Source organism: Hymenobacter sp. UYP22 (genome assembly GCF_040547285.1).
GTDB lineage: Bacteria > Bacteroidota > Bacteroidia > Cytophagales > Hymenobacteraceae > Hymenobacter.
Map to the genome: position 1 here is coordinate 1 of NZ_JBEPPK010000016.1, position 56276 is coordinate 56276.

Annotated in this window: 56 protein-coding genes and 1 pseudogene (1 of these 57 running past the window's edge); 33 read left to right on the forward strand and 24 right to left on the reverse strand. The window is 58.8% G+C overall.

What is annotated here, in order from left to right; translation table 11 throughout:
- Positions 1–144: 144 nt before the first annotated feature.
- The gene (locus tag ABIB60_RS19120) at positions 145–465 is read right to left on the reverse strand and encodes a DUF6660 family protein (protein ID WP_139926221.1); all 321 of its coding nucleotides are present in this window, start codon (positions 463–465) and stop codon (positions 145–147) included.
- 355 nt (positions 466–820) lie between these two features.
- Positions 821–1591 (reverse strand): transporter, encoded by a 771-nt coding sequence (locus ABIB60_RS19125; RefSeq protein ID WP_167855720.1) that lies wholly within the window; start codon positions 1589–1591, stop codon positions 821–823.
- A gap of 307 nt (positions 1592–1898) precedes the next feature.
- Between ABIB60_RS19125 and ABIB60_RS19130 the strand changes: the two genes are divergently transcribed.
- Positions 1899–2231 carry a DUF4158 domain-containing protein gene (locus tag ABIB60_RS19130; protein ID WP_044019274.1) on the forward strand — a complete coding sequence of 111 codons (333 nt, stop codon included), beginning with the start codon at positions 1899–1901 and terminating at the stop codon, positions 2229–2231.
- Between the two features lie 1069 nt (positions 2232–3300).
- On the opposite strand, the gene ABIB60_RS19135 is transcribed toward ABIB60_RS19130, so the two are convergent.
- The 12 genes and pseudogenes from ABIB60_RS19135 to ABIB60_RS19190 all read right to left on the reverse strand — a co-directional run bounded on the left by ABIB60_RS19135 (position 3301) and on the right by ABIB60_RS19190 (position 15865).
- Entirely contained in the window at positions 3301–3738 is a 438-nt protein-coding gene (locus ABIB60_RS19135; protein WP_044019278.1) for a PepSY-like domain-containing protein, read from the reverse strand.
- A gap of 80 nt (positions 3739–3818) precedes the next feature.
- On the reverse strand, positions 3819–4610 hold the full coding sequence (locus ABIB60_RS19140; protein ID WP_180754657.1) for a phosphatase PAP2 family protein: 792 nt from the start codon (positions 4608–4610) through the stop codon (positions 3819–3821).
- 39 nt (positions 4611–4649) lie between these two features.
- Complete coding sequence (locus tag ABIB60_RS19145; protein WP_044019279.1) at positions 4650–5135, reverse strand: hypothetical protein; 486 nt, start codon at positions 5133–5135, stop codon at positions 4650–4652.
- A 96-nt stretch (positions 5136–5231) separates the two neighbouring features.
- Positions 5232–6530, reverse strand: coding sequence for a sensor histidine kinase (locus ABIB60_RS19150; protein WP_044019280.1), 1299 nt, complete (start codon positions 6528–6530; stop codon positions 5232–5234).
- Positions 6527–7204: a response regulator transcription factor gene (locus tag ABIB60_RS19155; RefSeq protein ID WP_044019281.1), complete on the reverse strand. Its 678-nt coding sequence runs from the start codon at positions 7202–7204 to the stop codon at positions 6527–6529. Before ABIB60_RS19155 ends, ABIB60_RS19150 begins: the two co-directional genes overlap by 4 nt.
- Before the next feature lie 124 nt (positions 7205–7328).
- Positions 7329–8051 (reverse strand): annotated as a pseudogene (locus ABIB60_RS19160) (VIT1/CCC1 transporter family protein).
- Positions 8052–8172: 121 nt separating this feature from the next.
- Positions 8173–8595: a hypothetical protein gene (locus tag ABIB60_RS19165; RefSeq protein WP_044019282.1), complete on the reverse strand. Its 423-nt coding sequence runs from the start codon at positions 8593–8595 to the stop codon at positions 8173–8175.
- A gap of 148 nt (positions 8596–8743) precedes the next feature.
- Entirely contained in the window at positions 8744–9106 is a 363-nt protein-coding gene (locus ABIB60_RS19170; RefSeq protein WP_167855719.1) for a hypothetical protein, read from the reverse strand.
- Positions 9107–9111: 5 nt separating this feature from the next.
- Complete coding sequence (locus ABIB60_RS19175; RefSeq protein WP_044019285.1) at positions 9112–12210, reverse strand: efflux RND transporter permease subunit; 3099 nt, start codon at positions 12208–12210, stop codon at positions 9112–9114.
- Positions 12211–12213: 3 nt separating this feature from the next.
- Complete coding sequence (locus ABIB60_RS19180; RefSeq protein ID WP_044019286.1) at positions 12214–13443, reverse strand: efflux RND transporter periplasmic adaptor subunit; 1230 nt, start codon at positions 13441–13443, stop codon at positions 12214–12216.
- Between the two features lie 20 nt (positions 13444–13463).
- Positions 13464–14750: a TolC family protein gene (locus ABIB60_RS19185; RefSeq protein ID WP_052381933.1), complete on the reverse strand. Its 1287-nt coding sequence runs from the start codon at positions 14748–14750 to the stop codon at positions 13464–13466.
- Positions 14751–15199: 449 nt separating this feature from the next.
- Positions 15200–15865: a phosphatase PAP2 family protein gene (locus ABIB60_RS19190; RefSeq protein ID WP_044019288.1), complete on the reverse strand. Its 666-nt coding sequence runs from the start codon at positions 15863–15865 to the stop codon at positions 15200–15202.
- Between the two features lie 803 nt (positions 15866–16668).
- Between ABIB60_RS19190 and ABIB60_RS19195 the strand changes: the two genes are divergently transcribed.
- From ABIB60_RS19195 to ABIB60_RS19210, 4 genes are all read left to right on the forward strand, one after another.
- A complete protein-coding gene (locus ABIB60_RS19195) occupies positions 16669–17487 on the forward strand; it encodes a phosphatase PAP2 family protein (RefSeq protein ID WP_081910978.1) in 819 nt (272 codons plus the stop codon).
- Positions 17488–17499: 12 nt separating this feature from the next.
- Positions 17500–17976, forward strand: coding sequence for a COG4705 family protein (locus ABIB60_RS19200; RefSeq protein WP_139926225.1), 477 nt, complete (start codon positions 17500–17502; stop codon positions 17974–17976).
- Positions 17955–18308: a COG4705 family protein gene (locus ABIB60_RS19205; RefSeq protein WP_354582081.1), complete on the forward strand. Its 354-nt coding sequence runs from the start codon at positions 17955–17957 to the stop codon at positions 18306–18308. The genes ABIB60_RS19200 and ABIB60_RS19205 overlap by 22 nt, the downstream gene beginning before the upstream one ends.
- 274 nt (positions 18309–18582) lie before the next feature.
- Positions 18583–19473 (forward strand): M12 family metallopeptidase, encoded by an 891-nt coding sequence (locus tag ABIB60_RS19210; RefSeq protein WP_156109492.1) that lies wholly within the window; start codon positions 18583–18585, stop codon positions 19471–19473.
- A 107-nt stretch (positions 19474–19580) separates the two neighbouring features.
- Here ABIB60_RS19210 and ABIB60_RS19215 read toward each other — a convergent pair whose 3' ends face one another.
- From ABIB60_RS19215 to ABIB60_RS19230, 4 genes are all read right to left on the reverse strand, one after another.
- Positions 19581–19853: an efflux RND transporter permease subunit gene (locus tag ABIB60_RS19215; protein ID WP_231569839.1), complete on the reverse strand. Its 273-nt coding sequence runs from the start codon at positions 19851–19853 to the stop codon at positions 19581–19583.
- An 838-nt stretch (positions 19854–20691) separates the two neighbouring features.
- Complete coding sequence (locus ABIB60_RS19220; protein WP_044019291.1) at positions 20692–21600, reverse strand: hypothetical protein; 909 nt, start codon at positions 21598–21600, stop codon at positions 20692–20694.
- 673 nt (positions 21601–22273) lie between these two features.
- Positions 22274–22528 carry a hypothetical protein gene (locus tag ABIB60_RS19225; RefSeq protein WP_044019292.1) on the reverse strand — a complete coding sequence of 85 codons (255 nt, stop codon included), beginning with the start codon at positions 22526–22528 and terminating at the stop codon, positions 22274–22276.
- Positions 22529–22636: 108 nt separating this feature from the next.
- Positions 22637–24172 carry an OLD family protein gene (locus ABIB60_RS19230; RefSeq protein WP_052381936.1) on the reverse strand — a complete coding sequence of 512 codons (1536 nt, stop codon included), beginning with the start codon at positions 24170–24172 and terminating at the stop codon, positions 22637–22639.
- Positions 24173–24500: 328 nt separating this feature from the next.
- On the opposite strand from ABIB60_RS19230, the gene ABIB60_RS19235 reads away from it, so the two are divergent.
- From ABIB60_RS19235 to ABIB60_RS19245, 3 genes are all read left to right on the forward strand, one after another.
- The gene (locus tag ABIB60_RS19235) at positions 24501–24635 is read left to right on the forward strand and encodes a hypothetical protein (RefSeq protein ID WP_257883443.1); all 135 of its coding nucleotides are present in this window, start codon (positions 24501–24503) and stop codon (positions 24633–24635) included.
- A gap of 595 nt (positions 24636–25230) precedes the next feature.
- Positions 25231–26247, forward strand: coding sequence for a tyrosine-type recombinase/integrase (locus tag ABIB60_RS19240; protein ID WP_071884657.1), 1017 nt, complete (start codon positions 25231–25233; stop codon positions 26245–26247).
- A gap of 42 nt (positions 26248–26289) precedes the next feature.
- A complete protein-coding gene (locus ABIB60_RS19245; protein ID WP_354582082.1) occupies positions 26290–28461 on the forward strand; it encodes a site-specific integrase in 2172 nt (723 codons plus the stop codon).
- Positions 28462–28525: 64 nt separating this feature from the next.
- Here the strand turns inward: ABIB60_RS19245 and ABIB60_RS19250 are convergent, their stop codons facing one another.
- A complete protein-coding gene (locus ABIB60_RS19250; RefSeq protein WP_156109485.1) occupies positions 28526–28951 on the reverse strand; it encodes a hypothetical protein in 426 nt (141 codons plus the stop codon).
- Between the two features lie 187 nt (positions 28952–29138).
- Here ABIB60_RS19250 and ABIB60_RS19255 point away from each other — a divergent pair, with 187 nt between their 5' ends.
- The 7 genes from ABIB60_RS19255 (at position 29139) to ABIB60_RS19285 (ending at position 35395) form a co-directional block, all read left to right on the forward strand.
- Entirely contained in the window at positions 29139–29357 is a 219-nt protein-coding gene (locus tag ABIB60_RS19255; RefSeq protein ID WP_052381913.1) for a helix-turn-helix domain-containing protein, read from the forward strand.
- A 260-nt stretch (positions 29358–29617) separates the two neighbouring features.
- A complete protein-coding gene (locus ABIB60_RS19260; protein ID WP_125433393.1) occupies positions 29618–29821 on the forward strand; it encodes a hypothetical protein in 204 nt (67 codons plus the stop codon).
- Positions 29822–29849: 28 nt separating this feature from the next.
- On the forward strand, positions 29850–31808 hold the full coding sequence (locus ABIB60_RS19265; protein ID WP_044019206.1) for an SIR2 family NAD-dependent protein deacylase: 1959 nt from the start codon (positions 29850–29852) through the stop codon (positions 31806–31808).
- Positions 31809–31811: 3 nt separating this feature from the next.
- The gene (locus ABIB60_RS19270) at positions 31812–32513 is read left to right on the forward strand and encodes a recombinase family protein (protein ID WP_044019207.1); all 702 of its coding nucleotides are present in this window, start codon (positions 31812–31814) and stop codon (positions 32511–32513) included.
- 249 nt (positions 32514–32762) lie between these two features.
- Positions 32763–33524, forward strand: coding sequence for a ParA family protein (locus tag ABIB60_RS19275; protein ID WP_044019208.1), 762 nt, complete (start codon positions 32763–32765; stop codon positions 33522–33524).
- Positions 33521–33889: a hypothetical protein gene (locus ABIB60_RS19280; protein ID WP_125433395.1), complete on the forward strand. Its 369-nt coding sequence runs from the start codon at positions 33521–33523 to the stop codon at positions 33887–33889. Before ABIB60_RS19275 ends, ABIB60_RS19280 begins: the two co-directional genes overlap by 4 nt.
- A gap of 279 nt (positions 33890–34168) precedes the next feature.
- Positions 34169–35395, forward strand: a complete 1227-nt coding sequence (locus ABIB60_RS19285) for a replication initiation protein (RefSeq protein ID WP_354582083.1) — start codon at positions 34169–34171, stop codon at positions 35393–35395.
- A gap of 221 nt (positions 35396–35616) precedes the next feature.
- On the opposite strand, the gene ABIB60_RS19290 is transcribed toward ABIB60_RS19285, so the two are convergent.
- From ABIB60_RS19290 to ABIB60_RS19300, 3 genes are read right to left on the reverse strand one after another with little or no spacing between them, the layout of a single operon-like run.
- Complete coding sequence (locus ABIB60_RS19290) at positions 35617–36765, reverse strand: ISAs1 family transposase (RefSeq protein WP_044019211.1); 1149 nt, start codon at positions 36763–36765, stop codon at positions 35617–35619.
- Positions 36766–36797: 32 nt separating this feature from the next.
- A complete protein-coding gene (locus ABIB60_RS19295) occupies positions 36798–37445 on the reverse strand; it encodes an IS3 family transposase (protein WP_354582084.1) in 648 nt (215 codons plus the stop codon).
- Positions 37446–37453: 8 nt separating this feature from the next.
- A complete protein-coding gene (locus tag ABIB60_RS19300; protein WP_246009008.1) occupies positions 37454–37840 on the reverse strand; it encodes a hypothetical protein in 387 nt (128 codons plus the stop codon).
- Between the two features lie 67 nt (positions 37841–37907).
- Here ABIB60_RS19300 and ABIB60_RS19305 point away from each other — a divergent pair, with 67 nt between their 5' ends.
- Positions 37908–38243 (forward strand): four-helix bundle copper-binding protein, encoded by a 336-nt coding sequence (locus ABIB60_RS19305; protein ID WP_125433302.1) that lies wholly within the window; start codon positions 37908–37910, stop codon positions 38241–38243.
- 104 nt (positions 38244–38347) lie between these two features.
- Here the strand turns inward: ABIB60_RS19305 and ABIB60_RS19310 are convergent, their stop codons facing one another.
- Together ABIB60_RS19310 and ABIB60_RS19315 are read right to left on the reverse strand one after the other, a co-directional pair.
- Positions 38348–38941 (reverse strand): hypothetical protein, encoded by a 594-nt coding sequence (locus tag ABIB60_RS19310; protein ID WP_354582085.1) that lies wholly within the window; start codon positions 38939–38941, stop codon positions 38348–38350.
- 135 nt (positions 38942–39076) lie between these two features.
- Positions 39077–39694, reverse strand: a complete 618-nt coding sequence (locus ABIB60_RS19315; protein ID WP_354582086.1) for a helix-turn-helix domain-containing protein — start codon at positions 39692–39694, stop codon at positions 39077–39079.
- Positions 39695–40415: 721 nt separating this feature from the next.
- Between ABIB60_RS19315 and ABIB60_RS19320 the strand changes: the two genes are divergently transcribed.
- The 17 genes from ABIB60_RS19320 to ABIB60_RS19400 form a co-directional block, all read left to right on the forward strand.
- On the forward strand, positions 40416–40688 hold the full coding sequence (locus ABIB60_RS19320; protein WP_125433305.1) for a heavy metal-binding domain-containing protein: 273 nt from the start codon (positions 40416–40418) through the stop codon (positions 40686–40688).
- A gap of 181 nt (positions 40689–40869) precedes the next feature.
- Positions 40870–41265 carry an HYC_CC_PP family protein gene (locus ABIB60_RS19325; RefSeq protein ID WP_354582087.1) on the forward strand — a complete coding sequence of 132 codons (396 nt, stop codon included), beginning with the start codon at positions 40870–40872 and terminating at the stop codon, positions 41263–41265.
- 421 nt (positions 41266–41686) lie between these two features.
- Entirely contained in the window at positions 41687–42223 is a 537-nt protein-coding gene (locus ABIB60_RS19330; protein ID WP_125433307.1) for a heavy metal-binding domain-containing protein, read from the forward strand.
- A 64-nt stretch (positions 42224–42287) separates the two neighbouring features.
- Positions 42288–42917 (forward strand): helix-turn-helix domain-containing protein, encoded by a 630-nt coding sequence (locus tag ABIB60_RS19335; protein WP_125433308.1) that lies wholly within the window; start codon positions 42288–42290, stop codon positions 42915–42917.
- Between the two features lie 59 nt (positions 42918–42976).
- Positions 42977–43348, forward strand: a complete 372-nt coding sequence (locus tag ABIB60_RS19340) for a DUF6799 domain-containing protein (RefSeq protein WP_125433309.1) — start codon at positions 42977–42979, stop codon at positions 43346–43348.
- A gap of 165 nt (positions 43349–43513) precedes the next feature.
- Positions 43514–43696, forward strand: a complete 183-nt coding sequence (locus ABIB60_RS19345; RefSeq protein WP_354582088.1) for a hypothetical protein — start codon at positions 43514–43516, stop codon at positions 43694–43696.
- A gap of 36 nt (positions 43697–43732) precedes the next feature.
- A complete protein-coding gene (locus ABIB60_RS19350) occupies positions 43733–43948 on the forward strand; it encodes a hypothetical protein (RefSeq protein ID WP_354582089.1) in 216 nt (71 codons plus the stop codon).
- Between the two features lie 124 nt (positions 43949–44072).
- On the forward strand, positions 44073–44465 hold the full coding sequence (locus ABIB60_RS19355; protein ID WP_354582090.1) for an HYC_CC_PP family protein: 393 nt from the start codon (positions 44073–44075) through the stop codon (positions 44463–44465).
- Positions 44466–44626: 161 nt separating this feature from the next.
- Positions 44627–45997: an efflux RND transporter permease subunit gene (locus ABIB60_RS19360; RefSeq protein ID WP_354582091.1), complete on the forward strand. Its 1371-nt coding sequence runs from the start codon at positions 44627–44629 to the stop codon at positions 45995–45997.
- Positions 45990–47882, forward strand: coding sequence for an efflux RND transporter permease subunit (locus ABIB60_RS19365; protein WP_354582092.1), 1893 nt, complete (start codon positions 45990–45992; stop codon positions 47880–47882). The genes ABIB60_RS19360 and ABIB60_RS19365 overlap by 8 nt, the downstream gene beginning before the upstream one ends.
- Positions 47883–47919: 37 nt before the next feature.
- On the forward strand, positions 47920–49221 hold the full coding sequence (locus tag ABIB60_RS19370) for a TolC family protein (RefSeq protein WP_354582093.1): 1302 nt from the start codon (positions 47920–47922) through the stop codon (positions 49219–49221).
- Positions 49199–50587, forward strand: a complete 1389-nt coding sequence (locus tag ABIB60_RS19375) for a heavy metal-binding domain-containing protein (RefSeq protein WP_354582094.1) — start codon at positions 49199–49201, stop codon at positions 50585–50587. Before ABIB60_RS19370 ends, ABIB60_RS19375 begins: the two co-directional genes overlap by 23 nt.
- Positions 50580–51917: an efflux RND transporter periplasmic adaptor subunit gene (locus ABIB60_RS19380; protein WP_354582095.1), complete on the forward strand. Its 1338-nt coding sequence runs from the start codon at positions 50580–50582 to the stop codon at positions 51915–51917. Before ABIB60_RS19375 ends, ABIB60_RS19380 begins: the two co-directional genes overlap by 8 nt.
- Positions 51918–52020: 103 nt before the next feature.
- On the forward strand, positions 52021–52413 hold the full coding sequence (locus ABIB60_RS19385; protein WP_354582096.1) for a metal-sensing transcriptional repressor: 393 nt from the start codon (positions 52021–52023) through the stop codon (positions 52411–52413).
- 57 nt (positions 52414–52470) lie between these two features.
- Positions 52471–52761: a glutaredoxin gene (locus ABIB60_RS19390; protein ID WP_354582097.1), complete on the forward strand. Its 291-nt coding sequence runs from the start codon at positions 52471–52473 to the stop codon at positions 52759–52761.
- 113 nt (positions 52762–52874) lie between these two features.
- The gene (locus ABIB60_RS19395) at positions 52875–55277 is read left to right on the forward strand and encodes a heavy metal translocating P-type ATPase (RefSeq protein ID WP_354582098.1); all 2403 of its coding nucleotides are present in this window, start codon (positions 52875–52877) and stop codon (positions 55275–55277) included.
- Positions 55274–56276, forward strand: the 5' portion of a protein-coding gene (locus ABIB60_RS19400) for an MFS transporter (protein ID WP_081910967.1). Its footprint extends 233 nt past the window's final position; 1003 of the gene's 1236 nt are visible here — the first part of the coding sequence; its start codon is at positions 55274–55276; its stop codon lies beyond the right edge, outside the window. Before ABIB60_RS19395 ends, ABIB60_RS19400 begins: the two co-directional genes overlap by 4 nt.

Sequence of the window (56276 nt, forward strand, 5' to 3'; positions counted from 1 at the left end):
AGAAATCCTGAGAAAAGGGCGGTCGGAGCCCGCGGGGCTCGACGACGGCAGGGTTCGACAGCGCACAGCAAGGTGCGTATGCGCCGACGGGACCGGGCACGGCAGCGTGCCCGGTCCCGCGGACGGAACCGAAAAAACAGGAAACTAGGCTTGCGGAGGCTGCCAGACGGCAAAGGCCCGCGGCTGCGGGGCCGGGCTCGTCAACGTTGCAAACGGCCGGGCAGCATCGCCTACCGGGTGGGTGGCCGGAAGAACCACGGCCGTAGCGGCAGGCAAGGAGGTACCAGCGCAGCAGTGGCACTGGCACAGGGGAGTACACCAATCCTGCTGGTGATGCGCGGCGGCATTGGTCTGCGCCGTAATGCGGGCACGCGCCGGCTCCGGCGGGTTCACCGCCCCGTCAGCACAGGGCAGACAGGCCAGCAACAGCAGGTAGAGCGCAAAAAAGACCGCGAAAAAACGCATAGCAGAAAGGGGCAAACGCTGCAAACATACGTACTCGTCGCCAAATAGATTCCTCTACCAGGTAATTAACAGGCGTAGCAGATCAGCATGATGGGTTTAGGTTGGGGAAATAGACCTGAAAAACACGGCATGAGGCTGGCTTCGACCCTAATCGCTGGTTATAAAATAAGCTGAAGCAACCAGTTTTTCGCCGGGCACACCACTAGGCTAAAATCTTCGTAACCGGCAGTATACAGGTGTTGAGTTCGCTGAGCGAACTGACGTCAGGGGCAGCGGCAGCAAACAGAATGCATTCAGTGTTAATTTCTCTGACCCCAGCAGCTGTCCACGCAAAATCACGCATTATTCCCGCGTCCTAACGCCGAAAACTTACCCCCAGAAAGTACGTTGTTTCTGTGTCTTTCGTCAGCGGGTAGTTCAGGCCCACATCCAACTGCACGTTATCCGTCACCCGCCAGATGGGCCCGCCGTTGAGCGTCGCGGCCCAGCCTCTTTCCCGCCAGTCCCAGGCCCCGGCCACTTCTACAAACCCACCCAGCGTTTTGTACAGGTCGTGGCCCACGGTCAGGGTCGGGGCCAGTTCCAGGCAGTGACGCGCCGTGGCTTCGTCGCGCACCCAGGTAGCTTGCAACTGGCTGCCCAGGCTCCAATCGTGGGGTAATTGGCAGGCAAACGGTGCCACCACGCCGCCTTCCCAATTGTGGTTGCCAGTGCGCCGACCCGTCGGCAGCTTTACGAAGGGCATCAGCGCCAGCGCCGTGCGGCCCCCGTCGTTACCCCACAGGTTGCGCTTCACCCGCAGCGTCAGGTCCCCAAAGCCGGCCCGTGCCCCCGGATGCTCGCCCCGCTCCGTCTGCGCCGTGTACGATTCCACCACCAGCTGCACATCCATCGTGCGCGTCAAACCTAGTTTCAGATTGGCATGGTTCAGCCCCAGCTCCTGGTGCGTGTCCTGCTTGCCAAACCGCTGCCGCCCCAGCCGCAGCACGTCGGTTTCCACCTGAAAATGCCCCGCGTCCACCAAGTAGGCGCTTTCCGTCGCGTCGGGCCGGTCCGTACTCATTGGCCGCAGCCGGGCCCGGGGCACCGGCCGCAAGAGCGAGTACTGGGGGGGGCGACGATTCAAGGAATCCGGCGCGACCCCTTGGCTCTGCGCTGACAAGGCTACAGGCAGTGAACAGAATACCAGGCAGTAGAAGGAGAGCATACGTGTATTTTAGACAAACCTAAATATTTTTTTAGGCAAGCTTACATACTCGCTTATCTACGAACTGGTTTTTTATATCAGTTTGTGATAGCCGATTGCCACCTAGTTAAGGGAGGCTTATCTTGGAGCAACTCGGTGCGTTTTATTCAGTTCTATTGCTCTTCACTGACGTGCAATGGCCCATTCAGCATGATATCAGTACTTTCTCTGCTTAACAAGCTGTTGCATGCCCGTAGAATTTCTCAGTGACGAGCAAGCCGCCCGCTACAGATGCTACTACGTGGCTCCTGGCCCTGAGCAAATAGCCCGCTTCTTTTACCTGAGGTTCGCTGATTTGGCGTTCGTGGCCCAGCGGCGCCGGCCATGTAATCGGCTGGGCTGCGTGGTGCAACTCTGTACTCTTCGGTTTCTGGTTACCTTTCCACCCGACCCACTCGATTTGCCAACGGTTGTCGTGGACACCCTACCCGCGCAGTTGGGTGCTGCACCGCCCGAAATAGAAGAACATCGCAAACGTATAAGTACTAGGGACGATCAGCAGGCCAAACTGCTGGTGTAACTCGGTTACATACTCATTGAAGCGAAGCAGGCATTTCGCCCTACCCACTGGCTGTATGCGCAGGTGACAACCAGCCCGGTACGTCACAGCATTTTATTTAATTTGGCTACTGCTCACCTAGTAACGCCCCGCGTGGTACAGCCGGGCGCTACGATGCTGGCCCGCTTGACTGTCCTGGTACGGGAGTGTACTAGCCGCACGGTGTATCGGCAACTTGCTGCCCGGCTTTTAACGCTGCAGTGCGCCGCACTGGAAGATGTATTGATTCTGTTGCCTGGAGAGCGATTTACGCCGATGCAAGTCCTCCGTACGCCTCCTACCCGCGTGTCGGCTCCAGCCCTGGCAGGAGCCTTTTGGCGGCTGGAACAATTGCGGGCCGTAGGCGTGGGAGACATTTTGGTACGTGACTTACCGGAAGATCGAGTGACACGCATGGTGCGCCACGCGCAGGTATCATGGGCTCAGAGAGTAAGCCGGATGCTCGAGGACCGGTGTTTGGCGACATTGCTTGTGTTTATGCACGCCTTGGAACGGACGGCAACGGACGATATTCTCGACTTACTAGATGGACTTGTGAGCACGCTGGCGCTACGCGCTGAAAACAAGCTCCGAAGTGAACTGCTCCGCTGCCTGGGAGGTCTGGACAAAGCAGCTTTCATGTTACACCACTAGTGCGAATGGTCGTGAATGAACTGATGGTGGCTTGGTGGGCGCTCGCTTTGGTCAGCAGCAGCCTGCCCAATAGCTTCCCAGTTATCAATAAAACTCCCCGTAGCCGAAAGGGTAATAGCGCAACAGATTTTTTTCACGGTTAAAGCAGTTAGTAGGCTAAAATACAGCGTAGCAGACTAATTTATAAGACCGGGCTAAAGGGAACAAGGCGAAAAACGACAGGTAGATAACAAAAACAAGCTGTCAGCAGATGCTGACAGCTTGAATTAGAACCAGGCATTCCTGGTATGGGTGCTGCAATACGTGTGGGATCAGATGTCGGAGCAGGCGTTTGCTTCAGGGACGAACTGGGCCTCAAGTTATCATGGAAGCCAACTATTTTTGGGCTTCAATCACGTTATTTTTTTACTTCCTGGCCGTTGGCGTCGAAGAGGAGGTCCATCTTCTTGCCGCTTTTCAGCACCTCGGCCTCGTAGGTGGTAGCCCCCGTACTGGCCGACACGATTTTGGCGGCTTCCGTGACTTTATAGCTTTTGTAAGAGCTGGCTAGCTTGGCCCGCACGGCAGCTGGCAGCTGCGACGGCGCCATTTCCGATTCAGTTTCCAGCAGCTCACCGCTGGCACTCAGCAAGGCCGACATTTCCACGTTGCCCTGCTCAAAGCCGGCTTCGTACTTGTCACCTTCCTTTTCCCATTTCACTTCTTTGACCTGGGGGAACTTCTGCTTAAACGCCGCAACGACTGCCGCGGGAACCTGGGTCGCCTTCAGCTGCTGCGCCTGGGCGGGGGCGGCCAGCGCCAGAGCGAAGGCGGCCAACACAAGATAGTGTTTCATGGGGAGGTTTTGAAAGATCTATGGCCAAAACTACCCCCTGATTCTGTCGATATTCTGGAATCCGACGCTGTCCGTAAAAATTATAACACCATCACCAAGGTCGCCCCCGTGGCCCCATTGGCGTAGCTGGGCAGCAGCACGGCGTGGTGGCCAAACCGGCTGGTTGGGCCGATGACGCGGCGAGTGGCGCGCTGCAGCAGCGGGTACACCCGGTACACTATTTCCGTGGACAGCATGCCTACCCCGGCCCCGGCCACCACGTCGGAGAGCCAGTGGTTATCCTTGGCCACGCGCAGCCCGGCCACGCCCGTGGCCACAGTGTAGCCGCCCACCCGGTACCAGATGCTCTGGGCACCGTACTCTTTGTCCAGAAACCGGGCCGCCGAAAACGCCGCGCTGGTGTGCTGGCTCGGAAACGACTCGAAGCTGTTGCCCTGGGGGCGCTCCACGCGGGTGATGCGCTTAAGGTTGCTGGTAATCGTGTTATTAAGCGTGTAGGTGAGAGCAAATAACACGGCCTGGTTGAGCGAGTTATGCTCGCCCTTCACCCCCAGCAAACTCAGGCCCAGCGTGGTGTAGGCGGGCGCGTGGCGAAGCTGGTCGTCGAGGTTGGTACGCACCCAGCGCAGGTGTTCCCGGCTTTCCTCCCGCACCGCTTCATCGGAATTGATTACCTCGACATGCTCTGTCGTGAGGGCCCCGGCTGCTATTAAAGCCGCCGGCACTACCAGCCCCCGCAGTACGACCCAGGTAGCGGGCCGGACCCGCTGCACCATTACGGAAGAGGTAGCGTGGGCACTATCGGGCACCAGCAAGCCCGGCGTTAATGCCGTTTGCTGAGCCTGCGCCGCCCCCACTGACCAAGCCAGCACACCTCCACTTATAAGGGGAAAAGCTGTTTTTCTCATAACCTAACGGGGGGAGCTGGAAACCTTAACAGGTTGGCTGAGCCGGTGCCCATCGGCCAGGAAGCGGAAGCGCATCGCGGGGCCACCGGGCGCGGCGAGCAGCAAGTTGTAGTGGAAGCCGGCCGGCGTTTCAACCAAGTGCATCGCCCGGCGCTGGTAGGAGCGGTAGTAGCGCTGCAGCGAATCCTGCAACCCGGGCGGTATGTCTTCCCCAAGCATCGCCAGCTGAGTTTCCTGCACCTGGCCGGCCGCGGTCAACCATACGTCTACGGGGATGGTCTTCCAGATAAAAGAGGCGTGTAGCCGGTTTGAGTCCGGGTGCCAGCGCAGCTGCTCCAGGTGCGTGCCGAATTTCTGGCGCAAAGCGTTTTGCGCTGCTGCTGGCACCGTGATAGGCTGGCCACTGCCCGACTCGCATCCGGTCAGAGCGGCTAATGCTCCAAGGCCAAACAGGAAGAGTAAAATGTGTGGGCGGAGCCGTGAGAGCATACAGGGAGGAAAAGCCAAGCCTGGAGTGGTTTGGCCCGCAGTCTATAAATCGAATCTGAAGTAATTCTGACGTGCGGCCTCAGAACTGACGCTGGCTTAGCCCGCTGACACTTGAGTATCCGGAGTGGAAGCTGCCTTTTTGGGTGCGAAGTCCACCCGCAAGGTATGCAGGCTGGTAGTCGGCTCGAAGCGGTAGCGCACGGTAAAGCCATAGTACTGGCAGATTTGCTGCACAATCGACAAGCCCAGGCCCGGCGAATCGGAAGCAGCTTGGTGCTTGCGGAACCGCTCGAAAAAGCGGGCTGGGTCGCCGGTCACCGTTGGGCCCGTGTTGCTCACTTCCAGGTACGCTGGAGTCAGCGTCACATCAATAGTGCCCCCGCGGTGATTGTGCTTAATGGCGTTCTGCAGCAGATTGTGTACCAGCGAATCGGTCAGGCCGGCGTGCATCTGCAAGGCTGGCACGCCGCTGAGGTGGGTGCGTAGCGTCACGTGCCGTACATCGGCCAGCGACTCAAACTGAAGCACTTTTTCTTCCAGCAGCCGGTCCAGGCGTTGCGCAGAGGTGTCTGCGAACTGACGGTTCTCGATTTTACTGAGTAGCGTGAGGGCCTGGTGCAAGCGCGAGAGCCGCAGCGTGGCCCCGTACAGCTCCGACACCAGCGTAGCCAGCTCCGGGTTTACCAGTTCCGGCAGCTGCAGCATCTGCTCCAGCTTGGCTTGCATAATGGCCAGGGGGGTCTGGGTCTCGTGGGCGGCATTAGCCGTAAACTCCCGCACGGCCTCGTAGTCGGCTACCAGCCGCTGGCTCATCAGGGTCAGGGCCTGGTTTAGCTCGGCAAACTCATCGGTGTTGGTCGGCGGAAACGTCAGCACCTGGTCCTGCTGCACGCCGTAGCCGCGCAGCACCCGTAGCGTATTGCGGAACGGGCTCCACAGCCACTGCCCCAGCCAGCGGTTAATCAGAATAACGCCCAGCAGCAGTAGCCCCAGCACGCCCACCATCACGCCCAGTACCACGGCCAGTACGTCCTCGGTTTCCACCAGTGACTTGCGCAACGTTACCCAAACCAGCTCTTGCCGCACCCGTAACGGAAACGTAAGCTGGCGGTGCGGCACCATTTCCTGCTCCTGTGGGTCGAGCAGCAGCGTGTCGCTGTAGCCGATGCGCTGGGGTCGGTGGCTGACTGCCATCTGGTACTCAAAGGGGGAGGTGGGCAGGCCCACACCATTCTGCACCCGCTGCTCCAAATATACGCGGCGATTGAACAACTGCTCTTCCACCTCGTGCTGCAAGGCGCCGAATAGCCCGTAGTAGAGTACCGCACTGGCCACAATGAACAGCACCGTGGTCAGCAGCAGGTAGTAGCGGTTGGTTTTGGTGAGCAGCTTCACTCGGTGCTGAGTTTATAGCCCACGCCGTACATGGTACGGATGTAGTTGTCGGCCCCTTTTTCCTGGAGCTTCTTGCGCAGGTTTTTCAGGTGGGTATAAATAAAGTCAAACGAGTCAGCACTGTCCACGGCATCGCCGCATAGGTGCTCGGCAATGGATTCTTTGGTCAGCACCCGGTTAGGGTTGGCGAGCAGAAACAGCAACAGATCGTATTCCTTACGGGTGAGTACCAGCGGCTGGTCCCGCACAAACACCTCGGCTTGCTCGGGCCACACCAGCAGGTCGCGGAAAGCAATGTGGTGGCTGCCCTGGAACTGGCGCCGCCGGATAATGGCCCGGAGCCGCGCGTTCAGCTCAGCCAGGTGAAAGGGCTTGGTCAGGTAGTCATCGGCGCCCAGGTCCAGGCCCGTCAGCCGGTCATCAAGGGCATCACGGGCCGAAATAATCAGCACGCCGGCCCGGGAGCTGTCGGCCTTCAGTTCGCGAAGAATATTCAAGCCGTTGCCGTCGGGCAGGGTTAAGTCTAGCACCACACAATCGTACTGATATAGCTTGATTTTCTCCAGCGCCTGCTGGTAGTCCCCGGCGACCTCGCAGACGTATCCCGCCTGCCGCAGGTAGTCTACGAGCGTATTGCGCAGGTAGACCTCGTCTTCAATCAGCAGCAGTTTCATGGTAAATGGGCAAAAGCAGGTCTTCCCTGATGGGATAGTGAAGGCGAAATAAGTCCGTAAATCTGAAGGAAAGCTGAAGCGCCGGGCTGCCGGCGCGTTCAGGCGGGGGTAGTATTGGATCGCCTTACCTCCCAAAGAGACGGGCAACGTAAAATGCGGCCCCGGCCGCGGCGGCCCCGGTGCTGGCCATCTTGAGGGCCCCCCACACCGGCGGCTGGCCGGTGATGCGGCTCTTGAAGTAGCCGAAGATGAGCAGGCAAACCAGCGTAATAAGGGCCGACCAAAGCAGGCCCTGCCAGGGCGTGCTGGTGAGGAAATAGGCACTGAGCGGAATGAGGCCGCCCACGGCGTAGGCCCCGGCGATGGTCACGGCGCTTTTGGGAGCCTGGCGGGGATTGGGCGCTTCCAAGCCCAGTTCGTACTTCATCATGAACTTCACCCACTGTTCAGGGTCAGCTGTCAACTCCTGCATGGCCACTTCCTGGGTGGAGGGGCTCAGGCCCATTTCAGCCAACAGCTCCTTAACTTCGCAGCGCTCCACCTCGGGCACTTCCCGTACTTCCTGGTGCTCGCGCCGCAGTTCGGCGGCTTAGTGCTCCACCTCGGTGCGGCCGGCCAGGTAGCCGCCCAGGCCCATGGCAATGGAGCCGGCCACCACTTCGGCCAGGCCCGCCGTGATGACGAGGCTGGACGAGGCCACGGCCCCGCTTAGGCCCGCCGCCAGGGCGAAGGGCACCGTCAGGCCATCCGACAGACCGATGACGATGTCCTGCAGCATGGCCGAGCTGGTCAGGTGCGTTTCGGTGTGGGCACGTATTTCAAGAAAGGCGCGGGAGTCGGGCTGCATGAGCAAAGAAATAGTCAGTTAAAGACTATGAAATAAAGTGCCGCTACCCCAGGCGTTTGCCAAATCAATTGCGCTGTCCCCGAAGTAGTCGGCTATTTCCCCCTAGTATGCTGCTGCCGCATTACCGGCTCCCGGCGTCTTTTACAAACACTTTAACTCCGGTGTATTCGGCAGAATTGTTCTTTGACGGCACGGGCACCACCACCAGCACGGGCTCGTTGCCGGTAAGGTTCGCCAGGCGCAGCAGGGGCCGATAATCATGAGTTTGTGCGTGCGCGGATTGAATCAGATAGCTGTACACTCTTCGGGTGCGCGCGCTGTAGCCGACCCGCAGCAGCAGTGTATCGCGGCGAAAGAGGCGGACGCTTTCGGAGGCGTCATGCGCGGCTACGCTGTCCCACTTGGGCCGGCCCAACTTGCTTTCCACGCGGTCAATATCCAAGCCCAGCAGGTCGGGGACGTTGAATACGGGCGCAGTCTCGGCTGCCTGTTTTACGCTGTCCGATTTGGAACCGCAGCTAGAGGTAAGCAAGCCGATGGTCAAACACAGAAGCAGCCGGTAGCAGGGATGCCTGCAAACGCGCAAGAATCTTATCATTGAATACTTAAGTTTGTTGACAGGTTGGCGTAGGCAGTGACTGATGACCCCTGCTGACCGCGACATTGTGGAAGAAGTTGATTTTCCGGCCGACTTAAGCGAGGTTGGCCGATTTATGCTTTATGCGACCGGGCTTGACTGGGCAGATAAGCTCATCAGGGGCACGCGCCACGGCCGGCAGGTGGTCGCGCCGCGCCCGAAACTTTTCGCCAAACTTTCGGGTCAACGAGACCGCTATCTGCCGGTAATCGTCGGCGGCGAGGTACACCAGCAGCGACTTGTCCATGGGTCGGGCGGCCACCGTGCGCACCGCGTCGGGGTCTACCGCCACCGAAGGCGAAAGGGCGCCATGTGGAGTCAGGCCGCTGCTGAGCAGCAACACCAGCCCGGCTCCGGCCCAAGCGACGCGCAACCTGATTGAGGGGTTTGGGTTCGTAGTGGGGCAGACGACAGTCATCGGAGCTAGGCGACGGCTGGTTCTGCCCGCGCTGGTTCCGCTCCGGCCTTGCGGCCGAAAGCCCAATACAGCGCGGGCATGCCCAGCAGGTTAAGCACCGTGGAGGTGATGACGCCCCCGAGAATAACCACCGACATGGGGTGCTCGATTTCAGAGCCCGGCTCGTTGCCGGCCAAGATGATGGGCAGCAGGGCCAGCACTGAGGTCAGGGCCGTCATGATAATGGGCGATATCCGCTCCAATGAGCCGCGGATAATCAGTTCCTTACCGAATGGCATGCCTTCCTCCACTTCCAGATGGCGGTAGTGGCTCACGAGCATGATGCTGTTGCGGGCCGCCACGCCCAGTACCGTAATAAACCCCACGATGGAGCCCAGCGAGAGCACCCCGCCGGTGAGAAACGCCGCCAGCAAACAGCCCGACACGGCGAAGAATAAGCTCAGAATCCCCAGTACGGCCAGGCGCACGGTGCCGAAGTCGGTGTAGAGTACCAGGAAGATACCGATGAGCGAGAGGCAGACCAGCAGGGCCATGCGGTTCTGCGAGGCCTGTCGCTCGGCGTACTCGCCCAGGATTTCGGGGTGGTAGCCGGCGCCGAAGGCCACGCCGTCCACCTGCGCCTGCACGTCGCGGGCCACCGAGCCCAGGTCGCGGCCCCGCACGTTGAGCGTTACGTCGATGCGGCGCGACGAGGCCTCGCGGGTAATTTCGTTGGGCGTGGGCACGATGCGCACGTCGGCCACCTCGCGTAGGGGCACGGCCCCGCCACCAGGCAGGCCGATGAGCAGCTCGCGCACGGCCCCGAAGTCGGCGCGCATGGCTGGCTGGCCCCACACGGCTACGTCGAAAATCTTTTGCTCCTGGTAGATTTCGCCCACCTTCCGGCCCTTCACCACGGTGCTGATGGCCTGCAGCACCGTGCCGGGATTCAGACCGAATCGGGCCGCGGCTTCGGGCTTCATCTTCACCTGAATCTGGGGCACGAGCGTCTGCTGCTGCACTTTGAGGTCCACCACGCCCTCTACGCCTTCGAGCTTGCTGCCCACTTCCTTGGCCTTGGTGTAAAGCTGGTCGAGGTCGGGGCCGAAGATGCGCACCACGATGGTGGCCGAGGTACCGGTCAGCACTTCCTTGATGCGCTCGCGCAGGTAGGTCAATAGGTCGCGGTACAGGCCGGGGTAGCCGTCGACCACCGTCTGGATTTTGGCCACGGTGGCCTCATAGTCCACCTTGGGGTCGACGGAAATCCACAATTCGGTAAAGTTGGGACCCACCACCTCGTCGGCTACTTCCGCCCGGCCGATGTGGGCCCCGAAGTTGCGCACGCCGGGAATGGCGCGCAGCTCCTTGCTGGCCCGCACCGTGATGCGCGACATGGCCTGCAGCGAGGTGCCGGGCTTCTCTACCCAGTGCATGAGAAAATCGTACTCCTTGAAGTTGGGCAGAAACTCCTGGCCGAAAAACGGCAGCGTGAGCATGGAGATAACCGCGGCTGCCGTCAGCGACCAGGCCACGCGCTTGGGCCGGGCCAGCAGGGTGGGCAAGATGCGGGCGTAGTGCCGTTTGAGCCAGGCCACCACCGGCGCATCTTTCGACTTTTTCTCCGCCGCCTTAGGCAGCAGAATCAGGGCCAGGGCCGGCGTCAGGGTCAGGGCCACAAACAGCGAGGCCAGAATGGCCAGCACGTAGGCAAAGGCCAGCGGCTGGAAAAACGCCCCCGACAAGCCCGGCAGCAGGAAAATGGGCAGCAGCACCAGCGCCACGATAACCGAGCCGTAAATCACGGCCGAGCGTACCTCCATGCTGGCCTCGTACACCACCGCAAAGGCCGTTTTAGGCGAGCCGGCCTCGTGATTCAGCCGCAGGCGGCGCATGATGTTTTCCACGTCGATAATGGCGTCGTCCACGACTTCGCCCAGGGCAATGATGAGGCCGGCCAGCACCATCGTGTCGATGGTTTTGCCGGAGTAGCGTAACGCTAACGCCGCCGCGATGAGCGAGGTGGGCAACGCCAGCGCACTGATGAGGGCCGTGCGCCACTCGTACAGAAAAAACAGCAGCACCAGCACCACCAGTACGCAGCCGATGAGCAGGGACTTGTTCAGGTTGCTGAGCGACATTTCAATAAAGGTCGCCGGCCGGAAGATGGTCGAGTCGATTTCCAGCCCCTTCAAACCGGGACGCATGGCATTTAGCGCGGCTTCCACCTGCTGGGTCACGGCCAGGGTGTTGGCTCCCGGCTGCTTTTCCACGATGAGCAGCAGGCCGGCCCCGTCGTTAATTACGGCGTCGCCGATGGGGGCGGGAAAGCCCTCGACCACCTGCGCCACTTCGCCCAGCTTCAGGCTCACGCCGTTGCGGAACGTGACGGGCATCTGGGCTAGGTCAGCAGCGGACTGGATGGCCGAGCTTTGCGACACGGCCAGGCGCTGGTTGGGCGAATCGATAAAACCGCCGCCGGCCAGCGCGGTAGCGTCGGCCGCCGCCTTTTCTACTTCGGCCAAGGTCAGACCCAGGGTGCGCAGCTGCTCGGGGTTCACCAGCACCTGCAACTGCCGGTCGCGCTGCCCCCAGATGGCTACGTTGGCCACGCCGGGCACGGCCATCAGGCGGGGGCGGATGCTCCAGCGGGCCAGCGTGGTCATCTCCACCTGGGTCAGACTATCTGACGACACCCCAATTTTCAGCACCCGGCTCGTCGAGGACAAGGGTGAAAGCATCACCGGAGGCCGGGCTACGCCGGGCAGGGTAGGGGCCACCCGTGCCAGCCGCTCCTGCACCGCCTGCCGGGCGTTGTTGATGTCGGTGCCTTGAGGGAAGTACAGCACCACCGACGAGAGGCCCAGCACCGATTTGGAGCGGATTTTCTTGACCTCGGGCGTGCCGTTCAGGGCGTTTTCCAGCGGCACGCTCACCAGGGCTTCCACCTCGGCGGTGCTCAGGCCGGGGGCTTCGGTCTGCACTTCCACGTAAGGCGGCGCAAACTCCGGAAACACATCCAACGGGGTGTTACGCACCACCTGCAGCCCTGCTGCCAGCAATACGCCAAACAGGATGACTACCACCAGCCGTAGTCGCAGCGCCGATTCTATTATCCACTTCATCGCTTAGTGGCTGCCGCCAAATTCGGTTCCGAATAACTCCGCCGCACCGTCGGTCACGACTTCGGCGCCGGCTTTCACGCCCCGCGAGATGACCACCTGGTCCCCCACTGCCCGTTGCACCTCCACTCGCTGGCGGACGTACTGCAAGGGCTTGGTGCGCACGTACACCCACTGCCCGCCCGAGGCGTCGTAGAGTAGTGCGGCCGTAGGCACAGTCAGCGCCGCCGTACTGGTAGCCGCACCCGTCATACCATTTGTGGCGCCGCTGGCCGCGTTGCCCAGCGTCACGTCCACGGCCACCCGCTCGCCGGGGCGAAAGGCCTCGTCGGTGTTGTCAATCTCGTAGAACACATCGGCCGTGGCCGTGCCCGCCGTGCCCCCAATGGTGGGCGCTTCCACCGGCCGCGCTTGCCGGGCCGCGCCGCCGTTCAGGGGCCGCACGGTCACTGCCTGGTCCTTGCCCAGGCGGCGCAAGTCGCCCACGAACAGCGGTACCCGCACCCACACCTTGTTCAAGGAGGCCAGTTCCAGCAGCACGGTGTTGGCCGTCACCAGCGAACCCGGCGCGACCGTGACGCGCTGCACTACCCCGCTCAACGGTGCTTTGATGGGCAGGCTCTGCCCGCCGCCGGTGTTGCCGTTCAGAGCACCCTGTCGGGCCCGGGCATCGGCCAGGGCCCGCTGGGCCAGGGCCACGTCGGCGCGGGCATCATCGCGGGCGCGCACGCTGCCCGCGCGGTCAGCCAGCAGGGCCTCGGCCCGTTGCAGGCGCGCCTGGGCTACCTGCAGCTGGGTGCGGGCCTGGGTGGTGCCTTGGTCCAGCGTGAGCAGGTCGCGCTCGGCGGGCAGTGCCACCAGTTGGTACAGGGTTTGCCCCTGTCGCACGCGCTGGCCGGCCGTGAGGCTGGCCCCGCCACGCAGCGTGCCCTGCACCGGGGCCACGATGGTCACAGCCTGGCCCGGTACGGCCTGGATTTCGCCGCCCACCTCGCGGGTGGCCTGCACGTTGTCGGTCTTGACCGCCACGGTTTTAATGCCCAGCCGCTTTTCCGCGTCGGCGGTAATGGTCACCGTGGTCAGGTCTGACTCCTTGACCGGGTTTGCAACCTCGGAAGGGCTGACGGCTTTGGGCTTTTCAGCTTTGCCGCAGGCAACTGCGCCACAGAGCAGGCCACTCAGTGCCAGGCAGCGGGACGCTGCCAGCAGGGAGAATGTAAACTTGGGGAAGTACATACAGAGAAGAAATCGAAGAATTAGAAGCGGCCGCCCACAGCGTAGCGCAGCCGGGCCAGGGCGCGGCGCTGGTCCGCGCGGGCGTCGGCGGCACGCTGCTGGGCATCGAGCAACTGGCGGGTGGTTTCGGCCACCTGCACGTAAGGGAAGTCGCCGTTGATAAAGGCATTGGTGGAGCGGCGCAGCGCGTCCTGGAGGCTGGGCAGGTAGCTCCGCTCCCACAGGGCGACGCTCTGGGTGGCCTGCTCGTACTGGGCGTAGGCCTCGCGCACGTCCAGGTTCACGGTCTGGCGCAGGGTCAGGTACTGCCAGGAGGCTTGTTCCAGCTCGGCTTTCACCCGCGAAATGCGGCCCTGGTTGCGGTTGAAGAGGGGCAGGCCGATGGTTGCGCCCGGCCCCAGGTGCACCGGGTTGGGGTTGTTGAAGCGGGCGTCCAGCGAAACGATGAACGAAAACACCCGACTCCGTTCCCACCGCAGCCGCTGGCCAATGCCCTCGATGCCCACCCGCGCTGCCCACAAGTCGGGCCGGGCAGCGTAGGCCGAATCGAGCAGCGTCGGCAAGGGCGGCACCAGAGTCGCCGAGACGGGAGCGGCGGTGAACCGCAGGGAATCGGCATTCACGGAGTCCAGGCCCAGCGTAGCCAGCAGGCGCAGGCGGGCCACCCGGTTGTCGCGGCGGGCCCGGTAGTAGTCGTCGACGGCGCGCAGGGAATCGGCGCTGGGCGCCACGGTTTCCAGCTCGCTGGCCTCGCCTGCGCGGTAGCGGGCCCGCACGATGCGCGCTACTTCGGCCCGCATCACAATGGCCTCACGGGCGATGCGCAGCCGCTCATCGGCCAGCGTGATATCCGTGTAGCTTACCTGGGCGTCGCGGCTAACCAGCAGGCCGCGACTGACGAGGCTTTCGGCTACGCGCTGGGTTTCCAGCTGAGCGGCCCCCACGCGCGACGGCCGCTGCCAGAGCAGGTCAGAGGCTAGGCTCAGCGCCATGGAGAACGGGGCGGTACCGTGGGCCGTCACCAGGCTCAGCACGGGATTGGGAAGCAAACCAGCGTCTTGTAAATCGGCCTGGGCCAGCGCCAGCGTGCTCAGGTCGGCCTGGAAAGCGGGGTTGCGGGTCAGGGCCAGGCGGATGGCCTCGTCTTCGCTCAGGCCGTCCTGCAGAGTAGGCAGCGCCGGGGCCAGGGCGCTGGCGCTGCGGGCCGTGCCCAGCTCGTAGCCGCCGCGGGCTTGCAGGCGCCGGGCCACATGGTCGCGGGTGTACGCTGACTTGGTGCTGACGCAGCCGGCCAGCAGCAGCGGCAAAGCCAGTAGCCAAACGCCGCGGCGGTGGAGGGGAAAGACCAGAAGATTTGAAAGTCGATTCGGAAGGAAAAAAGTCACGGCAACTAACTATGAGTGCAACAAAGCGAAGAGCGCATGGCTACCGCATGTGAGGTTGTAAAACAGGATTGTTTTATCAGCTGTCCGCCAGCACTCTGCTTTAAAAGCATCTTGCTGTCATATGAATGGTACTTTAGGTATTTATGAAGAATGCGTGAAGCAGCACTACGCACAAGGTTAGGCACCGTTTCTGAAGCAATTCTGAATAAACCCTATTAAGCCAGAAACTAACGGTCCCGTAGTGAAAAAGCCCGTTAGCCAGCTTCCCGACTGGTTAACGGGCTTAGAATATCTTGTCAGCGCTAAACTGAGTTGTATACTAAGGGCGTGTAAAGGCGACTTGGCCGACTACTTCGGCCCTCACTCCCGAATTACCTTAGCAGGGTGGACCGGTTGAAAAGCAGGTATACACTCGTCACCCAGCCAACGGACGCAATCCAGCCCGCTAGCACATCGGAAGGATAGTGTACGCCCAGGTACATGCGCGAAATGCCCACCCCCAGCACAAACAGTGCCCCCGGCAGCCACAGCAGCCAGCGCCGGGGCGAGTGGGCCAGTATCAGCCCCAACGCCAGCACCACCGCCGCCGACCCCATGGCGTGGCCGCTGGGAAAGCTAGGCGTCGTTTCCGGAGCCAGAGATACCCAGAGTGCCGGTCGGACCCGGCCTAACAGCGCCTTCGCCAGCAGGTTGATAACCATAGCGCCTCCAACTGCCCACGAGAAAAACCAGGCTTGGTGGTAAGAGCGGCGCCAGAACAGGAAACCCGCAATGAGCAGGGTCACAACGGCCATTACCTGGGGTCCGCCGACCCGGGTCAGCAGCAGGTTGAGGGCGTCCAGCGGGGGCGTAGCATGGGCATGCAGCCACCGCAGAAAGGCCTGGTCGCCAGGGAAGCCTTCCCCCTCCCGGATTTCTGAGGCGGCCTTCAGAAACGCGCTCCAAGGCAGGATAATGCCTAGTAGCAGGAGTACTACCACCTGGCGCCGCTGCCGGAGCAAGTGGCGCAGGAGGTGAGTCAGATCAGAGAGATCCATAGTGAACAGTCTTGTAAAACCTCTTTCCGTACCAACTCACAGGGGAGCCGGCAAAAGCAAGACTAGTATCGGATTCTGAGTAAAAACTGAGGCCTAGCCACCAAGGAGCCTGCTGCAGCTTGTCCAGGTGCGTCTGGAAGTTGGCCGGACCCCGCCGCTCCAGCCGGATAGCGGCGGTCAGGCAGGCGTCAGTTTTGCTTCAGAATCAGCGGGCACCTTTGCCGTCGCACTCTATCTTATCGAGCTTGTAGCAGCGTCTGCTCACTAGTTGCCCGGATAAGGTGCCAGATGCCGCTTTCTGTGTCAGTGGCTGGATCATAAATACTTCACCTGGCTTCAGCCAACACGCCAGCTATTTCATACCGATGGCCAAGACTCCGCCTTTTTTCCAGCATAACCAGCACGCAACTGGGTTACGGTCCGCAGCTCCGGGGCCAGTACGCTACCCCTACCACGACAACGACGGGTGTCCCGTTGGTCAGCAGGTGAAGGCTGGAGGTGAGTGGCAATACTACGAGCCCACCCGAATCGAGGAAACTCGGGCACGCTGCCCCCACTGCGTGTCCCTGGACGCTGCTTATACTCGGGAAACGTAAGCCGCAAGACTCTGCTAGCTGCTGTTCTCAGCACGAACCTAATGGGTGCGGATTAGATAGATACGCACGAAGGAAAGCTCAACCACAGCCGCTCCAGAGTAAGCTTTAAAACTCAGATTTCCGCCAGAATCCGCCGTTAGGTTTGCGCGATTTCAGAACTCTTTTCCTCGCTGATGCGGGCCATGGTTACACACTAGCTACCAACATATGCGTATTGCATCGTCTTGCCGCGCCGTTTTCGCGGCGATAGTTCTGAGCCTGTCCATGCCGGCCTACGCCCAGATTCCCCAGAATCCGCCCACGCCGGCCGCGGACTCACTGCACAAATTCGAGGTGCCCGCGGCGGCGGCACCACCAGCTTCCAAACCCTGGTACAAGGGCAAACTGGTGAAGGCCAGCATTGTGCCCGCGCTGCTTATCGGCTACGGGGCCTATACCTTCAACGGGGGAGGCTTTTACACTAATCAGCAAGCCAACCGCGACATTCACAAGCTGTTTCCCACCTACCGTACGCGGCTGGACGACATCTTGATTTTTGCCCCCTATGCCGAGCTGGGATTGGTAGCCCTCTCGGGAGTAGAGTCACGCGACGACCGGCTGAACACCCTGCTGGTTATCGGCAAGTCGGAGTTATTCATGCTGGCATCCGTATTCGCGGTCAAAAACCTAACTCGGGAAACCCGCCCCGACGGTTCTGATAACCTTTCCTTCCCGTCAGGGCATACGGCCCAGGCGTTCTTGGCCGCTAGCATCGTGCACACGGAGTTCCGCGACAAAAGCCAGTGGTATGGCATTGGTGCTTATACTATCGCTACCAGCGTAGCGGCCCTGCGCATGATCAACAACAAGCACTGGCAGAGCGACGTGGTGGCGGGCGCGGGCTTCGGTATTCTCTCCGCACACCTGGGCTATCTTACCCACCGCAACCGCTGGGGCCGGCAGCCGCGCCTGGTAGGCCTGAACGTGGCTCCGGCCTATTTTGGCGGTGGCACATCCGGCCTGACGCTGAGCTGGCGCGCTCATTAACTGGCTGGCCTCATGCAGACCGCGCTGAAGAAAATCCCGGAAGTCACCCTACTCTTCTGGGTGATGAAGATCTGTGCCACCACCTTGGGCGAAACGGCCGGGGACCTGCTGGCGCAAACCCTGAACGTGGGTTACGGGGTTAGCTCCCTATTGCTGCTGGGCGTGTTCCTGGTCGTCCTGGCTGCCCAGCTAGTTGTCAGTCGGTACATCCCCGCGCTGTATTGGGCCGTGATTCTGGCCACCAGCACGGCGGGCACCACCATGTCAGACTACATGGACCGGACCATGGGTTTAGGCTACGCTACTGGTTCAGCGTTGCTGGTAACGCTGCTGGCCGTAATACTGGGGCTATGGCGGCTTAACGAAAAACCCTCTCGGTCAGTACGATTACCACTCGCCGGGGGGAGCGGTTTTACTGGACTGCCATTCTATTTTTCAACACGCTGGGCACGGCCTTGGGCCACTATATGGCCGACTACTCCGGCTTAGGGATCGCCGGAGGGGCGCTGCTTATTGGATCCCTGCTAGCCCTGGTCGTGCTGGCGTACTACTTCACCCACCTGTCGCACGTGCTCCTGTTTTGGGTGGCGTTCGTGCTCACCCGCCCGTTCGGAACTACGTTCGGCGACTTGTTAACCAAACCCTTGGCTAAACATGGCCTTGGCTTCGGCACGCAGGGATCCTCGCTGACTCTATTTGCGTTACTGGTTATTCTAGTCGCCTACACCACCTGGCGTCCCCATCGCGCTGACCTGGCAAATCCACGTCCGTTATACCCGAAGGGTAGATATTTCGCGGCAAGCGCACTAGATGCTTTGTAGCCGGATGGTGCGATAGGAGGGTAGTAGAGTATCCGCGGCTCAGCAGTTTTTCCTGCGCAGCAGTTGGTATTATGAATTAATGACTTAGAAGGTTTGTGAATTAGTATTTTTTCGATTTCCATGGAATTACACTAAGTTAGTTCCCACCAGCTAGGGCCTCAGGTCCGGGGGGAGTGAGGATTTTTAGCCCTCCTGATAGAGTAGCATACCCTCTGCTACTTTGGCCGCCCCGTGCGGCTGAATGCCCTTACATATACATACCCTACTTACGCCAGTGAAAAATACCCCGCTCAACCTATGTACCACGCGCCCCCATGGCGGTGAATACGGCCTGTACGTTGCGCTACGAGAACGGGCCGACAATGTCATGAATGCGGAAACCGAGTCAATTTACGGCCACAAACCCGCTCGGTACCTGCTGCAGGAAATAGCGGCCGGCCACAAAGCGTACTCGGAGTTGCTGATCAGTGAAGGCACCGCCATTGGGAGAAGGGAAACCAAAGAAATCCTGCAGGAACTGGCCCTACTGCACACCCACTTCTGGCAGCCAGGCAGAGTTTTGCGGGTCCGCTTTCTGGGTGGGGAGGCGCATGTGCACCGTCAAATTGAGACAATCGCCAAAACGTGGGAAACCCATGCCAACATCACGTTTGACTTTATTACGCAGGGGGAGGCGGAAGTAAGAATTAGCTTTACCCGTAGCGGCTCTTGGTCCTTGGTAGGCACGGATGCGCTGACGGAACGCGATCAGAATAAAGCCACGATGAATTTTGATCTCTCGGATGAAACGACCAGTCCGGACGCTTTCCCGGCTACGATACTGCACGAATTTGGCCATTGCCTGGGGTGCGTGCACGAGCATCAGAGTCCGGCAGCTGCTATCCAGTGGAACAAGCCCCTGATCTACAGCCGCCTGTTTCAAGCCTACGGGTGGGATCGGCAGAAAGTGGACACCAATTTCTTTGAACAAGCGGAAAAAGAGCTTATCACGAATTCCGGGTATGATCCGCTTTCGATTATGCACTATAGTTTCCCCCCAGATTTCACCGTCCCCCACACGCATAGGCCGCCTAATACCCAGCTTTCTGCCCAGGACATTGCGTTCATTGGTCGGTGTTATCCTTTTCCTGCGTCGAGCAGCGCATCCACGCTACTGAAGGGGTAGGGGCTGCACGTTAGCTCTTCTGGCCAATTTGACGCGCTACCTCGTTCTTATTACGGGTGCATCAAGCTTAACTGCGTCGGCCAGCCGCAGCAGACTGGGTGACACTACTAAAAGCAGGGGCAGGGCCAGCAGTAGCCCCCAATAACGGCAATGGCCAGGGTCAGTAAGGCAGAAATAGCGGCCAGCGCGGTCATCAGCTTAGGCCGCAGGCGGGCGACAATAGCGTAGCCGATGGCCTGGTCCACGGGGTTACCCTCGGCGCGGTTGTCAGAAAATGGCTGCAGCGTGAAGATTGCATTCTCCCCGATGATGTCCACCACCATAATCAGGCCGGTGCACGAGCTTACATGGAGGGGAGTGGGGGTGAAGTGCTGCGCCAGGCTGCCGCCGGCCGGCCCAGAACGGCCACCAGCAAAAGCAGTCCCGCGGCCTTCACGTCCCTAAATAGAAACAGCCCCACGGCAAATACGAGCAGGCACGCCGTAATCAGGATGGTGAGTAGCTCTTGAAACGACTGCTGCTGCTCGGCGTAGGATCCCCCGTACTACTTGAAGTAGCTGCCCGGCGGCAGGGGCACCAACTGGGCCAGTCACTGCTGGATGTCGCGCATGACTCCGCCTGGGTCGCGGTCGTCGAGGCGGGCGGTGACGCTCATCATAGCTTGCAGGTTTTCCGCACCAGCTCCGCGTCGGCAGCGCTGATGCGGACCGCCACCAGTATACACACGCGGCAGCAAAGCGAGCAATGGGGTGAGTGGATAGGCAAAAGCACGGGAATTGAGTGAGGCAGCAAAACAAGCACTCAAATCTGCAGGAAAATTGCAGCACCTTGTACGTATTACGCCAGCTTGCTCTGCATGTATTGCCTAGTAAGGAGGCGTCGGCCCCAAAACCAAAAAAGCGAACCGGTAGTAGTTCGCTTTTTTGAAAACATCATGCAGAGCACCAGAGTAGAGCCGACGCAGGCAGGCCAAACTCGCGCAAAGCTCTGCTCTAACTGGTATTGACCAACCAGTCAAAGTCCAGTACCGGCTAGGACCGGAGTGTGCGTCACTACGCAAGCTTGCCAGCCCGCGATGCAAGTGTAGGTGTGAGGTTACCCGTAAGGACAAGTCCAAGGCTTAGCGGGAAAGATTCGACGCCTACAAAGTAGGTGTCGAATCTTTTCTTCTGAACTACTGCCTTAACTGCTTGCCTTTTGCGACGTTAGGCAATTCGGTCAGAGATTTTGGGTGCCGGTTCCTGCATATCCAGTTATGCTCTCGATGGGTAAGGGAACCGCATTGCCATTAACCAGCACGTAGTAATTTTTTTCCGAGATGTACACCACCTCGACAGGTGCCTGCAGCACAGCTGGGGAGGTAATAGCCCCACTTTTTACCAGCTTGTCAAGCGCTTCTGCCTGCAGGTAAAAGCGGGTGAAGTAGGGCCGCCCACCGCCCAACTGCAACGGCATCCAGCGATAGAAGAGCACTCCGTATAACACGCACGCTACCAGGAGAAAAGTAATGCCTGCTATAGCAGTCCACACTGCTCGCTGGAGCGAAGGTTTTTCCCTAATCCGGCGCATCTGCCGAACTATTACTTGGCAGACCACTCCACTGGAGATGAAGTACAGGATGAGTAAGCTCATGCCATATACGCCTACCCATATTATTACAACAGCCAGTAGTAGGTAGAACCACGGCAGTCCATGCTTTTTGCCCCAGTTAGGGGTATCCGCAGCCGGTTTAAGCGCCGCAAATAAGCATATACTGGCTGCAACAAATGCGCCGGCTATGATCACTACTTTCATGGGCGTAACCGATTCAGCCGTTGCCGAGAAGCTCCCCGTTATGGTGAACGCAACGCATCCATACCCAAGAGCTCCCAGCACGGCAAACGCGGCATCCACGATAGGTATAGGTACCTGCTCTTGTTCGTGCGTGCTATAGTAGGCTATTAGTACGGGAGGTAGCGTAAAGCCTAAGAAGCTGATGCCCGCTTTGATATAGTTAAAGCTCAACCAACTTGCTTCTGTCAGATTGTGAGTCGCTAGGTACATATTCACAATCAGGTAACCGGCCGCGTAGAGGGCGAACAATCCCATGGTTACAAGTGATTCGGACGACACTTCAGATACTTTCATGTAGGGTAAGTAAAATAGAAAGTTAAACTACCACGTGTGTCAGAGGCTTATCAGCCTTCTTTGCCCACTCTCAGTGATCTTATACCGGGCCTAACGTACCTATACGAGCTGAATACAATGCTATTGCGGCGTGATAGTTTTACTAATAGCACACGTTTCCGCGCTCCGGGCAACTAGTCAGGTGCTGTAGTTGCTCAGTTTGCTGTCCGGCAGGAAGTAAAGGTTATTAAACGGCTGGCCGATCGTTTCTTCTTATCCGATAAGCGTGTATATTCCAACACGTAGATACCTGTTGTACCCATAACCACTACCAATTACCATGGCTATCAAACCCGGCCCTAAGCCTAAGAAAGAAGATGGTACTCCGGACAGAAGAAGACGGGTCACGGAAGAAAACAGACCGAAACACCCCGATCTGAAACCGCATAAGCATAAGAAAGGCGACTAGTCGGCCTTCCTGCGACTTACAGTAAGTCGCCTTGACGAGGTCTCAACGCCCCACAACAGTATGCGCCACGGCAAAGCCCCTCGCTCGCTATCCTCAGGAAGTGACGCGAGGGGCTTTGCACAGGGTTCGCTATGACCGTGCTGGCCGTGTAGTGCTTACTCCCCGGGTTACACGCGTAAGCTATTTGCGCCTCTTGGTAGACAATAGCTAATCTGCCTACCCGGTTCAGTGCGAAAGAGCAGACGCGGACGCCGGCTCTCCGGCTTGCTTATCGTCCTTTTTGCTCAGATAGACCAGCAGCCCCACGGCTGCGAGAGCGCCTAGTTTGCAAGCCGTTGGATGTTTCTGATAGAACTTCACTCCTTTTTTGGCTTTACCGAGCAGAACCTCGCTTTTTTCAATACCCTTCAGGGCTAAGTCAGAAAAGGATTCCTTGGCTTTTTTACGAGCCCGCTTGTACCGCGTGACGGATTGATTCATAGAATGGGGTAGTGTAGTTAGAAGTGGCCTTGATTAAAAGTTTAGTCCCAAAATTACGGCTTCCTAAAACAACGCCGCTTTCGCCGCAAACCCACTTTGTTTGAAGGCTTATCTGTTTTTGAAATAGGTGGTTGCCCGGGTAAAATCCTGGGCTATGTCCAAAATTTGATTGATTTCCGTAGGCAACTGGTCCACATCGACGCGGAGCGAAATCAACTTAGCAAACGCGACTTTATCGAAAGTGGCCTGCTTTTTCTGAAACATTATGCGCTTCACGTTGGAGAGGAAGTCTTTCGTGGTATCGAAGTCAGATACCAAAATTTCTTCACCATCGGGATACAATTCATTGAGCGTTTGCACGGCATAGGGTAATTCGAACAAGTCCTCGAAGGTGCCCTGTTCGATGAATACCATCCGGTACTTGTGCTTGTTATCTTTCACGATACGCTCGATGTTGTCCCGCTCCTTTTTGGCATCCGAATCCAGCAGGCAAATCATCTTGCGGTTTGGGTATTTGGCCCGGAACGTGAGGAAATCGGCGGCAAGCTTCTCCTTGGACTTGGAGTTGTACACTTGAATGCCGCGCTGTGACAAGATGAAGTGTTTGCGGAAGGCAAGAATGGGAATCGCGATTTCCTCGCTCTCGCCTTCCACTAAAATCAAGCATTCTGGATTGTCGATGCGGTTTAACTCGGGGAGAAACTGATTCAGGTGCTTGGCCAAGTTTTGTGTATAGTTATCCCGAAACTCCTGCAAGTGCAAGAGTCCAATAGCAATGCCCAGCTTCTTGTTATCAACCAAGTATTTGTACTGCAGTACTTCCTCTGGTACTTCAATGGTCGTTTTGTCCCCGCAGCACGGGCAAATGACATCGTCCCTAAAGTGCGCTTTATTGGCTGCCGCCAAGCGCCGAATAGCGGCAAAGTCCTCTTTGAAAGAAGTAAGTTCGGGCTCCTGCTCAAACCCGGTGAGGCCGTAGCGTTTGAATAATTCGTGGTCAACCGGAAAATACGAGTTTCGCAGGGCCTCCGGCATTCCAAATGAGGGTGCTTGAACTTTCTCAACGGCCGAAAAGGCAATGGCAAGACGTTCGAACTGATGGCGCAACGCGGCATTGTAGCGGTTCTGGAAAAGAGCCAACTCCGTCAGCGGCGGGAAGTTCATGAGCCGAAACAGCAGCAGCAACTCTTCCCGGCGCGTGCGAGGCAGTAGGGAAGGTGGCAATAGATTGGCCAAGCCGTTGCCGAAGCCCAGGCGGGTAAGGCCTGTTTTCTCCGCAACATCCTGAAAATCAAACTCCAGTTGCTCGTCTGTGATCTGCGTCAGCGTTTGTAGATCGTCCAACTCGCGAGTGGTGGCCAGCTCCGCCGTGAGTTCACAGAGCAGCATGGTGTAGGGTGTAACCTCCATCTGCCAGGTATGCTCGTAAGGAAAAAGAGGCAAGAATTCCTCATATAGCAGTTCCAGAGTTGCCTTCCACAGTGCTTGGTATAAGAAAAACTTATCGGTGATGAGTAGAACTTCATCAGCCTTAGGCGGCTCAACTATAAGTAGGCGCAGCAAGCTGTTGATACTGTCGTCAACCTCAAAGTGCAGCACGCGGTTGCATGCGCCCTTGATAACGCCTAAATAGGCTTCTTTCACAACTGGTTTGAAATCCATCGGTTCTTATCGTTGATTGCCTCATGGCCGCCACTGGGAGCTGGTCAGGAAGGGTACCTACGGCGTTTTTAACGATTAGATAGACTTCGGGTCTAGTCAGCGCGTGGTCACCCAAAGCAAGTACAGGTAAAAATTCTACCAACGGGAAATTCCATTCTATTTTCCCGCCGGGCGGGCCGTAGCACTGCCGCCGGTTGGCCCCCCCGTGTGGTGGGGCGGCTGGACCTGATGCGCAACCGACTTGCCTTATCCGATGCTGGCTGGCGGGGGCCTTATTGTTCGGGGCCCTGGCGCTGCTGCTCGAGCTGCCATGCGGGCGAAGAAGCAGTTTGTGCGCGAGCAGCAGAGCTGGGTGGGCTACGTCAACCAAACGCGCTTCTCCCGGCGCTGGGGCAGCTGGGATGACCTGCATATGCGGCAGCACGACCACTTCGTGATCTGCTGATGGCTCAGGTTGCGCATCAGGCGCAGGTTTTTTAGGCGAAAATGCAAGCTCATGGGCGAAGGTTTTTACAAAGCTGTGGGGCGGCAAGGAGGAAAGCCAGCAGGTTCCACCTTTTCACCACGGAGGTAGCGTGAGTGCTACACCACAGGCTACCCAAGGCGTTTGCAGACAACAGATGTCGTATGAGTAACGGTAGAAGCCGAGTGAGTCGCCCGTATGGATATTCAGGCAAAAGCCCCCTATCCTGGAGAATGTTAGGCAGATTGAGTAGCAGGAGTTATAGGGTCAGCAAACCAGCGCAAATAGGAATTAGAAGGCTAGCCAAAAGGGCATTGTTACGTTAGATATTATTTATTGAATATAATGACATATAAAATATCACTATTCAGCGATGTATAACATCTGGGTTGCAAAATGCTGGCTACATGTGCAATGTATTGCAATAGAGCAGTTTAATGATAGTGCACAGAACGTAGGGTACTGTGTACTATTGAGCTGTTATTGGAATAGTCAAACTTTATTGCAACTAAATTTATTATCACATTTTCAAGATTTTTATGTATATTTTTAGGTGTACTAAATTTCATACGCACCCATGATCCTCAACTACCTCCAGCCCAAGCTTGCACACGACGTTGAGCAACATCCCACGATCACAGATTGGCTCAGTAACAGAGTTACAACAGGACTCAAAGTGAGTAGCGCAGAAACATATGCCTATTCCGTGATGAGCTTCCTCAGATTCTGTCAAGCAAAAAAGCTCAATCACGTTCGCGTAAAAGATTCACATGTCCTACGGTATTTGGCGTATCTCCAAAAACGTCCTTTCGAGCATGACACCTCTCTTATTTTAAAAAACGCATATGCTACTGCGACGCAACGTAAACACTTAACATCTTTGCGATTATATTATGGGTATTTAGCAGAGCAAAAAATTCGACCTATATCTCCCCTGATTAGTGTAAAAAATACAGGCAAAGCTAAAAAAGGACAACCTCAATACCGTATTTTACCTGTCGGTCGTAAATTAAAATGGATACCGAACGAAGAACAATGGCATGCTTTTCTAAATTATATGAAAGCAGAGTCTTTGCGCAATCAATTAATGCTGTTATTAAGTTATGAAGGCGCACTACGTAAAAATGAATTGTGCACATTGGAAGTAAGCGATATCTCAGGTTTAATTATTACAATACGCGCTGAGAATAATAAAACAAATTGCGATCAACGCGTTACATTTTCGCCTCGAACCCGGCGCTTACTGGATCTATATCTAAAGACCCGGCCTACTCCCGTAGGAGAAGGCAACGCAGCGCTCTTCTTATCAGAATCTAAACAGAATCGGGGACAGGGCATTACGGGCGCTACCTGGCGAAAAGTGATTGATCGAATTGCGGAACAGACTAACCTTCCTCAGTTCACGCCACATACATTACGCCATCTGAGCATTACTCATTTTGCCGAGCAGGGGTATAGCGCACAGGAAGTATCTGATTTCGCGCGTCATCAAAGTATCGCGAGTACAGCCGTGTACCGCCATACAACGCCCCGGCAACTGGTGACGAAAGCCGCGCACACGTTCCGGAATGTTCGGTCTTCCCAACAGCGCTAGCCCATCAGGTACATGGCACCAGACTTTTTATGGTCGGCTTACATGGCCACATTCGACCGCACACCCGGCTTAACACAAGAGGAGAAGAGCGCGCTTGCCAATTGGATTACTCAAATTCCTTCCCCTCCAAAACCAGCCATCCCGTATTATCGGCTACAGCAACAGAAGCTGCAGTTACTGCACCGCTTGGTAGATCCTGTGCAAGAGGCGATCACTTATTGTAAATATCATGATACGAATCAGAAACTACTGTACAGCTGCTGCGCGCTGTTGCTCAAAGAAATGCATGTGCGTCAGACAGCGATGTGGGCGTGGGACAAGGCGACGTGGGTAGAAATTGTTGGCTACAATACGCAGCACTTCCAAGACCGGCATCACGCGTTTTTGGCTGACTGGTTGAATGTGACAATCAACCTACGCCCTTGCATCATGAATTGTGCTTACCTGTTTGGCGAGATTGATATCCATCTTCTGGTCACGGATTGTGATGTAGTAGGCTCCGCCAAACGCATCTTTGGCAAACAGCAGGTTTGGATCGCTGAAGGCGTTCTTGAAGAAGCGTTTAAAGAGAAAACGCAGTGGTCGTATCTAAACATAGCCGGGCTATCGAGCTGCTTGTGTTTAGCTCTGCTGCGTAATCGCAATCCACAGGTGGAGAAGCTGACGCTCCCCGTGCTAAAACAGGTCTACGCGAATCCTGTTGGCTTTGCAGGATTGCAACCGGCCTGTGTGCAACTGTACCACATATTGCGGCGACTACGCATTGTCACGGAAGCCGCCTTTGGCTTTGCGCCCCTGGAGCTACGGGTTAGAAAGGATGGATTACCGGAACCCTTAGGCAAATTGCTGGACCGATGGCTTGCCAAGTACCAAGGCCGAAAAAGTGCGCAACCGCACATGCGATCTCTACTGGCGAAAATGTTGCGCTATGTAGTTGCCACCTACCCCAACCGTATCATGCCTTCGCAATGGACAGCTAACATGGCTCGGCGAATTGCCTCGGCTATCAGTAAGATGCGAACCAACGAGTGGACCATCACGCCGCCGAATCAACTTCCTGCTACGGGGCCGGGCAAAGAGTATGCGGCCTCCACCAAAGCGTACCTGTTCAGTCTGATTCGAAGTTTCCTAAATGATGGGCAAGACTATAATTTCTTCACGCTGACTTTTGAGCCGGATAGCGCTTTCCGAACCCCGCGCAATATTTTAAACGCAGTAAAACCCTATCCCAAGGCTCTTTCGGATGCTAATTGGGAAAAACTGGAACAGGCAGGAATGTCTCTAACGCAGGAAGATCTACTGAGCTTGCGGGAACAAGCCGACGTTTCTGCGCACGAAGCTTCCTTTCCTCTCACGTTGGTGCGCGCTATCGCGCTGGTCTGGCTGTTTGGGGGGCTGCGGACAGATGAGATTGTGCGCCTGCCTCTAGGGTGTATCCGCCCACTCCCTTCGCCGACTGAGGAGGAACAAGATCTGTGGCAACACGTGTGTTTGCTGCATGTTCCCGTGAACAAGTCGTGCGGAGAGTTTGACAAGCCAGTTGAATATTATCCAGCAGAAGCTATCCAAGCCTGGGAAGCGGAGCGGCCAGCTGGCCCACAGCGTGTAGACGAAACAACAGGAGAACTCGTCGATTTTCTGTTTGAATGGGAAGGGCGCGGGCTGATTAAGACGTACCTCAACCGCGTACTAATTCCGCTGCTGTGCCGGAAAGCGCAACTCGACACGGTTGACGAGAAAGGACCGATTCGCAGCCACCGGGCTCGCGTGACCTTGGCCACCCGTTATTACAAGGCAGGCCTGGGGCTGGAAGAGTTGCGATTGTGGTTAGGACATTTGTCGATACTGAATTTGCGCTATTATCTGGACGTAGATGACGATTGGCTGAACCAAAGCGCTTCTGTGACCTTTTACGCTATTCGACGCCGGGCACATCAAGTAGTAAACAGACCAAGCGAATTAGTTCCTACGGAATACGCATTGGAAGACGCAGATAGTAACCTTAGCGTTGCTGTTGAAAATGAGGAAGAGCTTATTCCGGATAATTTTTTAGCGCACTTGTTTTTTAAGCCTCAACGATCCAAGCGGGCCTTTATTTCAGCGGTACACGAAAGCATCACCGCGATGCAACGCAATGTGCACCTAAGTTCTGAAGAATTACGGATAGTTTATGAGTTCAAGGATTTATTAGAAAAAATGAATGCCCATAGTTAAATTCTAGTGTAGGTGGGTAGTAAAATATACTATCCACCTACATTTTAATAACAGGAGTTATTACTTACTCTTGCCGAGTGGGATATTCAACTGTTAATTGCAGCGGCTTTACTTCTACAGTATTATAAATACTATCTGGATCATCCATAATCCATCCCTTGATCAAGCCATCTTGCAAGTATTCCTGCGCCGGTTGGGGCAAGGTTGAAAGAAAGCTTGTCAGCATTTGTATTCCAGCTGTATACGAGTCACGGATCTGGGCTAAACTAGAAATTTCATTGTTCATCCCCAGTATTTCCAAGGTGTTAATAGCGCGTATCCTAATAAATTCGGCGTAGCGTACCGGGTCAGCCCGCAATGCATTGAACAAGGCCTGCTCATACCCGTAGCCCTCCTGGTCTCCGGGTGACACATGCTGAGCGGGAACAGTGGGCACTCGATCCTGCAGTTCGGCGTCAATGATGATTCTGATTTTCTGTACGTGACTCATAAGAGCAGACAAGAAGAAGTGAAAGAAGTTGTTGTGGAGGTGCCGAGCAGAGACGAATGGGCTGCTAAAGACCTGAAAATACGTGGTTGTGTAGCCCTGTCGGACGCGGGTGGCCAAAACAAGGTATTAAAATAATTACAAATATGTCATTGTCGACTACAACAGCCTCCCTCACCTTGCCACCTCCATGGAGGCATTACCCGGCGAGGTCATTACGAGTGAAATTGTGCGACGGCTACAGCAGCTGCGACGCTCCCGCCAGTACACCCAGCAAGAGGTATATGATGCTACCGGCGTGCACATTGGGCGCCTGGAAGCCCAGCACGCGAACATGACCATTCGCACGCTGGTTATTCTGTGTCGCTACTATGGCATTTCCCTGGCTGAACTGGTTCAGGGGCTGTAATCGTACTCAAGGCTTGGGACCAGTGTTATAACAGCTGCACTATTAAGCGGACTGGCGGCGCTTTCCAATGGTGCGCCACCGGCAGTGTTGCCGAGTAATCTGCTTTTCGGTCCTTGGGGAATGGGGGACATCGGGTAGTACCCATTCTGCTATCCCCCTTCTAGAAGATCTCCATTATCCCGTTTGTAACGGATCATAAACGCCCGTTTGTGATCTGTTACAAACCCGCTACCTTCACCTACCAGCACGTAAACTACCCCATGAAACACTTTCGCGAGTATTCCGCTGCCATGCAGCAGAACATTGCCCAGCAGGTGCGCACCCAGGCCAAGGAGAGCGGTTCTATTAATCAGTGGGTAAATGCCCTCTACATTCTTAATCCTGAACTGAACGCTTATCCCAACCACCCGGCCCAGGTAGTCGGCGAGGTCGCCCTTCTAGTGCACGACAACAACCAGAAATAACACCTATCCCCAAACACCCCCAGTATGTATGGATCAGGAAACCTTATTTAAGACTATACGCAACCGGGAGGTTGTCCTGTGGGCTGGAGCCGGGTTTTCAAAGTATGCCGGCTACCCCATGGGCGGCGGCTTGGTACGTCACCTGTTTGATACGCTCAGCAAAGCCCAGCAGCAGCAGGCCCGGGAGTATGCCCCCTCGCTGGATGCAGACGGTTATCCTAACATGCCGCTACCTGCTTTTGCCAGTCTGTTCGTCAACCTGTTTAACGGGCGCCTGCACGAGTTGCGCAAAGAGGTAAAGGCCGTATATTCTGCGCGGCCCAAGTCACTAAAGACTCATCAGCAGGTGGCTACCATTCCTTTCTTCGAGCATATCGTTACTACGAACTACGACTCGCTCTTTGAGCAGGCGTACGGCCAGGATAAACTTCACATTGTTACCAACGGTGAGCAGATACCGTATCAGGAACCAAATAAACCTACTCTGTATAAGGTGCATGGCAGCCTGGAGGACTTGAACCGTCTGCTGATTACGGAGGAAGACTACCGGGCATTTTACTCCAAGGCCGACCACCTGCTGTGGGGTGCCATCCAGGCGCTTATGGCGAGTAAAACTCTGCTCTTCGTTGGCTACGGCCTGGAAGACCCGAATGTACTGGTCTTATTTGAGCGCATCCTGGATGCGGTAAAAGGCAATATGCGCGGGGCCTACCTAGTTTCCCCCAATTTGAGTCAGCTCCGCATCGACTGGCTCAAGCGCCACAACGTCACCTACATTCAATCTACCGGGGAACAGTTAATTGCCGACCTGCTGCAGGACCTGAAGGATACTGCGGTACCCGCCTTAAAAAAGGGAGGGATTGAACTGGGGCCAACGACGCAGTTCCTGCGTAATCTCGGGCTTAACCCAACGATTAAGACTAGCGAGAACGGGTATCATATCTCGCAGCTTACTGGAGTACAGGGAGAGGTAGCGGGGCAAGTGACCCTAACCGTTCGCGAGGACGGGCGCGCATCGCTTACTCAATTTCAACAAGGGTTGTCGGGCCTGGCGTATCATATAGGTCCTTCCCAACTGGTTGATTTTGAATGGCGGGTAGGGGGCGTAAACCTGGGCTTGGAAATGGGCTCATTGGTGTTTGTACGCTCCCATACCATTGAGAAAACAGTTGATATTGAGTTTACCGGAGGGCTCTGCATCCGCGATGCCACCTTACGCATCTACTCCAGCCCTGAGCAGGTAGACTTTTTGGTGTACACGGATCTGCACAAGGTTCAGATCCGTGTACCCAAGAAGAACATTCACGCGAAAGGCTTTAAGTACTCGGCTACAGTTTCTCGTCGGCATCGCTATACTGATTCAGTTGATAGTGGCCTGCTACATGCCAGAATTCTACAGTCATTAGGCAGGGGGGAAGGAATCGCTTTGTATGAAGATGGAGAGCGTATCTGGAGCAAGGAGGAAACACCTCGGGGCCTTCCTTTTATCAAACAAGGAGAAAGCTTAGAGAGGAACATGCAGACCCTTCAGGTAGTGGAGAAGGGGTTCAACATCCGATTTCGACGGTTCAAGCTCACAGGCGACGACATAGACACAGCGGCGGAACTGAGCTATATCTTGCAGATGAAAACGCGGGTATCCAAGGCGTTTAAAGGGTACGTCGATGCTGTGGTAGAAGATCCTTCTAAACTCCCTGAATCTCAGGACCAGGATGTTGTTGTCCACCAGCAGCTAGATACGACTTATACGCTGCTGGGCTGGAAGCTCCGCATCGAGTACGAGGCAGCGCATGTGCTAAAGCAGGCACGGTATAAGCGAAGAGGCAAGGACAAGACCGCTTACCGCATTACCAGTGCCACTCGTGAATTACATACGCTGTACGGACCTGAGCAAGCCACTAGCGTCGCGGAAGCAGGCAAGCCCGAACCAATTCAGCGCCTAGATAAGATCGAGATGGAGACTTTACATGGTGACGAATCGGAGTAAGCCATGCGTACCTACATTGCCTACTACCGGGTAAGCACGGCCCGCCAGGGCGCCAGTGGCCTCGGCCTGGAATCACAGCAGTACTTGGTGCAATCCTATGTGCCAGCCGGAGGGCGACTGCTGCAGGAGTTCATCGAGGTAGAGTCCGGCAAGAAGAACAACCGGCCCCAGCTCAAGGCCGCACTGGCGGCTGCTAAGCAGCAAGGCGCCACGTTGCTCATCGCCAAGTTGGATCGCCTGAGCCGCAACGCTGGCTTCATCTTCGCGTTGCGTGATTCCGGAGTCGACTTTCTTGCCTGCGACATGCCCGATGCCAATACGCTCACGGTTGGCATCTTTGCCGTGATAGCCCAGCACGAGCGGGAAACCATCAGCAAGCGCACGAAGGACGCGCTGCAGGCGAAGAAGGCGCGGGGCCAACAGCTAGGCAGCCCCCAGAACCTAACGCAGGAAGCCCGGCTGAAAGGGGCTGCCGCTCGCCGGCAGCAGCGCCAGCGCACGCCGCAGAATCAACAGGCAACCAGCCTCGTGGTTCTGCTACGCGCCCAAGGATTGACGTTTCGTCAAATCGCAGCGCATTTAAACGCAGCCATGTTTCGTACAGCCGCCGGAAAAAAATATGCTGCTATGACGGTTCAGCGGCTCTTTCGTTATTCATCAACAATAGCAACAGGTCAGCCCGGTCCTGTTAGTAACCCACTGTAAAACAGATGAATATTTAATCTGGTGAGCGACTGAGTCTAGTATATTAACTTCCTGAACTTCTTGAGGAATTTTAAGAAGCCTAAGAACACTTGATTCTTTAACTTCTTTGACTTGCTAAACATGTTAGACTTCTTTAAGAAGCTAAACATGTCAGACTTCTTTAACTTCCTCAGGAAGCTTGGCAGGTGACAGAAGTCGAGGAAGTTTTAATTCTTTATTATTGCTGTCAGATCAAGCGTGTGCTGCACCATGAAGATTATTGTATTTGCTAACCACAAGGGGGGAGTCGGAAAGACTACGTCTACGCTTAGCGTGGCTCAAACCTTGGCACGTGACGGCTACCGCGTGCTCTTAATTGATTGCGACGCCCAGCGTAATCTTTCCCTTGCCTTCCGCTTGCCGGCAGGCTATCCGGATCTAGGATTGGTTTTAGAGAAAAAAGCTCAGTTGACCGACGTTGTCCTGGCGATAGAGGAACACTTGCACTTAGTGGCCGCTACCCCGGATCTGGACTATCTAGAAAAAATGGTTGGCCAGCAATTAGGCTACGAGAGTATCCTGCGGAAGGGGTTGGCACCTCTGCAGGACCAGTATGACTACTGTCTGATTGATACCCCGCCTTCATTATCTGCCCTTACGTACATGGCGCTGGTAGCTTGTAACGCGGTATTTATTCCGTGTCAACCGGAATACTTTGGGTACGAAGGGCTCAATAAGCTCATGCAAGCCTGCGAGCGGGTGAAAGACCTCTATAACCCCAATCTGACTATAGGAGGTATTTTCTTTACCAAGTACAGTAGCCGCTACCGTAAAAAGCTTCATCATGACATTGTGGCCCTGATTGACTCCAAGTATTCTGAGGCCAAGCTGCTCATGGAAACCACTATTCGTGAAAACGTTTCGCTGGCGGAAGCTCAGATAAAGAAGCAGAGCATCTACCGGTGGGCGCCCGAGAGCAATGGCGCCACTGATTACGAATCGCTTACCCAAGAAATCATTGCCCGAGTATGAGCAAGCAGAGCAAGAAACCAAATTTTGGGGATGACTTGGATGCCTCGGCGCCATCGCTAACGAATGACGCGCTCCTATACGGGGTAAACCGGAGCATCTTACCGCAGGTAGCCCCAACCCCTGCTGCTTCGTCCGAACCGGAAACTACTGCTTCCACTTCGACGGAAGAAGAATGGTTGAAATTCAGCAGCTTTCTGCGACGCAGCACCTACGTTCGCTTAAAGCAAAGTGAGTACTGGGACCGACTGGTGCTGAAGAAAGCAGTTGATTCAGCACTTTGTGCTTTTCTAGACACGATGGAAGGAGCTGATCGGCCGCTGCCAGAAGACGAACAGTATCGACTGAATGGCAAGAAACTCAAATAGTTACAGTATAAAAAAGCATAAAAAGCGCCGCAAAAATTTTCGCTTATTACTTTTTTTTGCTTTTACCGCGACCGTCTTTTCATGCCTACAAAATCGCCCTAAACAAGCTAGCTGATTACCTATACTATATTAGTAATTACAGGAGCCGTAACGGCCTGATTATATGTATCATGGAATGGAATAAGCCTACAAAATCGCCCTTTCATGCCTACAAAATCGACGATTAGCGCCTACAAAATCGCCCTTTGACGCCTACAAAACCGCCTTGCTGCCTTCCTTATGCCTACAAAATCGCCCTTGATCCCGATTGTTGACAAAACGGTTGCCCAGCACAATGCACTCATCAACGCAAGGTTCAGTTTTGTACCTCTGGAAATGCGACTCTTCATCTCTTTACTCACGCGTATCGAGCCCGGGGATGAGCAGTTTCGGGAGCATTTCGTACCGATGGCCGAGATTATCCACGAGCGCACGGGGGGATCTGCGTATGATGAGGTAAAGCAAATGTGCAATAACATTACCTCCCGACGGCTTTATATCGAGAAGCTAATCGACACGCAGCAGGGTACTCGGAAGCGGAGCAAAAAGCCTGACTTCGAATTCATCCCCTTAATGGCGAAGGCCGCTTACGAGAGCGATAGGGGAGGGGTGGTTGCCTCGTTTAACCCCCTGATTATGCCTTATCTACTGCAGTTGCGGGAGAGTGGCAACTTCACCCTCGCGCAACTGGAGCAGCTTAATAAGCTGAAGAGCTTTTACTCCTACCGCATTTACTGGCTGCTGAAAGAGTATGCCACCTTCAAGGAACGTACCATCACAATTGCCCAACTCCGTTTCTTACTAGATCTACAGGAAGGCGAGTACCCACGCTTCAACAATCTACGCACCCGCATTTTGGACAAGGCCCAGACCGAGATGCAACAGACGGATATGCCGTTCACGTACGAGCTGCAGAAACAAGGCAAAGTTGTGTCGGAGGTGAAATTTCTGCTAGCTGCTCCTCATAACGGAGAAGTCATGCCTACAAAATCGCCCTTGGTCGAAGTGCCCGCTTGGGCTCGGACTTTAGCAGAAATTGGCGTCGGGGAAAGAAGCCTGGCAGTAGTCCACCGACAACTGGAAGCCGGCGAGTATGAAGTAGACTACATTGCCTACGTAATACGCATCGTAACCAACCAGTTCCGTAAGGGCAAGATCAAGAAGCCCGCAGGCGCTATCTACAAGGCCTTGATAGAGAAATACCTGTTGGTGGATTATCAGCAAGCGAAAGCTGCCGCTGGAACGAAAAAAAAGGCATTGACTCAAGCGCCTTCCGCTGCCGCTGCAGTAACCTACCGTCTAAGTGAGGTGCGAAAAATATATGATAACCCTGGGCCTTACGCCCAACGGCAGAAGCAAGCCGATACTTTCGAGCAACATCTGCAGCAAGTATATCTACGTGACGGCTTCACAATAGAAGATCGAGATGGAGAACAGTGGCTGGTCAAATATGACGAGAAACGGTAACGCATTCTAAAGTGCTACGTTAGCTTGCGCCCGTTAAAATCAAGTTATAGCCGGCTTAATGAATGGCCAGTACAGCATACTGTGATGGAAAGCTACCATCTGGCTGACATGTTTATCTCTTTCCTCCCCAAGGAATGGCCGCTTAGTAGCCATTAGGGCAGAATATCATGCTTCCGAAGTGCCCTGCTTCCATTTACTTTAGCAGGGCTTACGCATCAAATCTAAGGAGCAGTTGCACGGTCGTTTTGGCGGGCGCGGGTTAGTAGTTGGGTCAGGTAGTTATCGCTCCAGCCCGCATTCCGGCGGCGGGTCCGCAGACTGCCAGGCGGGTGCTTCCCCTGCTGCAGGAGATTAAACGCCAGCTTACGCAACACAGCAAAGTTGCGGGTAGCGACCCGGTCGCGACTGCGGGCCTCGTCCTCGCGGAAGACCACGTCCAGCACCCAATGCAGGCTGTTTTCAATCGCCCAATGGCGACGGATAGCCTGAATGAGCACTGCCGGGGCATCTGCGCAGCTGGTCAGGTAGTAGCGCCACTCGGCGCGGGTGCCCGGCTGATGCTGCACCGACCGGATGGTTTCGACTACGATAATCGCTCGCAGGCCTGGCCAGGCGTGTAATCCGGCTAGTTCCTTGCCCAGCGGCAGCACCCAGGCCCGGCGCCGCACCCAGCGGCCGTGACGGCGGTCGAAGGCATCGTAATCGGCGGGATATGCTGCCCAGCTCTCGACACAACAGGCGTGGCAGTAGGCCTTGACGGCACGGTGGTAGCGGCCCTGGTTGCCCTTCAAGGCCAGGATATAATCCGCCTGCTGGGCCAGCAGTTGCCGGGCAATGGCCTGCTGGCAGCCAAGTGCGTCGAGTGTGACAATCGTATTGGTCAGGTGCAGGGTGCGGAGTAACACCGGAATAGCCGTCAGCTCCTGCCCTTTGCCCGTCACGGCTACCTGCCCCAGGCTCAAGCCCTGCTCGGTGGCAAACGCGCTGACGACGTGTAGCGGGCCCTGGGCCCGCCCGCGGTCGAACGAGCGCCGCAGGGTCTTGCCATCGACCGCGACTACCTCGCGCGGTAAGGGCGGGGCGACGGTGGCCATCCACTGGCGGAAACACTGCTCCACCTGCTGCGGGTCAAGCAGCGAGAACACCCGCCGGAAGGTGTCGTGGGAGGGAATGCCGCCGGGCAAGTCTAGAAACGTCGCCAGCCACGACTGCTTCAACTGGCCGTAGTACGCGATGTCTACCCACGTCTCCGCGCCGGCCACCACGGCGCAGACGGCAATAACCAGCATATCAAGCAAGCGGTGCCGGGTGCGGCCTGCGCAACGCGGGTCTGGAAGCGTGGCAAAGGAAGCAAGAAGTTGATTGAGCATGAAGAACTTAACGATGTCTAACGAGACAAAGGTCAGCCCTCACTACAGCGTCTTGATTTTGATGCGTAAGCCCTGAGGTATTCCTGACTACAGTACTGGATGCCGCGGTCACTGTGGTGAATCAAATTCCGTCCTACCCGTTTGCTGATCTGCCGTAGGGCCATCTGCAAGGCGCGACACGCATGTACCGTGGCCAGCGTCTCGGCCACAGCAAAGCCCATGATGCGGCGCGAATAGGCATCGGTCAGCAGCGAGATGTACAGGCAGCCGGCCTGGGTGAACCAATAGGTGATATCGGCTACCCAGACTTGATTAGGCCGCAGCGGGGTCAGCTCCCGGATCAGGTTTGGGTACTTGCGGAAGCGATGGCGGGAAAAGGTTGTCAACGCCTTACGGCGGCGCTTTCTAATCAGCAAGTTATGCGCTGCCAGCAGCGAGAACAGCGCATCCCGGCCCATTTTAATCCCTTGCTGGCGTAAGTTCTGCTCCAGCAGATGGTAGAGCTTACGGCCCCCCATACGGCCGTGCTCCTGGCGCAGCTGCGCGACCTGCTCCAACACATAGTGCTCGCGCTCTTCGCTGCTCCACTGCCGCGTGTGGTGCTGGTAATACGCCTGCCGGCTAAACCCAAGTACGCCACTGATCCGCCGCAGGCAAAAGTGCGGACAGCTTACTCGCAAGAGTTGGACTACTTGGTAACGGACTTTTTTTCGATGCTCAGGCCCAGCTCCTGCTCGGCCACCCGGATCACGTTTTTATAATAGAGTACCTGCAACTCGGCTTGCTCGAGCTGCTTCTGTAATTGCTTAACCTGCCCGGTGAGCGCATCGGCATGCTGCACGACGTGCTCGACGAGCGTGGTGGGTGGCTTTTTTCGGTTGTCTTCCATGGCGTGGATACGGGCCTGCTCTTCCTGGCGGACACGTTCCAGCCACTTGGTCACGGTCGAGCGGGTGAACACTTGGTACTTGCTCATCGCTGACTCAATCGTGTGGCGGCCGCAGGTGATTTCCTCGACCATCTGGCGCATTTTCAGCTCATGCGCCTGCTTGCGAAACAAAAACAAGTGTTCCATCTGACTGAGAGTAATGGTCAACCTATTTTAGGACGAGACAAAACCTTTAACCATTAATCCAAACCCCATGCACGCTCAAAACCAAAGCCTCCTCGACGCCCTCAACGCCTGCATCGCCTCCTGCGAGCATTGCGCCTCCGCTTGCCTACAAGAAGACGATGTAAAAATGATGGCCCGCTGTATCAGCTTAGACCGAGACTGCGCCGACATCTGTGCCCTGACCGCCCGCCTGCTGGCCCGCGGCTCCGAGCACGCCCAGCACCTGCTGCGCGAGTGCGCCGAAATCTGCAAGGCCTGCGGCGACGAATGCGCCAAGCACGGGGCCCATTCGCAGCACTGTCAGGAGTGTGCCGATGCCTGCCGCCGCTGCGAAGAAGCTTGCCGCGCCGGCCTCCAGGGCTAATTTACCCGCCGCCTGAACACAACTGCCGTCAGCAGGAGCCTCCCCTTGGGTCGGCGGCCCTACTGACGGCATTTATGTTTCCGGCTCAAACTGGACACCCCTAGCTAGCGGCCGGTGCCGGGCTCGCGGCTGCGCTTGAGCAACCAGTTCACCATGGTCATGCCGTGGCTGGCGTCAAAAGCCGTCATGTCGGATTCCTGCTTGCACTGCGCGTCGAGCAGCTCCTGAAACTTTCGGTTGCCGGGGAAGGCATTTTTTACGTTCTGCAGGGTGAGCGGCAGAACGGGCGCTTCGGCGGAGGCGCTGAAATAGCGGCGCACGTAGCCGGGATTTTTGCCCACGGCCGCTTGCTCAACCTTGTAGAGCAGGATTTCCTCCTGCGGGTTCAGGATGGGGTAGTACTGCTTACCCGCGGTGAAGCGAAACTCGCGGCCGTCGCAGTCCCGAAAGCCGAACAGGGTGTCTTTGGCCACCCGGTATTCCTGCCCGTGGTGCTCCACCGTAAGGTAAGGACGGAAAAGAAACTCGTGCAGGCGCAGCCGGTGACCATCGGTTTTGCAATTTCCGGGCAGGGTGAGGCGACGCTGGCGGAAGTCTGCGGCCGTTCGGTAGAGGCCGCTGTTGCCCTGTGAGGTTTGCGCGTGGGCAGCGCCAACCTGCAGCAGGCACCCGAGCAGGATGATTAAAAAGGTTTTCATGAGGTAGCGTAAGTCCTAGCAAGGTGTGTGAGCACTGCGCCAACACTGCGCCGGGCCTGATTCCGCCAGCATGTACTTATCTGCGGGGCCAGTGTTTTGCCTAATTTCCCTGCCGGGCTTACAAGATTCCGGGACTTAAATCAAGTCATCGAGGCTGCGGCGGCCGGCGCTGCCCGGACCTAAGCGCTGAAATTCTGTGGGGGACAGGCCCGTCACCTGCTTGAACTGGTTGGTCAGGTAGGCGGCGCTGCTGTAACCCAACTGCTGAGCCACGGCGGCCACCGTGGCGTCCTGGTAGCTGAGCAGTTCTTTGGCGCACTCTACTTTCTGGCGGATGATGTACTTCTCCAGCGTGAGCCCTTCGTGAGCAGAAAACAGCTGCGACAGGTAGTGATAGTCCCGCTGCAGGCGCTGGCTGAGGTAGTAGGAAAAGTTATGGGTCAGCTCTGTAGGGGCCGTGTAGCGCACCAGTTCCAGCACCAGGGTCTTGGTTTGCTCCACCAGCTGGCGGGCCGGGTCCTCCACCAAAGCAAAGCCCGCCTCCTCCAGCGCCGCGCGCACCGCTGCCAGCGGCAGTTCCCCACCCAGCGGCGTGAGGACATCGGCCGTGCCAAGGGTCACCAGCTGCACCTGCAGGCCAAGCTCTTCCAGCCGGCGCTGTACCACGCGGCTACACTGCGGGCACACCATGTTGCCAATGAAGAGGCGGGACGTGTCGGGAGCAGAAGGAGGGAGGCCGGCGGAGAGGGTCATGGCATAAAGAAATGATTACTTAATAACGAGGCGAGCGCGCAACACGTGCATGCCGCAGGTAAACTTAAACTGGCCGGCCTGCTGGGCCTGCAGCTCCATGGCCGTCGTGCGGAAAGCCAGCAAGTCGCGCCGAATCTGAAGGTCGGGCAGCAGCTCTTCCGAGCAGCTGCTGCCCGACCTTCACGGTGATGTCCACCAGCTGCACGACAGTGCTGGAAGAAACCGCGCTAGCCACCCGGCGGGGCGTAAAGAAAAACACCAGACGACCAGGCCAATCAGGCTCGCGACGACAATGGTAACCACGATTTGAATACTATCCATGAGCAGAGTTCAAAAAAAGGGTCGGCCTAGCGTGGGCCCGCCGTGAAGCCGTGCAGGCGCAGCGAGTTAGCGAGCTCCGGGTCGGTGCCCGACAAAGCGTGCATAATTCCCACGGCCCGCTTGTAAGATTTAGGCGGCAGTAGCTATGGGAGCGGCGAAGTTGACATGCCCGCAATAGACTTAACCAGCGTTAAAACAGGCTATTGGCAAACAAAAAGGAGAAAAAAAACAATATACCTCTGGTTTCAAGCCGGTTGTTTGGTCGCCTCACCATTCAACATCCAGGCTGGTAACCGCGTTGGGGAGGGCGTACAGTCCTGGCCTTCGCGCCCGGGCATTCTTCAACCAGCCGGCCAACGGGCGGACGTAGTGCCGGCATTCACCGCTTAGTGTTTCCCCTATGAAAAGCATTCTTTCTTTCGCAGCAGTCCTGGCTAGCGTATCAATTCTGGCTTCTGGCTGCTCCGACAACGCCAACAAAGGCGGCACGACGGACGCTACCACGACCACCACCGCTCCTGCTGCCAATTCAGACACAACGGCTGCTTCAGCGGCGGGGTCGGCTACCGAAGCAAAAGTCGGCCAGTACACCTGCCCGATGCACCCGGAGGTGGTATCCGACCAGCCGGGCAAGTGCCCCAAGTGCGGCATGACGCTGGTTAAAAAAAGTTAGCTGCTCATTCTCGTTGAGCCCGGATGCTGGCATGAAGCTGGTGTCCGGGTTCCCGGGCGGCAGGCTGGGGGCTGGGACCACCGCCTAATCTTACAAGGTTGGCGTGGGAATTTTATCACACCTTACCCGCCTGGTTCTCGTATTTTTGTGCGTCTAATTGTCCGGCCCCTGGGCCTCTGGTGTGAAACGACTCGTCAGTTTCTTTCTGCTCTTTGCGTACCTGCTCTCCAGCCCCGGGCTGGTGTACAGCATGCATTTCTGCGGCCAGAGTCTAACGGCGGTTTCCCTGCAGGCCGGCGGCAGGCGCAACTGCTGCTGCGAGACCATGCGCAGCCCCGGCTGCGGGTGCTGCCACGACCAGCTGCTCACCAGCTCGGTTAAGGATGTAAAGCTTACCACCACGCAAGTGCTGGTGGCCGCGCCCGCTACGGTGGCCACGCCCGCCCTGCTGCCGCTGGTATGGCACTTGAGCACCGCCGCTTTCCCGCTCGACGAGCCGGAATCGAAGCTCGCCGCGCACGCGGCGCCTCCGCCCGAATGCCCCGCCTACGTGCGCGGGCATGCCTTTTTAATTTAGGGTTAAGTCCCCATTCCGACCCCGGCGCTGCACAGGCTCCGGGGCTTTCAGCAATGGGCTAGGTGTGCGCATGCGCGTACCTGGACGCCTTTTAAGACGTTCGAATAATGGCCCCAAGGCCTTCGGTCTGTCCTTGCCCCTTTCAGGGCATCTGCTTACCCGGAGCCGGCCCAAGCACAGCCACCGTTGGTGGCTCCCCCAATTCCTGTTCGTGTTTTTCAAGCCATCCCCTGCCGGGGTGGCCGCATGCGCCTGGCTACTGCCTCCGCTCTGGCCTCTCCAACTGGAGCGAGCCGGCCTGAGGCTACCAGGAATGCGGCGCGACAGGCTCCCTTACCTGAACTTATTTTCCGCCCTCCCGGGCAATCGGGCAAAGCCCTGGGCATGACCCTGGGGTATGCCCTCCTCTCCATCTCCCATTATGAATAAGACCCTTGCCCTGCTGGCCCTCCTCGCCGGCTTCCCACTCTTTTCCAACGCTCAGGTCCTTCAAGGTAACTCTCCGGCCCCCAAGTATCAGGCCGCCGGGGAAACCCATGCCCACCCCTCGCCCCACGGGGGCGTGGTGCACTCTGCCGGCGCCTATCACGTGGAGGCCGTGCAGCAAAACCGACTGCTGACCCTGTACCTGTATGACAATAAAATGCAGCCCCTGCCTACGAAGCAGGTGAGCGGCGCGGTGCTCGTGGAGCAGCAGGGCGGCCCGGCCTCTCTGACACTGACGCCGGCCGGCAACGACCGGCTGCAGGCGCAGCTGCCCACGGGCGGTGCCCCGGCCGGGGTAACGGTGCAGTTAAGCCGCAACGGCCAGCCCTTCGCGGCGCGCTTCGAGTCGCTCGCCCTCAGCCCGGCTCCGGCCGCTCCCGCTGCCTATGCCTGCCCCATGCACCCTTCGGAAACCAGTGCTGCTCCGGGCTCCTGCCCCAAGTGCCACATGGCCCTGAAAAAGCGCAGCTAAGCCCCGGCAGCCGGGCCCAACCGGGCCGGGGCTGCCGCTCTCTTTACTCTAATCTGGCTTTCCCATGGCGGAAACTGGTTCCACCGTCTTTTACGTCAAGCACATGGTATGCCCTCGTGGCCTGCTGCTGATGCGCGAACTCCTGCTCAGGCTGGGGCTGACGCCCCGGCGCGTGGAGCTTGGGGAGGTGGAAGTCATCGAAACGGGGCCGGCCATCAACTGGATGGCCCTGCGGACGGCTTTGGAGGCCGAAGGGTTCGAGCTGCTGGAACGGCAGCTGCCGCAGCAGCGGCTGGTGCAGGCCATCAAGCAGACCGTGGCTGAGGTGCTGGCCACCAGCCCGCAGGAGCTGCGCTGCGGCCGGAGTGCGCCCCTGCTCAGCCAGCGCCTGGGCCGCAAGTTTTCCTATCTGAGCAATGCCTTTTCCACGACGGAGGGACAGAGTCTGGAGCGCTACATCATCGGCCAGCGCATTGCCGCGGCCGAAAGGCTGCTGCGCAACTCGACCCTCGGAGTAGGGCGCATTGCGCTGTCGCTGGGCTACAGCAGCCTGGGACACTTATCCCGGCAATTCCGGCTCGTCAAGGGCATCTCCCCAACCGACTACCGCCGGCAGCTATCCGCTTCCCCGGCTCCGAATCTTACAGGCTTACCGCCGGAATTGTACGAACCCCACCAGTTGCCCAACGAGTAACCAGAGTGGGAAACTGTTTCCCTTAACTCATTCTCTTTTACCCTTTTCAATTTCCAACCATGAAAAATTTCGCATATCTCCTCGCCGTGCTGCTCGTCACCGGGCTCTCCACCACTGCCGCCACCGCTCAAACCGCGCCCAAAGCGAAGTCTGCCAAGTCCATGGGCAAGATGTCTAAGGACTGTTGCATGATGAAGGACGGCAAGATGATGGTGATGAAGGGCGGCAAAATGATGCCCATGACCGAAAACATGACCATGAGCGACGGCTCGATGTGCATGACGGACGGCACCTGCATGAAAAAGGACGGCAGCAAGATGACCATGAAGGAAGGTCAGTGCATGATGATGGATGGCAAGATGACCACCATGGGCGAGATGAAAAAAGGCAGCAAAATGAAGTCGGGCAGCATGGGCAACATGAAAATGTAAGCTCCCCGCTGGCCGTGTGCCGGCCGCAACTGCTTGCCCCTGGCAAAGCAGCGGCCGGTGCACCTGGCTTCCCCTAACCGATTGGCTTGCTTCAGCCCGGGCGTCTTGATGCTCAGAACCAATCATCTCACCTCTGTTTTTCCTAAACCATTTGCCTCATCCGTCATGAAAAAGCTTGCTTTCATTTTCCCTGTGCTCTTCGCCGGGCTGCTTCTCGCCTCCTGCGGCCACTGCAAAAGCGAAGACCCGCGTCCGACCCGGACGCTTACTACCAGCGAGGGGCAAACGGCTACTGCGGCAGCCACCACCAACACCTCCAGCAGTTGCCCGATGAAGAGCGGCATGTAGCGGCTTCACTTCCGTGCTCCTTACGACCCGTCTTCTATGCTGTTTTCCGCTGACTCAACCCCTGACCACGAGTTCGACGCTTTTCTGCGCCGGGCGCTCAGCCAGTTCCCGCAGCCGGCCGATGCCGCGCGGGGCTGGCAGCTCTTGCTGCCGCGCCTGGCGTTGCTGACCAAGCCGGAACCCTTGTCCCGGGCCCAAGCCGAGCACTGGCTGCTGGACCGGCCCGGGCCGCCTCTGGTGGCGGGCGCGTAGCTGCCCGGGCCCGCAAATCTTACAAGCCCGCAGCTGAATTGTGTGAGAAAGCCGGGTGTAGCGCCCGGTACCTTTGTTATCTAAAGTTCTGACGGTCTTGCACCAAGCAGACCCAACCCATTTCGTGAGACGCCCCCTTAGCTTTTTGCTGCTGCTTGTGTACCTGCTCTCCAGCCCCGGGCTGGGGTACAGCATGCACTACTGTGGCCGCGTGCTGACGGGCGTTTCTGTGCTGGCGGAATCCCCCAAGACCTGCTGCCCGCCCCACCAAGCGCCCTGCGGCAGCTGCCACGACAAGCACGTAAGCAGCCCGGCCGACGACGCCACCCTGCTGGCCGCGGCTTCGCTGGCCGCGCTCGTGCCCGCGCTAGTGCCGCCCCCCCTGGCTTGGACTGCCGCCGCGCGGCCAAAGCCCTGGCCCACGGAGCCGGAGCGGCAGCGCCCGCCGGTCGAGGTGCGGGCGGCGGCTTCGCCGCCCTGGCCCGCCTATGTGCGCGGCCACGCGTTCCGCCTGTAAAGGCAAGGTAAGATGCGCCCCGTCCCCGACCCGTAAGGCCGGGCGGCCCCATTTGGGCGCCTTTAAGGCCGGCCCTGCGTATGCACAAGCAACGCCGCCCGCCCGGGAACCGCGGTTCCCCTTTCCTTTTCACTTCCTGCTAATTCAATTGCTAATCACCTATGATTGAGCAACTCATTTCCTTTTCGCTTCGCAACCGTTACCTGGTGCTGATGCTGGCCGCCGGCTTGTTTGCCTGGGGCGCCTACTCGGTGCGGTCGAGCAAAGTCGACGCCATCCCCGACCTGTCCGAAAACCAGGTCATCGTGTTCACCGAGTGGATGGGCCGCAGCCCCCAAATCATGGAGGACCAGGTCACCTATCCGCTGGTGACCAACATGCAGGGCCTGCCCAAGGTCAAGTCCGTGCGCGGCGCCTCCATGTTCGGCATGAGCTTCGTGTTCATGATTTTCGAGGACGACGCCGACATCTACTGGGCCCGGGAGCGGGTGCTGGAGCGCCTCAACTACGCGCAGCGCCTGCTGCCGACCGGCGTCACCCCCACGCTGGGCCCTGATGGCACCGGCGTGGGCCACGTGCTCTGGTACACCTTAAAAGCGCCCGGTCTGGACCTGGGCGAGCAGCGCGCCCTGCAGGACTGGTACGTGAAGTTTGGGCTACAAAACGTGCCCGGCGTGAGCGAGGTAGCCAGCTTCGGCGGCTTCCAGAAAGAGTACCAGGTAACGGTGGACCCCACCAAGATGACCTACTACGGCATCACGCTGCCGCAGGTGCTCGCCGCCGTGCGCAGCAACAACAACGAGGCCGGCGGGCGCAAGTTCGAGCAGACGGGCATCGGCTACATTATAAAAACGTCGGGCTACATCAAGGACATGGCCACGCTGGAGAACGTGCCGCTGCTGTCCAAAGGCTCGGTTCCCATCCGCATCAAGGACATCGGCACGGTGCAGATGACGGGCGAAAGCCGCCTGGGCATCATGGACCTGAACGGCGAGGGCGAAGCCGTGGGCGGCATCGTGGTGATGCGCTACGGCGAAAACGCCGACGCCATGATTAAGCGGGTGAAAGCCAAGATGGAGCAAATCCGCACCGGCTTGCCCAAGGGCGTCTCGTTTCAGCTGGTATATGACCGCAGCGGACTGATTGAGGACGCCGTGGGCTCCATCAAGCACACCCTGATTGAGGAGATGATTACCGTGTCCCTCGTGGTGCTGCTGTTCCTGTTTCACTGGCGCAGCGCGCTGAGCATCCTGCTGCAGATTCCCATCACCATCGCCACGAGCTTCATTCTGCTCAACGCCTTCGGCATCTCTTCCAACATCATGTCGCTCACGGGCATTGCCCTGGCCATCGGCGTTATCGTCGACAACGGCATCGTGATGACCGAAAACGCCTACCGCAACCTGGCCCTGCACCAGGCCGAGGAAGAAGCGGGCGGCCCTCCGGGCGCTGGTTCGCCCCCGCCCGCGGGCACCACGGGCGCTTCGGGCAGCACTCCCACCACTACGTTAACTCCCGCCTACCATGGATAATACGAAACGGCTCGAAATCATCGAGTCCTCCAGCAAGCAGGTGTCGCGGGGTATCTTCTTCTCGACCATCATCATCGTCACTTCCTTCTTTCCGGTGTTTCTGCTCACCGGTCAGGAAGGCAAGCTCTTCCACCCGCTGGCCTACACCAAGAGCTTCATCCTCATTATTGACGCCATCCTGGCGGTTACGCTGGCGCCGGTGCTGATATCCTTCTTCATGAAGGGCAAGTTCAAAACCGAAGAGCAAAACCCGCTGAATCGGTTTTTGGAGCGGGTGTACTCGCCCATGCTGCACTGGGTGATGCGCTGGCGCAAAACCACCATCGCCATCAACCTGGGCCTGCTGCTCATCAGCATCCCGCTGGTCATGAGTCTGGGCACTGAGTTCATGCCCCCGCTCAACGAGGGCTCCATCCTGTTTATGCCGGTGGCCCGGCCCGACGTGTCCAACACGGAGATGAAGCGCATCCTGCAGGTGCAGGACAAAATCATCAAGCAGGTGCCTGAGGTGCTCAGCGTGCTCGGCAAGGCCGGAAGGGCCAGCACGGCCACCGACAACTCGCCCATTAACATGATTGAGACCATCATCCTGCTCAAGCCCCGCGACCAGTGGCGCGACGGCATGACCAAGGCCAAGCTGATTGAGGAGATGAACGGCAAGCTGCAGATTCCCGGCGTGGTCAATGGCTGGACGCAGCCCATCATCAACCGCATCAACATGCTCTCGACGGGCATCCGCACCGACGTGGGCGTAAAGGTGTACGGGCAGAACCTGAACGTCATCAACGACATCGGCAACCAGGTGAACGCGGCCCTCAAAGGCGTGCCCGGCGTGGCCGACCTCTACGTGGAGCCCGTGACGGGCGGCAAGTACCTGGAGATTGACGTGAACCGCCCCGAACTGGCCCGCTACGGCCTGACGGTCGACCAAATCAACCAGGTGGTGGAATCGGCCATTGGCGGCGCGCCCGTGGCCAACACCGTGGAAGGCCGGCGCCGCTTTGCCATCAACGTGCGCTTAGCGCAGGACTACCGCAACAGCCTGGCCGACCTCAAGCGCATCCCCATTCAAACGGCCAGCTACGGCCCGGTGCCGCTCTCGGCCGTCACCACCATCCGTTACACCGAAGGCCCGCCGATGATAAACTCGGAAAACGCGCAGCTGCGCGGGGCCGTCCTTTTCAACGTGCGGGGCCGCGATTTGGGTAGCACCGTGGACGCGGCCATGCAGAAGCTGCAGAGCCTGGAAAAGAAGCTCCCGCAGGGCTACTACCTGGAGTGGAGCGGCCAGTACGAGAACCTGATTAGCTCACAGCGTACGCTCAAGCTCATCCTGCCCTTGGTGCTCCTCGTCATTTTCGGCGCCCTCTACTTCGCCTTCCACTCCATCCGGGAAGCGTTTATGAGCCTCATCACCATTCCGTTTGCGCTGATTGGCGGGGCCTACATGATTTACTTCTACGGCGTGAACCTCTCCGTAGCGGTGGCCGTGGGCTTCATCGCCCTGTTTGGGCTGGCCGTGGAAACGGGTGTCATCATGGTCATCTACCTCAACGACGCCATGCAGAAGCTGGTGGCCGAAAAGGGCAACTCGGCCGAGACCATTACCCGCGAGGATTTGCAGGAGGCCGTGTTTCACGGCGCGGCCAAGCGCTTGCGCCCCAAGCTGATGACCGTGTCGGTGTCACTCTTCGGCCTGGTGCCGGTGCTCTGGGCCACGGGCACGGGCTCGGACGTGATGCTGCCCATCGTGCTGCCCATGATTGGCGGGGTATTTACCTCGGCCACTCACATCCTACTCGTCACGCCGCTCATCTTCTTGTACACCAAGGAGTACGAGCTGCGCAAATTTGGAAAAATCGATGTTCTCGCCGTTAAACACTAATCGTCGGACGGGGCCAGCGCCCCGCTCCCCCCGGCCCATGAAAAGCTGGCTTGTCTTCCTGCAGCTGCTGGCCATGCTCTCCGCTGGTTCCTTCGCGGCCCGGGCCCAATCCATGTCCATGGCTCCGCGGGGCAGCAAGGCACCCCTGCTGCCGCTGGACTCGGTGCTGCAAATCGTGGAGCGCCGCAACCCGGCCTTGCCGCAGTACACCTACCGCGCGCAGGCCAAAGAGGCCGCCGTGGCCGGCTACAACAGCTGGGAAGCGCCCCGCGTGGCCGCCGGCCTGTGGATGACGCCCTATAACCAGGGCAAGGCCAAAGAGCTGGTGGGCCCCGGTGCCCGCGCGCAGGGTCAAGCCATCGTGTCGGTGCAGCAGGCCATTCCCAACCCCGCCAAGCAGCGGGCCAAGCGCGAATACCTGAGCAGTCAGGGGGTCATCGTGCTGGCCGACCGCCAGGTGAGAGTAGTGCAGCTGCGCGCCCAAGCCAAAACCCTGTATTACGAGCAGGCCATCCTCACCAAAAAGCTGCGGGTGTTGGACGAAAACGAGGAGCTGCTGCGCTTTCTCATCAAGCTTTCGGAAGCGCGCTACCCCTACAATCAGAGTACCCTGCCAAGCATCTATGACGCCAAGGCCCGGCTGGAGATGCACCTGAACGAGCACCGGCAAGCCGTGGCGCAGGCCGACCAGAACACCATTGCCCTCAACACCCTGATGAACCGGCCCCGCAACGAAGCCTTTCAGGTGGACACCGCGGTGCTGTCGGCACCCTTTCAGGCCTTGGCCGTGGTGGACACGGCGTCGCTCGCTACCCGGCGCAGCGACGTGCGCAGCCTGGACCGCTCGCTGACGTCGGTGCGGCTGAGCCAGCGCCTGGAACAGAGCCGGCGCCTGCCCGACTTTGGGGTGCAGTTCGACCACATGCCGTTTCTGGGTACGGGTGCCGCGCAGTTCACCCTGATGGGTTCCATCGGCCTGCCGCTGGTGCCCTGGGCCTCGCGCGAATACAAAGCCAACGTGGCCGCCCTGAGCCTGGAAAGCCAGGCGCTGACCAAGCAGCGGGAAGAAGTGCTCAACGAAGCCGCTGGCCGCCTGGCAGGCCTGCGCCGGGACCTGGACCTGCGCCGCGAGCAGCTGCAGGCCTACAACCGCAGCTTGCTGCCGGCCCTGCGCCGCAGCTACCAGGCCACGCTGCTGGCTTACGAGCAGAATACTGGGCAGCTGTTTCAGGTGCTCGAAGCCTGGACCACCCTAAAAAAGACCCGGCTGGAATACCTGGACAGCCTCCAACAACAACTCACTCAGCAAATCGCATATGAAAAAGAGCTGGAACAATAGCCCCTGGCGGGCCCGGCTCGTGCTCGTGGCCCTGCCCTTGTTGCTACTCGTGGGCGCCTGCCAAAAGGCAGAAAAGACGGCGGATACTACCGGCTCGACCACTCCAGCCGCGGAAACTGCGGGGGACCTGTACACCTGCCCCATGCACCCGCAGATTATCCGCGACAAGCCCGGCAAGTGCCCCATCTGCGGCATGGACCTGGTGAAGAAGCCCAAAGCCAACACGGCGGCGCAGGCTCCGGCGGGCGAGCCGCTGCAAAACCTGCTGCAATCGCCCGACGCCACAGTGGTCGCCAATCAGGCCACGGTACAGCCGGAAGCCAACGCCCCGCAGCTGTCGCTGACCCTGCCGGGCCGGGTCGAGTACGACGTGCGCCGCAACGAATCCATCGCCGCCCGATTCGGCGGCCGGGTGGACAAGCTCTACATCCGCTACAACTACCAGCCCGTGACCAAGGGCCAGAAGCTGCTGGAGGTCTACAGCCCCGAACTGGTTACGGCCCAACAGGAGTTGCTGTTCATCCTGACCAACGACGCCGAAAACCGCACCCTGCTGCAGGGAGCCCGGCAGAAGCTGCGCCTGCTGGGATTGACCGACGGCCAAATCAGCCAGGTCATCCGTACCCACAAGCCGCAGTACCAGGTGGCCATCTACAGCCCCTACACCGGCTACGTAGTGGAGCAGCCGGCCCTGGCTGCGGCCGGCATGGGAGCCCTGATTCCACCCCCCGCGCCCGCCGATGGCGGCATGGGGGGAGGCAGTGAGATGAGAGGCGGAACCTCGGCCGCCGCGCCCGCTCAGAACGCTGCCGTGCCCGCCTCGGCGCTGGAGTTGAAGGAAGGCAGCTACGTCACGGCGGGCCAATCCCTGTTCCGGGTGGTAAACACCGACCAGGTGTGGGGCGTGTTCGAGCCCCGGCCGGACGAGCTGGCCGGGCTGCGCGTAGGCCAAGCCATTCGCGTGGTTCCCGAAGGCAGCGCGGGCAAACCCATTACTGCGCGCATCGACCTGGTGGAGCCCTTCTTTCGCGAAGGGCAGAGCACCGGGGCCATACGGGTGCACCTGCCCAACCCCGGCGGTCGCCTGCGGAGCGGCATTCTCCTGACCGGCTCTGTGCAGGTAGCACCGGCCGGGGGCCTGTGGCTGCCCCGCACCGCGGTGGTGGACCTAGGTAACCGCCAGGTGGCCTTCGTGCGCTCGGGTGGAGCCTTTCGCTCCGTGGCCGTGCAAACCGGCCTGCGCAGCGGTGACCGTGTGCAGGTGCTGCAGGGCGTAACGGCACAGGACCAGGTGGCCGCCAACGCCCAATTCTTAGTGGACAGCGAAGGCTTCGTCCAAACGTCAAAAACCGACTATCATGATTAATTTTCTTTCCCTGCGCCGGGCGCGGGGTCGCCGGTATTTGCTGTTGATGCTCGTGGGGCTGCTTGGCCTCGTGGCGACGGCCTGCCAGAAAGCCAAGCCCGTTGCGAAAACCGGAGACAACGCCGCGGTCAGCAGCTACTACACCTGTCCCATGCACCCGCAGGTGCACGAAGACGGCCCTGGTAAATGTCCTATCTGCAGCATGGACCTGGTCAAAGCCACCAAGCACGCCGCGCCGGCGGTGGCGGCTAGCCAGCGTACCGGCGGGCCGGCCCCGGCCCCCGAAGTCATGCTCACCAACCAGCAGATTCAGCTGGCCAACATCCGGGTGGAAGCCCTGGGGACGGGGACGGAACAGTCGCGCACCGTGCTTACGGGTGCCCTGGCCGCCGACGCCACGCAGACCAGCACGGTCAGCAGCCGCGTGAGCGGGCGCGTCGAGCACTTGTTTGTGCGGCAAACGGGCGAGCCCATCCGCCGGGGGGCGCCGCTCGTGTCTATTTACAGCGAGCAGCTGCAAGCCCTGCAACAGGAGTACCTGCTCAGCCTAGCGCAGCAGCGGGCAGTGGGGGAAAACGTGAACCAGTACGGACGCCTGGTAGAAGCGGCGCGTCAGAAGCTGCGCCTGTTGGGTATGTCCGCCGGGCAGCTGCGCACGCTGGCGGCTACCGGTCGGCCCACCCCGGCCCTCACCTTCTACAGCCCGCAAGCCGGCCTGGTGCAGCAAGTGGGGGTAACCGAAGGCCAGTACGTGGGCGAGGGCACCCTGCTCGTTTCGCTCACTAACCTCTCGTCGCTGTGGGTGGAAGCCCAACTCTACCCCGAGGAGGTGGCCGGCATCCGGGTGGGGCAGTCCGTGCAGGTGCAGGTGGCGGGCTTTGCCGATTCTTACACCGGGAAGGTAATTTTCTTGAGTCCCGAACTGCAGGCCAACAGCAAGGTGACCCTGCTGCGGGTGCAGCTGGCTAATCCCGACGGGCGGCTACAGCCCGGCATGCAAGCCAACGTGAACCTGGCCGGGCCCCGCAGCACGGCCCTGGCCTTGCCCCAAGGCGCGGTCCTGCGCGACAGCCAAGGCAGCTACGTGTGGCAGCAGCTGAACGCCAACAATTTTCGCCGCCTCAAGGTCACCACCGGCCCCGAAACCGACCAGACCGTGGCCATAACCAGCGGCCTGGACGCCGGAGCGAAGGTGGTCGTGAGCGGCGCCTACCTGCTGGAAAGCGAATATGCGCTCTATCAGGGTGCCGACCCGATGGGTGGCATGGACATGAAAAAGCCAGCAGCGGATAAGAAAGCATCGGCCATGGACCCAAATATGAAGATGTAGTAAATTACTGAATGCCAGCACTTAGAACAAAAGGGGAGTTAAAAACCGGCGCGCCCTTGACGGACACCCCCAATACCGCCGTAGTTGCCAAAAAGTAACCCTCATGCTCCCCAAAGACCTCACCCGCGACTTGAAAAGCCGCTTGAATATGCTGGCTGGCCAGCTTCATGGCATTGCCAAGATGCTGGATGCGGAAAACATTGAGCCCGACCAAGTGCTGGTGCAGTTTAAAGCCGTCACCAACGGCTTGAGCAGTGCCGAGCACCTGCTGCTGGATGAGGTCTTTCGCAAGGGCCTGGCCCTGCAACTCGTGGACGTGGTAGAGGCCTGTCCCGGCGACTGCCAGGATGCCGGGCGCATCGAGCAACTGCGGCGGCAGTTTCCGAACCTAAGCGAAAGCGAGCTGACGCAAAAGATGCAGGAGCTGCGCGAGATTGGTGGGCGGCTGGAGCAGCACAATGCCGCTCAGGGGAAAAAAGATGAAAATAAGTCTTGACGGACACCCGGGGGGTGAGGGGAGCTTTGTCTTACTGTTTTCGCTAACCCCTTGCCCATGAAACGCATCATCGAAGTTTTCACCGCCGGCTGCCCCTTGTGTAACCCTGTGGTGGAACTGGTCAAAAGCACCGCCTGCCCCAGCTGCGACATCATTACGCATAACCTGGCCGGCACCGAAGCGGGCAACCCCGCCCTGCGCCGTGCCCGCCTGCTGGGCGTGCAAACCCTGCCCGCCGTGGCCGTGAACGGTGCCCTGCTGCCCTGTTGCCAGGGCGACGGCATCACCAAAGAAGCCCTGGAAGCCGCCGGCATCGGCAAGGCCATGCCCGCCACCGAGCCCGCTTAATCATTCCCCATTGCTGCCTACCCCCGGTCTGTCTGCGCGGTTTCCGCGTCGGCACCCGGTCCATCCCGGACGCCGGCCCCTGTACGGGGTGGGCGCCCCTAAGCTTTTGAATTATGGCCACTGAAATGGTGCAAATGAAAGTCTCGGGGCTCATGTGCTCGTTCTGCACGATGAGCGTCGAGTCGGCCCTGAAGCGCAACCCCGGCGTGAACAGCGTCATGGTGAACCTCGTGCACGGCATTGTGCTGGTCGAGGCTGACACGGCGCAGATGAGCAGGGAGGAACTGGCCGTGGCCGTGGAAAAGCTGGGCTACACCGTCTCGGCGACTGAAACGCAGCAGTACAAAAACGACGAGGACCTGTTCGAGGTCATCAAGCAGCGCGGCACCATCGGCATGGTGCTCTCCGCCATCGACCTGCTGGTGGACCCGCTCAACCTGTTCGGCCTGCCGGCGCAAACCCGGGGCTATTTCAGCCTGACCGTGGCCCTGGTGGTGCTCTTCTGGGTGGGCTACCCCATCCTGCGCAAGACGCTCATGGCCCTGAGCCAGCGGGTCATCAACGCCAACGTGCTGCTCTCGGCTGGGGCCTGGGGCTCGTTCATCATCGGCAGCCTCTCGCTGACGGATGCGCGCTGGCCCAACTTCCTGCCCGTGGCCGCCTGGCTGATGTCGCTGCACCTGTTCTTCGCCTATTTCAAGCTCGACACCCGCAAAAAGGCCTCCGAGGCCGTGCGCAAGCTGCTGAGCCTACAGCCGCCGCGGGCCCGGGTGCTGCGCGGCGACCAGGCCGTGGAAGTGCTCACCAGCGACGTGGCCGTGGGCGAACTCGTGGAGGTGCGCCCCGGCGAGCGGCTGCCGTTGGACGGCGAAGTCGTGTCGGGCCAGGCCAGCGTGGACGAGTCAAGCTTTACCGGTGAGTCGGTGCCGGCCACCAAGGAAGCGGGGTCCAAAGTCATCGGCGGCACCCTGAACCTGGATGGGGCGCTGCAGGTGCGCGTGACCAAGGTGGGGCTGGATTCCTTCCTCAACCAGGTCGTGCGGCTCATGAGCCAGATTGCCGAGCGCAAACCCCCGGTGGAGCTGCTGGCCGACAAGCTCATGAACTACTACGGTCCGGTGGTCTTTATCGTGGCGGGCCTGGCCTTCGCGGCCTGGGCGCTGCTAACCGGCGACTACAACAAGGCGACGCTGGCCCTGGTCACGACCATCATCATGGGCTACCCCTGCGCCCTGGGCATCACCACGCCCATGCTCGCGGCCATTGCCGGCGGCAAGGGCATTTCCATCGGCCTGCTGGTGAAAGCCAGCGAGGTGTTCTACGGCCTTTCCATTGTCGATACGCTGGTGTTCGACAAAACCGGCACGCTCACCTACGGCCGGCCCACGGTCACCGACGTGGAAGTGATTAAGGGCGAGCGCCTGGACGCGCTGGCGCTGCTAGCCGCCGTGGAACGGCAGAGCGAGCACCCGTTGGGGCAGGCCATCGGCTTCTTTGCCAAGAAAGAAGGCGCGGTGGAGCTGGCCACCGAGCAGTTCCGCGCCACGCCGGGCAAGGGCGTTTCGGCCCTGGTCAGCGGCACGGAAGTACTGGCCGGCAAGCCCGGCTTTATTCAGGAGCGCGGCGTAATGTTTAGCGCCGCCGTGCAAAGCCGCATCGCGGCGCTGGACGCGGCGGGCAAAACGGTGGTGGTGCTGGCCCGGGCCGGCGAAGTGCTGGCCCTGGTGGCGCTGCAGGACACGCCCCGCCGGGGCGCCGAGCACGTCATGGCCCGCCTGGCCCAGAAGAACATCCGCACCGTCATGCTCACCGGCGACGCCACCGGCGCGGCGCAGGCCATCGGCCGGGCGCTGGGCATCGACGAGATTCACGCCCAATTGCTGCCGGCTGATAAAGTGGCCATCATCGAAAAGCTGCAGGGGCAGGGCCGCAAAGTGGCCATGGTGGGCGACGGCATCAACGACGCCCCCGCCCTGGCGCAGGCCGAGGTGGGCATTGCCATCGGGGCGGGCACCGACGTGGCCATCGAGTCGGCCGGCGTCATCCTCATCGGCGACCGGCTGGACGACGTGGTCAACGCCCTCGTGCTGGGCAAGGCCAGTTACCGGACCATGACCGGCAACGTGCTCGTGGCCGTGCTCTTCAACGTGGTGGGCATGAGCCTGGCGGCGCTGGGCTACATTACCCCCGTGCTGGCCATTGCGGTGATGATAGTCAGCATCTTCACTATCCTGCTCAACACGCTGCGCATCCGCACCATTAAGCTGGACCGAGGCCAGGAAACTCCCCCCGAGGCCAGCACGCTGGCCCAAGTGGAATTCAGCGTGCCCAACATGGTCTGCGAGGGCTGCGCGGGGGCCATCAGTGCCAAGCTCACCAAGCTGCCCGGTGTGCAGGAAGTGAAACCGAAGGTGGCGCAGAAGCAGGTGTACGTGCAGTACCAGCCTGGGCAAGTCAAGCAGCAGCAGCTGGTGGAAGCGCTGGCCGAATCCGGCTTTACCGCCGTGGAAGTATGAGGACTCCAGGAGTACAGGATACCCCTGCCACCAATGCCGCAACAGGGGCTTCGTCGCCGCGGTTGCTGTGGGCTTTGGCGGCGGCCACCTTCGTGGTCTTTTTTCAGGCCTACATGGTGGCGCCCCTGATTCCGCGCCTGGCCACGCTCTTTGGGGTGGAAGCGCAGGCGGTGGGGCTGGCGGTGCCCGCTTACCTGATTCCTTACGGCGTGGCTACGCTGTTTTACGGCCTGCTGGCCGACCGGCTGGGGCCGCCGCGCATCCTGCTCGGCAGTTTGCTGGCTTTCGTGGGGCTCACGGCGTTGACGGCCACGGCTTCCTCGTCTGGTGCCTTGGTGGGCTGGCGGCTGGTCACCGGCCTGGGCGCAAGCGGCGTGGTGCCCATGGCGCTGGTGCTCGTGAGCAAGCGCTTTGCCTACGGCGAGCGCGGCCGGGCGCTGGGCTGGCTGTTTGGGGCCATGGCTGGCGGCAGCGCGTTTGGTTCTACGCTGGGCGTGCTGCTGGAACCTTACGTGGGCTGGCGGGCCCTGTTTCTGGGCGTGGCCGCCGCGGGCCTGCTCGTCTGGTTCGTTGTTCGGCGGAGCCTGGTGCCTCCGACCACCCCGGCTCCGCCGCCCGCCGCGCCGTCCCCCTGGCGGACCGTGGTGGCGGGCTACGGGCAGCTGCTGGGCAGCGGGCGCGGGGCACGTACCTACGTCTACGTACTGTTGAACAGCATTTTCCACGGCGGCGTGTTTACCTGGTTAGCGCTGTATTTCCAGCAACGCTTTGGGCTGGGTGAAATCGGCATCGGGCTGGCGCTGGTGGGCTACGGCCTGCCGGGCTTTCTGCTGGGGCCGTTCATCGGGCGGCTGGCCGACCGCTGGGGCCGGCGCTGGCTGATTCCGGCCGGGCTGGCCATCAGTGCCCTGGCCACGCTGCTGCTGCGGGCCGACCTGCCGCTGGCAGTTGCCGTGCTGGCCGTGACGGTGCTTTCGCTGGGCTACGATTTGACGCAGC

Excerpts from the sequence above, each read along its gene's own strand:
- ABIB60_RS19330 (WP_125433307.1), top strand. The coding sequence starts at position 41,687 with ATGAATAAGACCCTTGCCCTGCTGGCCCTCCTCGCCGGCTTCCCACTC.
- ABIB60_RS19360 (WP_354582091.1), top strand. The coding sequence starts at position 44,627 with ATGATTGAGCAACTCATTTCCTTTTCGCTTCGCAACCGTTACCTGGTG.
- ABIB60_RS19395 (WP_354582098.1), top strand. The coding sequence starts at position 52,875 with ATGGCCACTGAAATGGTGCAAATGAAAGTCTCGGGGCTCATGTGCTCG.
- ABIB60_RS19245 (WP_354582082.1), top strand. The coding sequence starts at position 26,290 with ATGGCCACATTCGACCGCACACCCGGCTTAACACAAGAGGAGAAGAGC.
- ABIB60_RS19290 (WP_044019211.1), bottom strand. The coding sequence starts at position 36,765 with ATGCTCAATCAACTTCTTGCTTCCTTTGCCACGCTTCCAGACCCGCGT.
- ABIB60_RS19235 (WP_257883443.1), top strand. The coding sequence starts at position 24,501 with ATGCGGGCGAAGAAGCAGTTTGTGCGCGAGCAGCAGAGCTGGGTGGGC.
- ABIB60_RS19135 (WP_044019278.1), bottom strand. The coding sequence starts at position 3,738 with ATGAAACACTATCTTGTGTTGGCCGCCTTCGCTCTGGCGCTGGCCGCC.
- ABIB60_RS19280 (WP_125433395.1), top strand. The coding sequence starts at position 33,521 with ATGAGCAAGCAGAGCAAGAAACCAAATTTTGGGGATGACTTGGATGCC.
- ABIB60_RS19320 (WP_125433305.1), top strand. The coding sequence starts at position 40,416 with ATGAAAAGCATTCTTTCTTTCGCAGCAGTCCTGGCTAGCGTATCAATT.
- ABIB60_RS19180 (WP_044019286.1), bottom strand. The coding sequence starts at position 13,443 with ATGTACTTCCCCAAGTTTACATTCTCCCTGCTGGCAGCGTCCCGCTGC.
- ABIB60_RS19170 (WP_167855719.1), bottom strand. The coding sequence starts at position 9,106 with ATGACTGTCGTCTGCCCCACTACGAACCCAAACCCCTCAATCAGGTTG.
- ABIB60_RS19380 (WP_354582095.1), top strand. The coding sequence starts at position 50,580 with ATGATTAATTTTCTTTCCCTGCGCCGGGCGCGGGGTCGCCGGTATTTG.
- ABIB60_RS19275 (WP_044019208.1), top strand. The coding sequence starts at position 32,763 with ATGAAGATTATTGTATTTGCTAACCACAAGGGGGGAGTCGGAAAGACT.
- ABIB60_RS19240 (WP_071884657.1), top strand. The coding sequence starts at position 25,231 with ATGATCCTCAACTACCTCCAGCCCAAGCTTGCACACGACGTTGAGCAA.
- ABIB60_RS19260 (WP_125433393.1), top strand. The coding sequence starts at position 29,618 with ATGAAACACTTTCGCGAGTATTCCGCTGCCATGCAGCAGAACATTGCC.
- ABIB60_RS19255 (WP_052381913.1), top strand. The coding sequence starts at position 29,139 with ATGGAGGCATTACCCGGCGAGGTCATTACGAGTGAAATTGTGCGACGG.
- ABIB60_RS19305 (WP_125433302.1), top strand. The coding sequence starts at position 37,908 with ATGCACGCTCAAAACCAAAGCCTCCTCGACGCCCTCAACGCCTGCATC.
- ABIB60_RS19120 (WP_139926221.1), bottom strand. The coding sequence starts at position 465 with ATGCGTTTTTTCGCGGTCTTTTTTGCGCTCTACCTGCTGTTGCTGGCC.
- ABIB60_RS19145 (WP_044019279.1), bottom strand. The coding sequence starts at position 5,135 with ATGCTCTCACGGCTCCGCCCACACATTTTACTCTTCCTGTTTGGCCTT.
- ABIB60_RS19195 (WP_081910978.1), top strand. The coding sequence starts at position 16,669 with ATGCGTATTGCATCGTCTTGCCGCGCCGTTTTCGCGGCGATAGTTCTG.
- ABIB60_RS19345 (WP_354582088.1), top strand. The coding sequence starts at position 43,514 with ATGAAAAAGCTTGCTTTCATTTTCCCTGTGCTCTTCGCCGGGCTGCTT.
- ABIB60_RS19385 (WP_354582096.1), top strand. The coding sequence starts at position 52,021 with ATGCTCCCCAAAGACCTCACCCGCGACTTGAAAAGCCGCTTGAATATG.
- ABIB60_RS19130 (WP_044019274.1), top strand. The coding sequence starts at position 1,899 with ATGCCCGTAGAATTTCTCAGTGACGAGCAAGCCGCCCGCTACAGATGC.
- ABIB60_RS19225 (WP_044019292.1), bottom strand. The coding sequence starts at position 22,528 with ATGAATCAATCCGTCACGCGGTACAAGCGGGCTCGTAAAAAAGCCAAG.
- ABIB60_RS19285 (WP_354582083.1), top strand. The coding sequence starts at position 34,169 with ATGCCTACAAAATCGCCCTTGATCCCGATTGTTGACAAAACGGTTGCC.
- ABIB60_RS19375 (WP_354582094.1), top strand. The coding sequence starts at position 49,199 with ATGAAAAAGAGCTGGAACAATAGCCCCTGGCGGGCCCGGCTCGTGCTC.
- ABIB60_RS19310 (WP_354582085.1), bottom strand. The coding sequence starts at position 38,941 with ATGAAAACCTTTTTAATCATCCTGCTCGGGTGCCTGCTGCAGGTTGGC.
- ABIB60_RS19340 (WP_125433309.1), top strand. The coding sequence starts at position 42,977 with ATGAAAAATTTCGCATATCTCCTCGCCGTGCTGCTCGTCACCGGGCTC.
- ABIB60_RS19270 (WP_044019207.1), top strand. The coding sequence starts at position 31,812 with ATGCGTACCTACATTGCCTACTACCGGGTAAGCACGGCCCGCCAGGGC.
- ABIB60_RS19190 (WP_044019288.1), bottom strand. The coding sequence starts at position 15,865 with ATGGATCTCTCTGATCTGACTCACCTCCTGCGCCACTTGCTCCGGCAG.
- ABIB60_RS19155 (WP_044019281.1), bottom strand. The coding sequence starts at position 7,204 with ATGAAACTGCTGCTGATTGAAGACGAGGTCTACCTGCGCAATACGCTC.
- ABIB60_RS19370 (WP_354582093.1), top strand. The coding sequence starts at position 47,920 with ATGAAAAGCTGGCTTGTCTTCCTGCAGCTGCTGGCCATGCTCTCCGCT.
- ABIB60_RS19175 (WP_044019285.1), bottom strand. The coding sequence starts at position 12,210 with ATGAAGTGGATAATAGAATCGGCGCTGCGACTACGGCTGGTGGTAGTC.
- ABIB60_RS19250 (WP_156109485.1), bottom strand. The coding sequence starts at position 28,951 with ATGAGTCACGTACAGAAAATCAGAATCATCATTGACGCCGAACTGCAG.
- ABIB60_RS19265 (WP_044019206.1), top strand. The coding sequence starts at position 29,850 with ATGGATCAGGAAACCTTATTTAAGACTATACGCAACCGGGAGGTTGTC.
- ABIB60_RS19390 (WP_354582097.1), top strand. The coding sequence starts at position 52,471 with ATGAAACGCATCATCGAAGTTTTCACCGCCGGCTGCCCCTTGTGTAAC.
- ABIB60_RS19350 (WP_354582089.1), top strand. The coding sequence starts at position 43,733 with ATGCTGTTTTCCGCTGACTCAACCCCTGACCACGAGTTCGACGCTTTT.
- ABIB60_RS19365 (WP_354582092.1), top strand. The coding sequence starts at position 45,990 with ATGGATAATACGAAACGGCTCGAAATCATCGAGTCCTCCAGCAAGCAG.
- ABIB60_RS19200 (WP_139926225.1), top strand. The coding sequence starts at position 17,500 with ATGCAGACCGCGCTGAAGAAAATCCCGGAAGTCACCCTACTCTTCTGG.
- ABIB60_RS19300 (WP_246009008.1), bottom strand. The coding sequence starts at position 37,840 with ATGGAACACTTGTTTTTGTTTCGCAAGCAGGCGCATGAGCTGAAAATG.
- ABIB60_RS19315 (WP_354582086.1), bottom strand. The coding sequence starts at position 39,694 with ATGACCCTCTCCGCCGGCCTCCCTCCTTCTGCTCCCGACACGTCCCGC.
- ABIB60_RS19205 (WP_354582081.1), top strand. The coding sequence starts at position 17,955 with ATGGCCGACTACTCCGGCTTAGGGATCGCCGGAGGGGCGCTGCTTATT.
- ABIB60_RS19335 (WP_125433308.1), top strand. The coding sequence starts at position 42,288 with ATGGCGGAAACTGGTTCCACCGTCTTTTACGTCAAGCACATGGTATGC.
- ABIB60_RS19220 (WP_044019291.1), bottom strand. The coding sequence starts at position 21,600 with ATGAAAGTATCTGAAGTGTCGTCCGAATCACTTGTAACCATGGGATTG.